Source organism: Laceyella sediminis (genome assembly GCF_003003125.1).
Lineage (GTDB): Bacteria > Bacillota > Bacilli > Thermoactinomycetales > Thermoactinomycetaceae > Laceyella > Laceyella tengchongensis.
Genome location: NZ_PVTZ01000002.1, coordinates 228,568 through 286,238, shown reverse-complemented (window position 1 = coordinate 286,238; position 57,671 = coordinate 228,568). Strand labels below are relative to the sequence as shown.

Genomic DNA, 57,671 nt, shown 5'->3' with positions numbered 1-57,671 from the left:
AACGGGTAAAGGGATCGGTCCGGCCTATATGGATAAGGCGGCCCGGGTGGGAATCCGCATCAGCGATCTCTTGGATAAGGAATTGTTCCGGGCGAAGCTGACGCGCATCCTGGAGGAGAAAAACCGCATCTTGGAACGGCTTTATGGGGAAGAAGGATTTAGCTTTGAAGAGATTTATGAGCCTTATTTGGCTTATGCGGATCGGATTCGCGACTATGTCGTCGACACATCGGTGGTGTTGAACGATGCCATTGACCAAGGAAAACGGGTCTTGTTTGAAGGGGCCCAAGGCGTGATGTTGGATATTGACCAAGGGACGTATCCTTTTGTTACGTCGTCCAACCCGGTCGCTGGTGGGGTATGCATCGGTTCTGGCGTCGGCCCGACCAAGATTCATCAAGTAGTGGGAGTAGCCAAAGCGTACACCACCCGTGTTGGTGACGGCCCATTCCCCACTGAGCTGTTTGATGAAATTGGCGATCAGATCAGAGAAGTGGGACGCGAGTACGGTACCACAACCGGCCGCCCACGCCGCGTGGGTTGGTTTGACAGTGTGGTAGTGCGCCATGCGCGCCGTGTGAGCGGCATCACTGGTCTGTCTCTCAACTCGCTGGACGTGCTGACCGGCATCGACACGGTCAAAATCTGCACCGCTTATGAATATGAAGGGCAAATCATCGAAAATTACCCTGCCAATCTCGACATCTTGGCTAAATGCAAGCCGGTCTACGAAGAATTGCCGGGTTGGAAAGAGGATATCACAGGAGTACGCAACTTCCATGACTTGCCTTTGGAAGCCCAGCACTATGTAGAACGGGTGTCACAGTTGACAGGGATTCCGCTGGCGATCTTCTCTGTCGGTCCGGACCGTGACCAAACGATCCAAGTACGCCCGGTATACGCTTAATAAAGCAGACGCCGGGTTTGGTGAAAAAAGAAACACACTGGCTATGAGACTTGTGGAGTCATCATCAGCCAGTGTGTTTTTTATTTTGCGTCGTCACGCGTGAAGCTAATGAGAAAAAGGGATTGGAGCTACTGGCTTATTCACCAGATGACGCCCTAGGCCGCTTGTTGCCATTTAGGGACGAGTTCTCCACGAAAAGCTCATTTATGGTATGTTTCGCCGCGGATGATTTTGAAGGCGCGGTAGATTTGCTCTAGGAGGAAGATGCGGATCAGCTGATGGGGAAAGGTCATGGCTGAAAAAGACAGCAACAGATCAGCCCGTTTTAGCACCTCTGGTGCAATCCCGTATGAACCACCGATGACAAAAGCGACATGGCTTTGTCCGTAGGTGCCCAATCGCTCCAGTTTGTTGGCGAACTCTGGAGAAGAGAGGGATTTACCCTCAATGGCCAAAGCGATGAAGAAGGCGTCGGGAGATAAGGCTTTTAAGATGCGCTCACCTTCTTTGCGTTTGATCAACGCCACTTCCGCTTCATGAACAGGGTCTTGCGCCTTTTCTTCATTCACTTCCACGATTTCCACTTTGGCATAGGGAGTAAGTCTTTTTAGATATTCATCGCATGCTTGTTTTAAATATTTTTCTTTTAACTTCCCCACGGTGATGAGTTGGATTTTCATGCGTCTTCCTCCGCTGTCTCCTCTTGGTTAGCGATTTGCAAAACATAACGGGGAGTTTGTCCGCACCAAAAACAAGTTGCGTGATCGTTCGGCTCGTTGTCCATCAGTTCCATAAGGGGAGCTTGTTCATACATATCCACAATTTCATCGAGTGCAATGTCGACGTGCTCGTCGCATGCATACCATTTTTTCTTTTCGGCAGAAGCCATTTGCTATTTCACTCCTTACCGCGCAGTAGTTATTCATAGGTTATCCACAATATCCACAAATTTATCAAAAGACAGGGAAAAGGAAAAGCCCCGTTTGTGAAAAACGGGGCTTGAACGTTTTTATCTCAAGTTGCTTGGCGCTTCGCCCAAAGTAATCGTAGCGGTTTGTTTTTTGCCATTGCGGAAGTAGGTTACTTCCATTTTGTCATTGACGGCTTTTTTGGTGTACATGTATTGTCTGATATCCGAACCCGATTTGACGATTTGACCATCGAGGGCGGTGATGACGTCTCCCGGTTCCATGCCAGCCTGATCTGCAGGGGAGCCAGGCTCCAACTCATATAGCGCCACCCCGGAAGTGATGTTGTTGGGGAGGTTGAGTTGTTGGCGAGCTTCTTGAGTGAGGTCGGCGACATCGACCATTTGTACTCCTAAGTACGGGCGCGACACTTTGCCGTATTTGATCAATTTTTCAACAATCGGGCGCGCGTCATTGATGGGGATGGCAAATCCGAGACCTTCCACCCCTTGTTCGGCAATTTTGAGGGTGTTGATGCCAATCACTTGGCCTGAGATGTTGATCAGAGCGCCGCCGCTGTTGCCGGGATTGATGGCAGCATCCGTTTGGATGACATCGGTGGTAGTTTGCTCATCCACTTTAAACGCTCGCTTGGGGGAGCTAATGACACCGGTGGTGACCGACTGGCCCAGTCCCAACGGGTTGCCGATGGCGATAGCAGGTTCCCCGGCGGTGAGTTGGTCGGAGTTGCCCAAGTCGGCGATGGCGGTCACATATTTATCGCTGATTTCCAACACCGCTAAGTCTGTCAATTGATCTCCGCCCAATAACCGCGCTTCGACTTCTTGGTTTTTGTCGTTGCCGTTAGGAATGATCACCTTAAAGCGGCTACCGCCTTGGATGACGTGATAATTGGTGATAATGCGCGCTTTGCCGTCAATCTTCTCAAAAATGATACCTGATCCGGAACTCTGTTGCAGTTCTTCGGTTTCAAAGAAATTAAATGAGCGTTTTAAGTTGATAACCCCAACCACGGCCGGAGCCGCTTTTTTGACAGCGCTGGTGATGTCTGAGTTCACCTTGACGCTGGTCACTTGCTTGTTGCCCACCGTGGTTTGCGGCAGGTTGCCATCCACGGACGGAAGAAGCCCCATGCGCGTTAAGGATGGGCTTAACAGCAATACAATCAATCCCCCGATGATCGCGGATACGATCGAAGTGAAAATGGGGCTAGCGGAGCGCTTTGGCTGTTTGTAATCCGGCTGTTCATCATAATAACCCATGGCATTCCCTCCTTGAATTAAGGCCATATGTATGGGAGTGGATTCGCTCTCATTATTTCAACAACTCAAATGTATTATACTAAATCCCTATGTGGGGTGGTTTGGTTTTCAAAGAAACGTAAGGTTGTTGACACAGTTGGATCGAAACGGGCGAATCCAGGCTTTTGTGTACATATTTATTTTATAGTGGGTGTGTGAAGTTGATGTGGAGAATCATTGTTTTGCTTGTGTCAAAATGGAGTAAGGAGAACGACACACATATACAAGTTTGAAGAATAGGAAAAATGAGGAGAATAATAGAAGATAACTAATACAAGTGATTAGGAGATGAGAGAATGAAACAGGGAAAGCGACCCTCTGTCAATACGTTAAAACGGTTTGCTGGAGTTGATTTGGGCGCGCAGGTGGCTGATCTGAAATTGGCATTTTACCAACAGGGTTTGCTCTTATCGGCCTTAATCGACCTCCTCGTCGATAAAGGGTTGATCGAACCGGATGAGTTGGCGGAGTTGGCGACGCGGCTGGACAGGGAAATCACGGTGCCAACCGAAGAATAAAGGGAGTCCCATACATGATGGGACTCCCTTTATTTGTCCTTTACCGCTCTTAGCGGGGTGGGGCGGTCGTCATACGTAGGCCACAGGTGGACATCACGCCCTACCTGCATGCCAGTCTCTTCTAGAATGTTTTTGACGGTCAGATGGGCCAACTCGCTTAGGTTGTTGTCCCGGCTCAAATGAGCCAGGTAGATGTTTTCGCCCATCCCCTTGAGAATCTCGGTCAGCGCCACCCCGGCATCCTCATTGGAAAGATGGCCGGTGTCGCCTAAAATGCGGCGTTTCACATTCCACGGATACGTTCCCGTGCGCAACATTTCGACGTCATGGTTGCTCTCCCAGACGATGGTGTGAGAACCGCTCACCCGGTCGATGATCCGTTGGTTTACATAGCCTAAGTCAGTAACGATGGAGAGGAGATCCTCACCATGTTGGATGTGGAAAGCGACCGGTTCTGCAGCGTCATGCGAGATCGCAAACGATTCGACGCGCAGATCGGACAATTCTAGCGCCGCACCCGTTTCCAAGACATTTTGCAAGGATTCGGGGATATCCCCCACACTGCTTGGCAGGTGACGCCAAGTAGATTCATTCATATAGATGGGGATCTGATAGCGACGGGCTAAGACCCCGAGTCCTCGCACATGGTCGATATGCTCATGCGTCACAAAAATGGCGGACAGGGTGGATGGGTCCACATTGATCTGCTCTAAGCGCTGTTCAATCTGTTTGCCGCTTAATCCCGCGTCTACCAACACCCTGACGCTGTCGGATTCAATATAAGTGGAATTGCCAGTGCTTCCGCTGGCCAACACACTAAACTTCATGGCGTCTTTCCTTTGCTTTCAATAGATTGCTTGGGCACGATTTCCATTTTTTCTTTGGCTTCGCGTTTGGTGGCGTTTAAGTAAATCCAATTGTTGCCGACTTCAAACCGCCAATAAGGGACGAGAATGTATTCCTCTTTGGAACCACCATAGGCGGCACGGTAGCCGAGCTTGGGATTGGTGATGGAAGCCGGGCCCTTTGTGTTCAGATTGGTGATCACCTGGTAGAGCGCGCTTGGATAGGTCATGAGCTCCTCTGCTGTCGGCGATTGAGACAAGTCATAGTGCACCACATGGATGGCTTTGATCGAGGAAGCCGCCAACTCCACTTCCAACACTGCATCCAAAATGGGTCTTCCTTTGACATGCTGCATATAGATACGTTTGTCTCGGCTGGATTCCATCAGCTCATAATCGCCGAAACGAGGCACTTCCCTGCTCAACAGCCGGTTCAGCTCCCGCTCGTTGCGGAAGGTGGGGGGAGTGGCGTAGGTTTTGCTGTAACCATTCAGCTCATTTTTCTTCCATCCGGCCAGCCGGATCGGGGTGACGGTGGCTTTATACGCCGCCAGTGTCGTTGGTGTGTTGTCCGGCTCTTCCGGAAACTGGATGCGGCTCTTTTTGGCGATCTGTTTTAATTGTGCAAGCGAGATCTCTTCCGTTTCCACATAATCGGACTGCTGTTTCACCAGTTGGTTTAATTGCAGTCCCAAAAAGAGATTTAAGACGATGAAGGCGATGATCAAAATCGTTTTGGCGCGACTCCAATCCATGGAGATTTCCTCCCTATGACGTTGGCGAACCGATGAAGAACTGTTCTCCAGCCGTGGTGAGTACCACCCATACAGGGGTGAACTGGACTGTTTTATCTTTCAGGTTATGGTTTGTCTCATAACCAGGATAGATGTGTTTGATGGCGGTCAAGGCGAGTTTGCGTTCGCTCAATTGCCGAAGCACTTCGTCCCGCCCGGGGAGCATCGCCTCGCCGTCGCGGGTACCCTCGAGCATGTACACCGTTGACCGAGCGTACTGCTTGATACCGTCTTCTCCACCGCTGGCCCCCGCTTGGAATTGCAACACATCGGGATAGATCATCTGCCCGTCTTGCCGGTTCCAGTATACGGGCAGGCCTGCAATGATGCGGCGGAAAGTGAGTTGGTTGGTGTCCCGTTCATCTTTGACCCGTTCCACACGATCAAGCAAATAATCGCCTGTCCAACCGCGGTGCCGCTTTACAAAGTTGTTGACGTCGTACAACTGGTTCTCAACCAGTGGATGTGTCGATTCAGAAGTGGGAACATCTTCAGTGTATTGCAATGAACCCCTCTTATTATAAACGAGCCGTTGGGACCGGGCCATGTAAAGATTTTCATCGTGGATGACGATCGGTTCCACGTCGGTTGATGTCAGCAGATACTCTTTGATGTCATCAATCTTGATCTGTTCCGTTTTATAACGCCACACCGGAAGCTTGGCTGATGCGGTCGGCAGATAAAAGATGCGTGACCATGGTTGTTTTTCATTCGCTTTATCCCAAGGCGCTTTGCCATTGGCCACCACCGGTGTCAGCTCCACTTGCGCATGCTGAATGGCTTGTTCCATCGTTTGTTGCAAGTGGGTCGGATCCAGTTGCAATTGCGCTTGCAAGATCGTTTTGGCATCATCGGAGATCAGCCAGAGTTGGGGCTGACCGCCGCTTACATGGAGCAGGATGCGGCTGACGTCGGTGGGCTGATGCAGGGAGAATTTCTCCAAGACCGACGTTTTGAAGAACGCATCCACCGTCTCTGAATGCATGTCGCGGGGGAATTGCAACTGGAGTGAAGGCCCGTCTAGCAGGCGCTTCTTCCATTCTTCGGGTGTGACTTGGTTCACGGCCTCAAATTTGGTGATTTCTGCGTTTTTGATGCTGTCGACCAACGTGCGGTATTCCTCACTGTCGGAATGTAACCATGTCGCCCGGCCGCCTAGGTTGACGATCAATTGATAAGGGGCGACAAACTGGGTGGATTTCTTTTCGTTGTATGTTTTGTCATCAGTTAAGACAGGAGGTGGCATGTTGTTGATCGGCTTCTGTTGGTATCCGGGCGAGTAAAACCACAAAAATCCCGTGAGACAGAAGCTGAGGGTGATTAGCAAGATCAGTACGACGGTTTTGATGTGTTCAACCCATTTTTCTTCCACTTGGGCTTATTCACCTCCGACTGACGGGGGGCAGTGTGAAGGTTACGACAGTGCCTTTTTGATAGATACTGTCAATCGCGATAGTCCCTTCATGCGCATGCACGATTTCTTGGGCGATTGCCAACCCCAGTCCGGTGCCCCCCAGACTGCGCGAACGGGCTTTGTCCACACGATAAAACCGCTCAAAAATCCGGCCCAAGTCTTGCTTGGGAATGCCGATGCCGGTATCGGCAATGCCCACCTCCACCATGCCGTCTGGGTTGCGCTTTGCGACAATCGCCACCGAACCGCCTTCCGGGGTGTATTTGATGGCGTTGGACACGAGGTTGTCCAATACTTGCATCAACTTGTCCGGATCAGCGTAAACACGGGGCAGGGAGCCGTGAGTGAAAAGCGTGAAGCTGATCTGTTTCTGTTGGCATTGGAAGCGGAAGCGATCCATGGTTTCTTCCAATATCTCGGTCAACGCCAGCGGTTTTTTGTAGAACTTCGATTTGCGGGCGTCAAGGCGCGAGAGATGCAACAAGTCTTGAATCAGGCGCGTCATGCGGTCAGCTTCTTGGCGGGCCACTTTGAGGAAGCGGACAGCCAGCTCCGGATTTTCGACCGCTCCGTCTTCCAGTGCCTCGATATAACTTTTGATGGTGGTCAAAGGCGTCCGCAGTTCATGAGACACATTGGCGACGAAATCTTTCCGTTGCCGGTCCAGTTTCTCTTGTTCGGTGACGTCTTCGAGCACGGCCACCATCCCGATCAAGTCATTTCCCTTCAGCTTGATCGGCGTAAAGTTAATCTTCAGCACTGTCTGGGTTTCCGCATCGGCATGGTGGTGTTCGACGAAGGTTTGACGGGCTTCCTTCAACGGCAGTTTTAACGGCTCTGATAAGGACAACACTTCCGTGATCGAGCTACCGAGCGCGATTTGGCGATCCAACAGTTTTTCTGCAGGGATGTTTTTCACAATGATTTTCCCTTGCAAATCGGTTGCGATCACACCGTCGCTCATGTTGGCCAGAACGGATTCCAGCTTCTCTGTTTCCTCTTCCTTTTCCTTGATCGCTGTTCGCAGATGAGCGGCCAGATCGTTGAAGGAGATAGCCAACTGGCCGATCTCGTCTTCGCTCTTTACGGCCACTTGGCGGTCAAAGTCGCCTGATGCCATCGCTTTCGTTTGTTCTCGGATCTCTTTGATCGGCAGGGTGATGGTGCGGGCCAAGATGATGACTAAGAATCCGGTCACCGCCAGTGCCACCGCCGCGATCTTGATCAAGATCTTGCTGATGCGATAGATGCGGTCATAGGTCGGTTTCAATGGGGCTTCCAGATAAAGTGAGCCCAACTCCCGCTGTTGCCGGTCCAGCAGTTTGGCCACGTACACTTGGTAGTCGTTTCCTTCCGCGTCCTTCACTTTGGCGAACGGTTGCTTCTTATCCATCAGATCAGTGAGGCGGTTGGGCAATTTAAATATCTTTTCATTCGACTCGTTGGACGCGATCACCCAGTTGTTCTGGTCAATCACGCGCACGATGGTGAAATGCTGGCTAGTGTTGGGCGCCGCTTGCAACAGGCGGGCTCGCAACCGCTTGGCACGGTCGCGGTCATTTTCAGCTTTCGCTTCCAGCTCAGGCGAGACGATCAGGGACAGCACATATCCTTGTTCTTTCAATTGGGCGCGCAGGTCATTGATAAAAACCGATTCTAGTTGGCGGATGAAGTAGACGCCAACCAATTGCATGGCCATGATGATCAAAAGTATGTATATCACGACCAGCTTCCACTGCACGCTGTTCATCAATTGCTTCCATTTCTTCATTGCGTTTACCCACCCATTCACCGATCTGCGCGGGGATCGCGAATCGTGTAACCGATGCCGCGCCGCGTGATGATGTACTTAGGCGCGCTCGGATCGTCTTCGATCTTTTCACGCAGACGGCGGATGGTCACATCGACAGTGCGCACGTCACCGAAGTAATCATACCCCCAGACGGATTGTAGGAGATGTTCTCTGGTCAGCACTTGATTGACATGCTTGGACAAGTAGAGCAACAATTCAAATTCGCGGTGGGTCAGGTCGATGACCCGATCCTGCTTGCTGACAATGAAACTGTGTGGGTCGATCGTCAAATCACCGATGACCAGATTGCTTTTGTTAGGCTCCTCCCGCGTCGCTTCTTGGCGTTGCGACTGAGTGCGGCGCAAATTGGCTTTGATCCGCGCTAGGAGTTCGCGGTTGCTAAACGGTTTGGTCACATAATCGTCAGCGCCCATCTCTAATCCCAACACCTTGTCCAATTCCGAGTCTTTGGCGGTCAGCATAATGATCGGAAATTGGAAGTGTTGCCGCACTCTTCGACAAACTTCGATACCATCGGCGCCGGGCAACATCAAGTCCAGTAACATCAAGTCCGGCGGCGCGTTGAGCACTTTTTGAATCGCTTCGTCACCATCATGGATGCAATCCACCTGGTAACCTTCTTTCTCCAAATTGAACTTAATAATATCGGCAATTGGCCGTTCATCTTCCACTACGTAGATTTTGGCGCTCACGTACAGATCCCTCCTGGACATAAAAAGCGTAAAATCATTGTCCCACAAGAACATTGGGAAAACAATCGCCCGCCTATGAGACTATTTTACCATCCGCGGTTGAGGGGATTAGGCAAAATTGGGTGAAAGAAGGATGACTCGATGTGGTGGAGGTGAATAAAGTATGGAGAGCGAAAGGATGGATGATAGATGAGAAGAATGCCAAGGATGCAGTCGGTCCCCAGCAAAATGAAGAAAACGGCGGTGCTTTGGGAAAATATTCGAATCAGGCCCTACATCCCGGAAAGCCGAAGGTACAACAGGAAAGAAGTGTTTAACATGTTGCGGCGCCATCGGTTCGTCTTTCTCAAACCCGACATTGGCGGCGGCGGGAGAGGGGCGGTCAAGCTAACCCCTGCCAGAAGAGGAGTTATGTGCCAAACGCTGAACGGCAGAAGGGTGTTGCCAGTACAGAGGGCGTTCAGATGGATTGAGCAGGAGATGATATCTAGAAGAAATTACATGGCGCAACAAGGGATTCGAATGGCGCAAGTGGACGGGAGAAATGTCGATTTTCGCGTTCATCTGCAAAAACCGCGAAATCGCTGGTTAATCACCGGTTTTTGCGCCAAATTGGCTCCTCCGGGGAGCTTGGTCACCAATCGTTGTCGAGGAGGAACGCCGCTGGAAGCGAGCAAGGCGGTCAAACGCATTTCGCATACAGTTGGTAAAAAAGAAAAAACATTAAAAAAAAGAAATATATGCAGTTTCTAAAGAGATAGCCAAAACATTAAATAGACGCTTTACAGGTTTAAAGGAACTTGGCGTCGATTTGACCGTGGATCGGAACGGGAAGATTTGGATATTTGAAGTGAATACTTCCCCTGTAATCAAACTGTTTAAAAGTTTGAAAGACAAGACCGCTTATCAGCAAATCAATCAAATTCGTTATCAAATGTTTGCTAAAAGATAGCAATACCTTTACCTAATTAAATAAAAATTTAAAACCTGGCTTTTTGCCTTCGTATAGATTGTACATGCGTTAAGCATGTTTTTTTCGTTTCCGAGCATATATAACAGGATTCGACAAAGTATTCCCGTTGACGGTTTCGTAGTTCACCTGTTACCATTAATATTAATTCTAGGTATTTAAAATTTTTTGATCAATCCCGGAGGTGTATTTATATGTCGTCCATTACCGTTGGCGTATATCTAGGAAAAAAGGATCGTCTGGTTCGTTATTGGTATGAAATCCTGCCGAAAGGCCAATTCCCGATGCTGGTGAAGTACTGCATCCAGTCCTACCTGCGCAACAACTATTTCCCCTTGCAATCGATCTGCGACTCTCGTCTGTTGAAGGAGCAAATCCAGAAGCGGAGCGAGTATGTGCCGACCCAGCGCAATGTTACGTTCACTCCGGAAGACGGCCCGGTCTATCAATGGATCAAGAGCTTGGAAAGCGGTTACCGTAGCGAGGAGATCAAAAACATCCTGAAGGAGACGGTGGTGCACACCCTGTTGAATGAGCAAATGCATTATCCACCGCGGGCTGCAGTTGGACAATCTTCCTATGGGATGGAAGCGCACGAAGCGCAAGGCGTCTACCATCCTTATGCTGAAGAGGCGCAAAAGTTCGCCTTGCTGAAGCGGGATCACATCGCGATGGAAGAGCCTTACGGCTGGGACAAGGTGAACAAGCATGTGGTGGAGAATGAAGTGGAAGGCAAAGACAAAGCGGCAAAGGGGTTTAACCATTTGGTCAATTATCTCGGATAATGGGGGCCTTTGGTCTTATCCGTTACGTCACGCGACGGTGCGAAAGAATAAATAAGGCCAAGGGCGACCAGCAATCCCCGCGGCGAATCAAGAACATCATGAGAATGAGGAGAAACGTGCGGTGGTTAAACTTAATTATTCAATTAGAATAAGTAGGGAGTCCGTGTCTTGATCCAAAGCGGGCTCCTTTTCATGTTCATTTGGGCGGCGGGCCGCTTGGGTGGCCAAATGAACATGAAAAAAAACGCCTATGAAGGCGCGGGTGGGTTGCGTCGAGGCGCAGGCGGACGGAGAGCTGTGGCCCGCCGTCCGCTTGCGCGCGTTGCCAACTTATTGCAGAGGCACCCCTTTGTTCGATGCCGGGCTGTTGGACGAGAAGGGTTTGGCCATGTCCTCTTTGAAGCCAAAGAAATAAGTGAAGAAGAAGCCGGCCGCGTAAGAGATCACAATGCCGATCAGATATAGCACGATTTGATCCGGCTTGATCAGCAATGTGAGCGGCAACCCCGACACGCTGATTCCAACGGAGGCCACTTTGAACACCGCTTGGAAGGCGCCACCGACCGCAGCTCCCAAACATGCAGTGATGAAAGGGCGGCCCAAGGGCAAGGTGACGCCGTAGATCAGTGGCTCCCCGATGCCCAGAATGCCCACAGGCAAGGCACCTTTGATCACATTACGCAACGTGGTGTTGCGTGTTTTGAGATAGACAGCGAATACCGCTCCTACTTGCCCGGCGCCGGCCATGGCGAGAATCGGTTGCAATGGGTCGATACCGGTCGCGTTTAACAGCTCCATATGAATGGGAATAAGTCCTTGATGCAAGCCCAGCATCACCAAGGGCAGAAAGAAACCAGAGAGGATCGCGCCGGCGAACAAACCGCCTTGATTCAACAGCGTCTGGATGCCGCCAGTAAGCGCTTCAGACAGGAAGCCGCTGATTGGTTGCAAGGCGATATACGTGGAGAAGCCGGTGATCAGAACTGCCACGGTTGGAGTGACGATGATGTCAATGCTTTTGGGCACGAACGGACGGATGCTTTTTTCAAGCCAGACGATAAACCAGGCTGCCAGCAGGACGCCAATCAACCCTCCGCGCCCAGGGACCAGCGCTTCCCCGAACAGCTGGATGTTTTCGATATCGGGGAGAATGAAGAGGCCCCCCGCAATTCCGCCTAACGCCGGTGTACCGCCAAACTCCTTGGCCGTGTTGATGCCAACAAAGACGGACAGGTATGCGAAAATGACCTTGCTCATGGCCTGTAACAACGGAATGACTGTGCTACCTTCTTTGAGGCTGGGGAAGGAATGAATGAGCACATTGGTCAATCCCATGATGATTCCGCCTGCGATAATGGCTGGAATCAATGGGATGAAGATGTTGGCGATTTTGCGCACCAGCTGCTTGGCGGAGTTGTGCCGCCGCGCCTGGTGTTCTTCCGCCACGGGCGTGGACGTCTTGCCGCTCAATTTGCTCAAGTGCGTGGCCACGCGCGTAACCAGCCCAGGTCCCAACACGATTTGGTATTCTCCGGCTTGCTCCACCACGCCGAGCACGCCCGGTATCGACCGCAATTGATCCGATTGGAGCGCGGACTCATCGCGCAAGGTCAGGCGCAGACGAGTCATGCAATGCGCAATACTCTGAATATTCTCCGCACCGCCGACTGCTGAAAGAATGGACTCGGCCAGGGAGATTTCCGCTTGGTTCATGGCGTCCCTCCTGGGTTTGGCTTGCAAACAATTAGAAGATATATTTATCTGACAATAAGCCTATCATAACCTCACAAAATCGTCAAAGGTGTGATCGAAATATTAAATCTTATGTCGAAAGAGGGAAGATTGGGAGGATTTTTCATTTTACAGTGGAAGAGAATAACTAATAAAGTGGCATGTCTTGTAAAAATGCGTTGAATTATGGCATAAAAGTTGTGATATGAAGGGGTGGGTATTGGACGTGTTAGATATACAGGCGATCGAGAGCAAAGGTTGGTTATATCACTTTGTCGAGCGAATCTTCTCCCTACATCCGTCCCTCCATTGGATTAGTGTGGGATTAATCACAACGTTACTCAGTTTTCTGCTGATACTGAACCGGAAGTGGGTCAGTCATTTTCCACGTTATGGCTATATGGCATCCGTTGTCGCCACGATTGCATTGCTTGACTTGTTTACGCAGACAATCCCTATTTTAACGGTATATTTAATTGTATTAGGATATGTATTATTTCGAGCATCTGATGAGAGAAACTATCTTATAACCATAAGTTTTTTCATTACTTACATATTGATATCTGCTTATACCGAATGGAGTTATTTGCGGGCGATCGAGCTGGTCAGCCACGGCTTGCTTTTTGTTTGGGTTGCGTGGATTAGCGACCAAGTGCGGGATCGGTTCTTTGAATTGAAGAAACAGAAAGAGAAAACGCGTCGCCTGATTGACCAGAAAAACGAGTCCAACCGACGGTTGAGGGAATTTCAGAAAGAGCTGGAAGAAACCTATCTGCGCGATTCGCTGACGGGCTTGTACAATTTTCACGGGTTTCAGGAGCAAGTGACCCGTGGCTTGTCCCGATGCGCCCACTCCCTGTCATATCATGTGGTTTGCTTTGATTTGACCGATTTTCGGCAAATCAATATGAAGGATGGGAACGACACAGGCGACCGGCTGTTGGTGCAGATCGCTAACTTGTTAAAGCGGCATTTGCCTCCTTCCGCGCGGATCGCCCGCTACGACGGGGACCAGTTTGCCATCGGGTTGATGGGGGACGGCGCGGTGTTGAGGCGTTTGATCGAAACGGTGGAGTTTGTCCTGGCCGAGTTAAAGGCCAACCATCCGCTGCTCAATTACTGCATGGCGTCGGCCTCCTATCCCACAGAAGCGAAGACGGGAGCGGAATTGATCCGACAAGCGGAGGATCGCCTGATGCTCGCCCAGCGGCAACGGCGTGACAAGGAGGAGGAGCACCGTCTCAGATTGGAGAAGCTATCGGCGCTCGGGCAGTTGGCGGCCGGACTGGCCCATGAAATCCGCAATCCGCTTACATCCATTCGAGGGTTTGTCCAGATTTCCGCTGTTGAGTCGGAAGCGGTGAAAAAATGGGAATCAATCATTTTGCCCGAGATCGATCGCATCAACGACTTGTTGAAACAATTTCTTAATTTGAGTGAAGCCAAGCCGGTGAAAGTAACCCGGTTTAATCTGAACCGCCTGATGAATGATGTGCTCAGCCTGTTGCAACCCAAGTCCCTCTTAATGGGACATGAGTTGATCGGCCATCAGCCGGATCAACCGGTGGAGATGGAGGCGGATGCCGAGCAGTTGAAACAGGTGCTGATCAATTTAGTGCAAAACGGGTTGGAGGCTTTGTCGGAAAAAGGGACGGTGCAGGTCTCATGGCAAAAGAGCGAGGAACAAGTGCATATCCAGGTAATGGACAACGGAAATGGCATTCCTCCGGAATTGTGTTCCCGCATTTTTGAGCCGTTTTTCACCACCAAGGACGAAGGGACGGGAATGGGATTGGCCATCTGTTCCCGCATCATTGAAGATCATGGGGGAATCATGTGCGTTACCAGCACCCCGGGCTTGGGAACCTCGTTTAATATTCAATTGCCGCTGAAGCAGACGACCTTGGGCGAAGTGGTGATATCTGAAGAATACCCGCCTGAAGCAGAGCCGGAGAAAGCGGAAGTCGGAGCGTTGGCCGGTGCCCAAGATGGAGCGGATATGGTGGCCTCACTTGAGAAGCCACAGTCAGCGCTCGAGCCAATGGAAGATTCTGTGGAGGCAGAACAAAAAGAGGGAACGGAAGAACAGGAAACAGCGGAAGCAGATCAACAGGAAAGGGACAACAAGGGGACGAAGCGCACGGCAGAGGAGGCTGTTCGGAAACGGAAGCCGGGCAAGATGCAAGCTCCTAAGGTGGAGCCGATCAAGGACAAGCAAAAGCGGGAAAAAAACGTGCGCGGGGAGGCAACTGGCGCTCAGAAAGCTTCAGACGCGTCCGCTCCCTGCAATGAGGTGGTGGGCTTGGCCGGCGGATAAAAGGAGGCGTTTCCCTCACTTCCAAACATCACCTTCCCGGTTCCCACTTCTGCAAAAACGGGATTTTCGGCGATGAATCTTGTAAAATAAGTGGAGGGGGAAAACCGATCCGGCGGATGGACGGGTCAAACCCGAACGGCAAAGGGAGGTGAAGCGTTACGAAAGGGGAAACGCGCTTTCGTAACTGCTAAAAGCATATGGGCAACAAAAAAGATGTGCAATTCAACATTCTAAGCAACAAATCAACCACCCACGGGGCTTACCACACAGGCACCATCAGCTTGAGCAATCTCTCTTCCATATTGATCGAAGGGGATCAAGCTAAGATCGATCTCGGTTTGATTCATGCCAAAAGCGCGGTAGAGCGTGGCGTGAAGTTTACCAGCAATGAAGATGAAGTGCCTGAGGGTACCTTGTATTGGGTCGTGTGGGTAGCGGTGGATCGTGACGAAAACGGTCCGTATTATGCCGGTGCCGCGGCCTGTCCGATGCGGATTGACCGGGAGAAACGCATCGGTTGGAAAAATCTCGCCTTTCATGTGAACCGCATGGATGATGCGCTGAAACGGCGAGTCAAGCTGTCGGAAATGGGCGAAACGGAGAAGGCCGCGTTGAAAGCATTACTCATTAAACACAATGAGGAAATGTGGAAAAACAGCAAGGCGGAGTTAAAAGCGCAGCTTCCGTCATAAAAATGAACGAAATGTGAACAAACTTCGTTCGCTATTGCCGCCTCATATGGGGCAGGAGTACACTAAGTAGTGGTTTCGGAATCTTTTGCTAGGACACAAAAAATGGCGGACAGTTGTCCGCCATTTTTTGTTTTTGTGATGGCATTCGCGATGACATGGTAAATTTTCGCCTCTTTTGCGCAAGCTAAAGGATAGGGAGGCGGTAGTGATGGCAAATAACCATGAACATTTTGCGAGGCATGGCGGCACGCATTTCCGCGCCAATGTTTCCGAGCAAGAGATTAACGAATTTGTGCGGTCCCTTCCTGAAGGGAAAAAAGAAAGCATGTATGAAGTGATGAAAGAGTTGGCCGCGGCAGGCAAAATCACTTTGCTGAATGATGGTGAATTTGCAGACGGCGAGGGACGCGTCGGCGGCAGTAACGAATGTTAAAGCAAACAACCCCATGTCTTTCAAGGACATGGGGTTATTTTTGCTCATTGACAACATTGCGACCCACACGCCATGCTAGCGTTGGGTGTGGGCCAACGTGTAGCTGTCCATCTTCATCAGACACGACCTAAAGTCGGTTCCACCAGTCAGACAACCGTTCCCACAGTGACGGCTCCCGCTCCGGTAAACGGTGATGTGGTGCGACGATTTTCGGTTCGGTACCGCTGACGAAATACTCGAACCGGACCCGTTCACACAGCGGTGTCGCCAGTGTGCCGGTCTCTTCATCAATATAAACGCCTTTGACTCCTTCTGGGACGGGGAAGCGGCGGCTTAGGAACGGCTTTGTCGCTTCCTTCATATAATCGGCCCAGATGTACTGCGAATAACGGGCTTGGTGGTGGGGAAGCCGTTTCCCTTGGTCATAACCGACCCAAGTGACTGTAACCAAATCAGGTGTGTATCCAGCCAGCCAACCGTCCCAGTCCGTCGTTCCTGTTTTGCCCGCGGCGGGGTGGGTGAATTGTTGGCGAACCCGATAGCCTGTCCCGCCCGGTTCAAACACGCTAGACATAAGCTGAGTCAAGACAAAGGTGTGGGCGTCAGAGGCGACCCGCTCTGCTTGTTGTTGCACTTGGATGATGGTGCGGTTGAAGGGGTCAACCACCTTGGTGATGCCGATCAGGGGGCGGTGGATGCCGCCGCTGGCAATCGTCGCGTACGATTCGGCCATTTCGTAGGGCGAGACGGTGTAACTACCCAAAGCCAATGAGGGGGTTGGTTTGAGCAGGCTTTTGATGCCGAGTTTCCGGGCCAAGGCGATTTCCCGTTCCATCCCGGTCGACAGCAGTGTGCTGACAGCGTAGATGTTGTCAGAGCGGGCGATCGCTTCCCTCATGGTGATCGGACGGTAAGCGTACTGACCTCGATAATTGGATGGCTTGTAAGTGCCACCTTGGTAAACGAATGTAGTAGGCTTGCTCTCAATGCGTGTGATCGGTGTAAACCCTTGTTGCAACGCGCTGAGGTACAGGAACGGTTTGAATGACGAACCAGGTTGCCGCTTGGCGAACACGCGGTTGTATTGGGATGTCAGATAATCTTTGCCTCCAACCATCGCTTTAATGGCCCCTGTCCGGGGATCGACGGAGATCAAAGCACCCTGCAATCCAGGAGCGGGTTCGGTGTGTTTTCTCAGGGCTTGTTCGGCTGCCTGTTGCATGCGGGTGTTGAGCGTGGTGTGGATTTTTAAACCGCCCCGCCGCACCACAGCTTCATCCAATCCATACTGGTTCACCAACGTTGAAATGACATAATCCTGAAAGTAATTGGCTTTTAGCTGTTTGGGTTTCGTTTGGGGGGCGATGGCAAGCGCGTGTTGTTTGGCTTGCTCGGCTTCCGCCAGGGAAATCTCACCGTTTTTCACCATCAGGTCCAAGATGTGACGTTGTCTGCGCTTGGCCCGCTCCAGATGGTTCCATGGGGAATAGTAAGAGGGGCCACGGGGGATGCCCGCCAAAAACGCTGATTCTGCCAATGTGAGTTGCTCCGCTTTTTTGTTGAAATAAAGTTTGGCGGCTCTTCCCACGCCATAGGCGCCGTGTCCGTAATAAATCTGGTTTAAATAAAGCTCCAATATCTGGTCTTTGCTGTAGTGGAGTTCAAGTTGGACGGTTAACAGCGCTTCTTTGATCTTGCGGGCCCACGTGCGGTCATGGGTCAAGTAGAGATTGCGCGCCAATTGTTGCGTGATGGTGCTGGCCCCCTGCTCGATACGCCCTTCTTTGATGTTGACAGCAACCGCCCGGAGAATGCTTTTCACCGAAAAACCGTGATGGCGGTAAAAATCTTTATCTTCGGCGGCCAAAGTGGCGGAGATGAGCGAAGGGGGCAAGTCCCGCAAACGAACCGGGATGCGCGCTTCCCCTTCGTCTAGACGTCCAAACACTTGCCCTGTATCGTCATAAAGCATGGACGTTGAGAAAAAGTTAGGGATGGGCAATGGACGCGACTTTAGATACAAAAGCAACAAACCGGATAAAAGAGCACCAATCACGAGTGTGATGATAAGGCCCTTTAATAACTTGTAGCCCAAAGACAAGCCCTTCAGGATGAAAAGTAGTTTCGTTGATTCGCTTGGAGTGGCGTGTGGATGTTCGCTCATGTTTGCGGCTCCTTTTTCCGGTGTTTTCTTCCGTCTCTACTTAAACAGAAGCAGGAATATTATGCGAAGGTCGCAGGAAGAATATACCTGAGAAAAAGGTTGGTCTTATGGTTGATGAAAATGATTGTAACTGATTCGTCCATGCATTATTCTTAGTAAGTTAGAGTTGTACATAGGAAAGGAGTAATCAATTATGGAAATGAGAGAAATGGATCTCTGGTACACAGAAAAACAAACGAAGAACCATGGAATCACGACGAAAATCAATAAGACGTTATATCACGATAAATCAGAGTTCCAAACGTTAGATGTGATTGAAACGGCTGAGTTTGGCAACATGTTGGTGCTGGACGGCATGGTCATGACCACCGACCGCGATGAGTTTGTCTACCATGAAATGATCACCCACGTTGCGATGAATACCCATCCCAATCCTAAGCGCGTGCTTGTGGTCGGCGGAGGAGACGGGGGTGCCATTCGGGAAATCCTGCGCTACCCGAGTGTCGAGCAGGCTGTGTTGGCAGAAATCGACGGCAAAGTGATTGCAGCGTCCAAACAATTTTTCCCCAAGATCGCCGGTGGGTTGGACGATCCGCGTGTCGATATCCAAGTTGCTGATGGTATCCAGCATGTGCGGGACAACAAAGGGAAATACGATGTGATCTTGGTTGATTCGACGGAGCCGGTTGGACCTGCGGTGGGATTGTTCCAAAAGCCTTTCTATGAGGAAATTTATGAAGCGCTGAAAGAAGACGGAATCATGGTCGCGCAGACGGAATCACCTTGGTTCAACCGGGATCTCATCCGCCAGGTTTTCCGCGACATTTCCAGTACCTTCCCGATCACCCGCCTGTATACGGCGAGCATTCCAACCTACCCCAGCGGATTGTGGAGCTTCACGATCGGATCGAAAAAATATGATCCTCTGGCAGTGGACGAGGCCAAGCTACATCGATTCGACACCCGCTATTATCGTCCAGAACTGCATAAAGCGCTGTTCTCGCTGCCGGCGTTCGTCTTGGAATTGCTCCAGCCAGAGGGGGAATAATTGATGCGATTCGATGAGAAATATTCAGGTAATGTTTTCATTGGTGCGAGCGATGACTTGGAGCAGGCGCAAGCCGTGTTGTACGGTATGCCCATGGACTGGACCGTTAGTTTCCGTCCCGGATCGCGGTTTGGTCCGGCGCGGATTCGGGAGTCGTCCTTGGTGCATGAAGAGTACAGCCACTATTTAGAACGGGAACTGACCGAGATCGTTTATTATGACGCTGGGGACATTCCGTTGGCTTTTGGCAATCCGGAGAAAAGCTTGCGGCAAATCGGGGATTTCGTCCGCCAAGTCTTGGACAAGAAGAAAATGCCGATCGGGATGGGCGGAGAGCATTTGGTTACTTGGCCGGTGGTGCAGGAAGTGTATAAAGATTACCCCGATTTGGCGGTGATCCATATCGACGCCCACGCCGATTTGCGTACGGATTATGAGGGGGAACCGTATTCCCACGCCACGCCTTTGCGCAAAATCGCCGAATTGATCGGTGGGCAAAATGTGTATCAGTTTGGGATTCGATCCATGACCAAAGATGAAGTGGCTTATGTCAAGGAAGCGGGCATTCACTTTTATCCATTCGATGTGCTTGCGCCGCTGGAAAAATGTTTGCCGTCCTTGGCTGGCCGTCCCGTCTACGTGACCATCGATATCGACGCGCTAGATCCGGCTCATGCGCCGGGCACGGGAACGCCGGAGCCTGGCGGCATCACTTCCAAAGAGATGTTGGCAGCGATTCATGCCATCGCCCGTTCGGAAGTGAATGTGGTCGGCGCCGATTTGGTCGAAGTGGCACCGGCGTATGACCACAGTGAACAAACCCCTGTGGTAGCGGCAAAGCTGATTCGGGAAATGCTGCTCGGGTTTGTCAAATAGACCGCATTGACTCAAATTCTTCCCTCCCACGCACAGGGCAGGGAAGCTTTTTTATTCGGCTGGCAAAAAAGTCCCGACCAGTGTTAAGATACAAGTATTAAAAAATTGGGGGAGGCTGGCGCTTTGATCCCAGTGAAAATCCACATCCAATCGGTCATACAGCAAGAAGCGGGACAAGAGCCGGAAGTGATCGAACAAGACTTGGTCGGCAAGTTTGAGGCCAAGGCGAACGGAGAATGGACACTTAAGTACAAAGAACATGAGGGAACCGTCGAAGAAGTGTTCACCTCTGTCCGATCACATCAAGACCATGTCACCATCTCACGGCAAGGGCCTGTATCATACAGACAGACATATTGGCCGGGCAAAAAAGTGGAGAGCATCGTACACACCCCGGCAGGCAAGACCGAAATGGAAGTGAAAACCCTGTCCTACCGACGCGGTTGCGCGGAGACGGGGGGAGAGATTGCGTTTTCATTTGAATTGACGATGGGCACGCAAGAGTTGGGCAAATACCAATTGAGTTTGAAGTGGATGGAGGACGAGTGAAATGAATCCGCTTGAACAGATGAAGGAAACATTGAAACAAGAGATCAGGCAAGCAGTCATCCGCACCGGGCTGGTGGCGGAAGAGAGCGTGCCAGAGGTTGCGTTGGAAGTGCCAAAGGAAAAAGCACACGGAGACTTCGCTACCAACATTGCGATGCAATTAACCCGCATCGCCCGCAAAAACCCGCGCGAGATCGCGGCACAAGTCGTGGCCGAGCTTGATCGCGGTGCCGGCAACATCCGCGATGTGCAAATAGCTGGCCCCGGCTTTATCAACTTTTTTATGGACCGTTCCTTCTTGGTGCGCGTGTTGGAAGAGATCAAGCAAAAAGGAACGGCTTACGGCCATTCCAACACCGGGCGGGGAGAGAAGGTAAATGTGGAGTTTTGTAGCGCCAACCCGACCGGCCATCTGCATTTGGGGCATGCCCGCGGTTCCGCAGTGGGCGATGCCCTCAGCAACATCTTGGAAGCCGCCGGTTACGACGTAACCAGGGAATATTACATCAATGATGCCGGTAACCAGATGAATATGCTGGCCCTTTCATTGGAAGCACGGGTTTTGGAGGCGTTGGGCCAAGATGCGGTTTTCCCTGAAGACGGTTACCGCGGTCAGGAGATTATCGACATCGCTGCAGAGTTGGTTCGGGAGGAAGGGGACCGACTCTTACATATGGAGCGAGAAGAGCGTTTGGCTTACGTGAAAGAAGTGGGCAAGCAGAAGCTGTTGGCCAAGATCAAAGCCGACTTGGAGAAATACCGGGTTAAATTTGATGTTTGGTTCAGCGAATTGTCCTTGTACCAAGCGGACGCAATTGAGCAAACGATTGCTGAGCTGAAAGAAAAAGGGTACACCTATGAGTCGGATGGGGCGTTGTGGCTCCGCTCGACAGCATTTGGCGATGATAAAGACCGCGTCTTGATTAAACAGGATGGGTCATTCACCTACCTCACACCGGACATCGCCTATCACCGTGACAAGTTAAAGCGCGGCCATGACCGATTGATCAACATCTGGGGAGCCGATCACCATGGCTATATACCGCGGATGAAAGCGGCGCTCAACTCCTTGGGGCATGACGCAGATCAGTTGGAAGTGGTTATCACCCAGATGGTGAAGCTTTATCAAGGCGGCGAACTGGTTAAGATGTCGAAGCGCACGGGTAAAGCGGTGACCATGGAAGAATTGATGGACGAAGTAGGCGTGGATGCAGCTCGTTACTTTTTTGTGATGAGAAGCCCAGATGCGCACCTTGATTTTGATATGGATTTGGCAGTGTCACAGTCCAATACCAATCCCGTGTATTATGTGCAATATGCGTCGGCCCGGATCGCCAGCGTATTCCGCCTGGCCGAGGAGAAAGGGATGGCGCCTTCCTGGGATGCGAACGTATTGGCGCGCCTCACCTTGGAACAGGAATTGGACCTGATTCAGAAGCTGGGCGAGTTTGCGGAAGAAGTGGCCGTCAGCGCCCAACAGTTGGCGCCACACCGGGTTGTGCGGTATCTGTATGATTTGGCGACCCTATTCCACAGCTATTACAACGAACATCGCGTGATCACCGATGATGCGGAATTGTCTCAGGCGCGGCTGGCCCTGTTTGCGGGTGTGCGCCAAGTTTTGCGAAACGGGTTGTCCCTGATCGGCGTGTCGGCGCCGGAGCGGATGTGAGCAACTCATCCAGCCCTCATCATTTCCATCTGGGAGTGGTGGGGGATTTTCTTTTGAGCAAAAACTGATATGATGTTGACGGACACCTTTTTTCCCTCTCTATCATTTTCGAAAAAATGTAACATCCATTAGGAGATTCTAGATTGATAATAGAAGTGCAGGAAAGATTGTTAGTAGATGGGAAACCAAAGGAAAAAGTAATTGATTAAACAGCAAACCGGACAGTGGTTACGCTGAGAACATGAACGTAATGAACACAAGGAGAATGTCCGATGGAAGGAACAGTGCTGGCTGGAAGGTACCAGGTTCTTGAGCGCATCGGTGGCGGCGGCATGGCTGTCGTCTACAAAGGGAGAGACTCGCTGTTGGACCGGTACGTGGCGATCAAGGTGATGAACCAATCTTTCAGCCATGATCAAGATGCAGTTCGCCGATTTATTCGTGAGGCAAAAGCAGCGGCAAGCATGTCACACGCCAATATCGTCAATGTGTACGATGTAGGGCGTGAGGATTCGATATATTTTATGGTTATGGAGTATGTCAAAGGCCCAACCTTGATGGATATGATCAAGAAAAAAGGCCGATTTGGGGCGGAGGAAACGATTGAAATCGCTATCCAGATTTGTGAAGGAATTCACCATGCCCACCAAAAGGGAATCATTCACCGCGACATCAAGCCCCATAATATCTTGGTGGCGCCGGGCAACCAGTATAAAGTGACCGACTTTGGCATCTCTTACTTTCCCCGGGTGTCAGCGATTACGCAGACGGGGTATGTCATGGGATCGGTTCATTATTTTTCTCCGGAACAGGCGTCAGGAACCAAAGTGAGCGCCGCCTCCGACTTATATTCGCTCGGTGTGGTTTTGTATGAAATGCTGACGGGACGAGTGCCGTTTAATGGCGGGAATTCTGTCTCCATCGCATTGAAGCATATCCATGATCCTGTGCCTGATCTCAAATCGCTTAACAGTGAGATTCCAGAGCAATTGGTGGAGGTGATTCACAGAGCGTTGGCCAAAGACCCCGAACAGCGCTATCAATCGGCACGGCAGATGAAAGAGGCGCTGGAGGAGGTATTGGCGTCGATCCGGCAAGTGGATGCCTATGTGGAAACGTATGACATCCGTCCGAGAAGGACAACCACGCGCAATCGGGGCAAACGTTGGTGGGCGGTCGCTGGCTTGGCGGCGGTGTCATTGGTGTTCATCGGGTTTCAATTGGGCAACTTGGAAGGGAATTCCGCACCTCTTCCTGATCCGGCCAAGCAGCAGGCGGAAAACCCGAAACAAGGTAGTGGTTCATTGCCTGACAACACCAAAAGGAATTATAAATGGTGGAAAGAAATACCCAAAGAGTCTCGTAAGCAAAGCGAATATTTCCGTGATGTGAAAGTGACTGGGAAAGACGGCAATTATATTGTGTCATTAAAAGTGAATAATGAATTAGACAGTGAGTTTCATTATGATATTTTTGTGGTTGACCAAACCAATTCCCGCTTAGTGGACCCGGGTGTGTATGTCCGGTTCAAGAAAACGCCAAACGAAAAATGGTCCGATGTTCGTTTTCCTGTGCGTTTTCCCGCAGCCTGGTTGCAGACGACGATCAATGGGATTGTCAAAATCGAAATGTACCAATCCAAATGGGTGAATGGCAAGAAAAAGCGCATCGGCGCGGCAGAAGCGGTGTTAGAATTAAAAGGGGAACTCCCCGAATTTATGCGAAAAGATGCCAAGGATTAAGGCATCTTTTCTTTTTTTATAGAATTGGGGTGTTCCTGGACAAATAACAGAGTCCTTCGTTAGAATGGATATGATGAATTTTTGTCAACGAGTGACCATTTTTCGGCAGTTGGATCGGAAGCGGAGGAAAGGAGAGTTGTCTCATTTGATGATTACCCCCGGGATAAAGCAGGACATGATCGTTGAATTTCTTGAATGTTTGGACGAAGGGGTCCATATCGTCAATGCGGAGGGCAACACCATTTACTACAATAAAGTCGCTTCGCAAATGGATGGCATGCCTGCGGATGAAGTAATCGGCATGCATGTGTTGGAAGCGTTTCCATCCTTGACCCATAAGAGTAGCACCTTGTTGAGTGTGCTAAAAACGGGGCAAGCGCTGGAAGAGAGGGAGCAAACGTTCATGAACCGCAAAGGTAAGCGGGTGACAACCATCAATCGCACGATTCCGCTTAGATCCAAAGGGAAAGTGGTCGGGGCAGCAGAGATATCCAAAGACCTGACCCGCATGAAAGAATTGTCGGATCAAGTGCTTCATTTGCAGGAGCGCATACGGCATCCGCGGGGGTCACGCGAGCAGGAGGTTAAACGTTTTTACTCCTTTGATGACATTGTGACCCAGAACCCGTTGATGCTCAAAGAGATTGAGCGTGCCCGACGGGCCGCCCGCACGCATTCTCCCGTCTTGGTAATCGGGGAGACGGGTACGGGTAAGGAGTTGTTTGTGCAGGCGATTCACCGTGATTCGTCGCGGCGCGATCAACCGTTTATCGTTCAGAATTGCGCTGCTATTCCTGCTTCTCTGTTGGAGGGCATCCTGTTTGGCACGGCGCGCGGTGCTTTCACCGGAGCGGAAGACCGTCCCGGCTTGGTAGAGCTGGCGGACGGAGGTACCCTCTTTTTGGATGAAATCCATGCGATGCCGATTGATTTGCAGGCCAAATTGTTGCGGGTGTTGGAGGATGGGCAAGTGCGGCGCGTGGGCGGAACCGAGTTGCGTTCGTTTGATGTCCGGGTGATTGTGGCCACCAACGAGGACCCTTTGTTAAGCATTAAGGAAGGGCGGTTGCGCCGGGATCTTTATTACCGGATTCATGTGGTGGGGATCCATCTCCCTCCCTTGCGCGAACGGCCGGAAGACATCACTTGCTTAACCCACTATTTCTTCAGAAAGTTAAAAGGGCAGTGGCATTCGCCGGTGAAGCGCATCGCCGATGAAGTGATGGAAGCGTTTGTCCGATATGATTGGCCAGGCAATGTGCGGGAGTTGGAGCATACAGTGGAAGGGGCTTTGAATCTGGCATTGGAAGAGGAGTTACGGCTTGTGCATCTCCCCCGTCATTTCCAAGCAATTGTACCGACCCAGGTGATTCGGATGAAAGGGAGTGGAGGTTGCCTGCGCGAAATGTTGTGGGACGTGGAGGCGCGGTTGATTCGTGAGGCCATGGAGGAAGCTGGCGGCAATGTATTGCAAGCGGCCAAACGGTTGGGCATTCCACGCCAGACGCTACAGTACAAATTGAAAAAGCTAAATGAAAGGAAACGCGGCTGACTTCTTTATAGCGGACACGAACTAGACGTGTCTGGTGCATGGGCCAGCGGCTTCAAAACCGTTTCCTATTCGCTTCACGTGTGACGAGGCGCTCATTTGGAAAAGGTTTTTCCGTTGCATCTCCCTACTTGATTTGCCAGATACGCCCTAGATGGACTGCCCGTTTTTTCTCGTGTTACAAGCTGACTGCCCATATTTGGGCAGTTTTTTTGTGGGGAGGCGGAAAGAAGCGTGGAAATATGGGCTCCGCCGCAGTGGCATGAAAATTGCATGATATAAGAATGGAAACCGGCGGAAGGGGGAGAAGGTTTGCGAAAAGCGGGTCACCACTATGGTTTGCACCGGGTATTGGAACCGGCGGGTGTGTTGCCTCAACCGGCTTGGAAGTTGGATGCCACACCTGAGATTTGGGAGAATGAACTGCTGATTAACGTAGAGCGGTTAAATATCGATTCGGCTTCATTTCAACAGTTGAAAACCGAGGCAGAGGGCGATCCCGAACGGATCAAACGGCGTATTGTTGAAATCGTAAAAGAGCGGGGAAAGATGCACAACCCCGTCACCGGTTCGGGTGGAATGTTGATCGGTACAGTGGCGGAAGTGGGTTCGGCGTTTCCTGACCAAACGCTTGCCCCGGGCGCCAAAATCGCCTCGTTGGTTTCTTTGACGCTGACTCCGTTATGGTTGGAAGAAGTGAGGGAGCTATCACTAGAAACAGGACAATTGGAAGTGGCCGGCAAAGCAGTGTTGTTCGCCAGCGCCCCATATGCCGTGTTGCCGTCTGACATGCCCGAGCCGGTCGCTTTGGCTGCGCTTGATGTATGTGGCGCACCGGCGCAGACTGCTCGTTTGGTTCAACCGACCAATACGGTGGTGATCATGGGAGCGGGCGGAAAGTCGGGATTGTTGTCCTTGTACCAAGCTTGGAAAAAGGTGGGGCAACAGGGATGTGTGATTGCTTTGGAAGCAAACCCTGAAGCGTGCCGCCGCATCGAGTCGATGGGATTGGCCCACCATGTCGCATGTTTGGATGCGACTGACCCCTTGCAAGTGCTGGAGACGGTATCCACGCTTACCCAGGGCCGGTTGGCCGATGTGACCATCAATTGCGTCAATGTGCCCCGCTCGGAGTTACCGGCGATATTGGCGACGCAAGAAGGTGGCGTGGTGGTGTTTTTCAGCATGGCCGTCCAGTTCACGACGGCGGCCTTAGGAGCCGAAGGAGTGGGAAAAGACGTACAGATGATGATCGGCAATGGATATGTTCCGGGACATGCCGCCTTGGCGTTGGAGAGCCTAAGGGAATGTCCGGCGCTTTATGATTGGTTTTGCCAACGGTTTTCTTCGCAGATAGGGTGATCGCTTGTCAGATTGCGGGTGTGACGCGAGGGAGAACGGACAAATGAAAGGGGATGGAAGTAGATGCGTGATTGGCGCGAGATTGAACTGTGGAAAGATGTGACGGAAGAACAGTGGAACGATTGGCTATGGCAATTGACCCACACGATTCGCAATTATGACGACCTGAGCAAAGTGATCAATCTGACGCCGGAAGAAATCAAGGGAGTTGACATCTCTAAAGAGACGATTCCGCTTAATATCACTCCCTATTACGCCTTGCTCATGGACCCAGACGACCCCAAAGATCCGATTCGGATGCAATCGGTGCCGATTTCTTCCGAGTTGTATCGCACATCGTACGACATGGCCGATCCGTTGTTGGAAGACACGGATTCCCCAGTGAAAGGGCTGACCCATCGCTACCCTGACCGCGTTCTCTTCTTGATCACCAACCAATGCTCCATGTATTGCCGTTATTGTACGCGCCGCCGCTTTTCGGGCCAAATCGGGATGGGCGTCCCCAAAAAGCAGATGGACGCTTGTATCGAATACATCCGCAACACGCCGACTGTCCGCGATGTGCTACTCTCCGGAGGGGACGGCTTGTTGGTCAATGACCGGATCTTGGAATATCTGCTGAAAAACCTGCGGGAGATCCCCCATGTAGAAATCATCCGGATCGGCACGCGGGCACCGGTTGTGTTTCCGCAACGCATCACGAAAGAGTTGTGTGCCATTTTGAAGAAATACCATCCGGTCTGGCTTAACACGCATTTCAATCACCCCAAGGAGTTGACGCCAGAAGCGCGCCGGGCTTGTGAGATGTTGGCTGACGCGGGTGTGCCGGTCGGGAATCAAGCTGTCATTCTAGCCGGAATCAATGATTGCCCCCATGTGATGAAAAAACTGATGCATGAATTGGTTAAGACGCGCGTAAGGCCTTATTACATCTATCAATGTGACCTTTCAGAAGGGATTGGCCATTTCCGGGCCCCCGTGTCCAAAGGGCTGGAGATCATCGAGTATTTGCGCGGCCACACTTCGGGATACGCCATTCCTACGTTTGTGGTGGACGCACCAGGAGGCGGCGGCAAAATACCGCTCAGTCCCAACTACGTCATCGCACAGACGCCGTCTAAAACCGTGTTGCGCAACTTTGAAGGGGTCATCACCAGTTATCCGGAGCCGGAGCATTACCATCCGCACGACTCAGAGAATTGCGAGTATTGCCAGCAGGCCGGGGATCAATTGGGTGTAGCCGCGCTGTTGAGCGACCAACGGATCAACTTGGAGCCCAAACAATTGACCCGCGAGCTACGGCGGAAACAGGGGGAAGTGCTGGAAAAAAGATGAGCAAGAGGGTTGTGGTGGCGGGTGAAAGAGAAAACATGTGAGAGCACCGCGATTGTCGGTGTGGCGAAAAACGCGGGGAAAACCACGGTTCTAAGCGCCTTTATGGAACAGTGGTCCCTGTGTGGCCCGCTGGGTGTGTGCAGCATCGGCATTGACGGGGAGGAACGGGATGCGTGGAGCGGAAGGCCGAAGCCGCAGCTGAAGATTCCTGAAGGGGTCTGGGTGGCGACGACGGGTGCGATCATTGATCAAAAGCCCGGTCATTTCGCGGTTTGGGAAGGGACCGGGATTACGACCACGTTGGGAGAGGTGTGGATCGCGCAAACAACGCGGCCAACCCAAGTGAAGCTGGCCGGTGTCCATACGCGGGAAGAGGCGCACCGGGTGATCGACGGCTTGCAGCGAGCCGGAGTACGAAGGGTTGTGGTGGACGGCGCTTATGACCGGCGCATGGCAGCTAGCCCTTGGGTCACCGACTCCGTGATTTTGGTGGTGGGCGCCAGCCTGGGCGCGTCGATGAGCGCATTGGTGTCTAAGACAGCAGAGTGGTTGCGCCTCTTTTCATTGCCCGTCTGTCCAGAACCCGATCGTGAGGCGCTTACGCCCCTGTTGGTTCATCGTGGGGTGTATCGCAAGCGGGAAGGTACATGGAAATCTTGCGCGGCATTGACCTTGATGGAGCAGGAAGCCCTGAATACCGAAATCCTGAAGGCGGAGGCGGTGGCGCTGTCAGGTGCATTGACAGATCGCATGTTGCGCCACATGATGCAGCAAGGGTGCTACCCGCGACTGATTGTATCTGATTGGACCCGCATCTTCGCCGATCCCGTTCTTTTGCGGCGTTATTTAGAGCGGGGCGGGCGCATTGAAACGGTGCGGTCAGCGGTGTTGCGAGGGGTGGCGGTCAATCCTGTGTCGCCGGAAGGCCATGTGTTTCCGCCGCAGGAGCTGAAGGCGCGTGTGGCCGAGCTGTGCAAGCCGGTGCCGGTCTTTGATGTATGGCGAGATCCCTTGGAGGAAGGAGGGGATCGTGATCCATTGGGATGAAACGACATGGGCGGAGTTGGATGTGGCGTATTGTTGGAACTTGTGGCAGCCTCTCACGCCGATGGGTAAGCGGGCCAAACGGCGGGCGCGTCCTTTTCGTCCGGGTGAAGAGCGCGAGTGGGAACAAGTGCTTCGTGAACAGGATGAAATCAACTTGTGGCTAGCGGCCCATCCTCGTTGCCAAGCACTGGTCTCGCATTGCTTGAAGAAGATGCCGGACATCGAAGGGCAATTGGACAAATTGGGTGCGGATGAGGTGTTGGGGCTGACTGATTGGTTCCACATGAAACAATTTTTGTGGCAATTCGGCCAACTACACCACCTCATGCGGGAGCATCGGTGCACAGTCGTTTCCCTGATGCCGGAGGAAGATGTTCCGCTTTTGGAACAGTGCTTGGCGCGACTCAATCCGGGTACTAATCGGACAGCCGCTTTTTGGATTGATGATGCGTATGATGATGATTTGCGCCGCTTGCGGCAACAATGGCGCCGCATGGAAATCAAGGAGCGAGAGCGCGTAGAACAATGCAAGCGGGAGATCGAGGAAGCGTATGGTATCCGCCGGAACCGTTTAGGAACTTGGACGGTTCCGCGCCACACGCCTTTAGAAGAAACGTTGCGCCAGGATCGGCGGGTCGTGTGCGAGGCAGAAACGGCATATGATGTCACGTTTCGCTTGCCAGAAGTCGCTGATCAAGAGATGGCGAGGTTGCAAGAGCAAGTGGAAGCGCGGGAACAGGCGGTATGCGTCCAGTTGACCGAAGAATTTAGGCGCGTGTATCCCCGTTTGCGGTACTGGATGCAACAGGTGACGCACTTCGATTTGCAATGGTCCCGCTATCATGCTGGACAGAAGTGGGCCGGTGTGCGGCCGGAGTGGGATGGAGACCGGTTCCTCCTTGAGGGAGCCATCCATCCGGGCATCGCGCAAGACGTGGCCGCGGAAGGGAGAAGCGTGACGCCGATTGATCTGGAAGTGGGCCGTGGTGTCACAGTAATCACTGGCCCCAACATGGGAGGCAAGACTGTCGCCTTAAAAACGGTAGGGCTGATTGCCGTCTTGGCTCATTATGGATTGTTTGTGCCCGCCACCGCTTGCCGGCTGCCCTTGATGCACTGGATTGCGAGCACGCTGGGCGACGGGCAGTCCACAAAGCAAGGCTTAAGCCGCTTTGGGGCGGAAGTGGTGCGTTTGACGCAGTGGCTGAACCAACCGGGAGAGGGATTGCTTCTGTTGGATGAGATCGGCAGGGGGACCAATCCGCGGGAAGGAGCGGCCTTAGCGCGAGCGATCACAAGCCGGTTGAGCGAAGGGAATGATTGGGCCGTGCATGTGACGCATTATCATGAGGTGAATCAGTTGCCCGGCATCCGCCGTTACCGAGTGGCCGGCTTGTCATGGACGGATTTAGAACGGGAAGGGCTGGGGAGTGAAGGGGCGTGGCGGGAGCGGTTGCACCGCCATATGGATTATCGACTCATTCCGGTGCAACGGGAGGAAGCGCTTGATGCCGACGCTCTCCGCCTGGCCCTGCTCTTAGGGTTGCCGGAAGAGATTGTGGCGGATGCGGAACGACGATTGGGGAGTGGGGAAGATGAAGGGAAAACTGCGGCTGAATCAGGCTGATATCGATCGGGCCCGGGAAGCGGCACGAGTGATTGCAGCAGATGTGGACCAGTACATCTCCACCCGCACAACAGTAGCGGTGGAGCGGACTGTGCTGCGGTTGTTGGGGATTGACGGCATTGACCATGAGGGCGTGCCGCTCCCCAATGTGATCGTCGAACAATTGCTGACAGAAGGGAAGATCTCTTCCGGGGCGGCCTTTTGGGTGATTCAGGCGATGTTGGCGCATCGTCTCTCAGCGCAGGAAGTGGCGGAGAAAGTGGCGCGGGGGGAACTCCATTTGTTGCAAGTGCCCCCTCTCCCACACGAGGAGATTCAGCGTGAAGGGGAGCGATTGGCCCGTGAGGCACTGGACTTGATCCAAGCGCGGCGGCGGGAACGGGAAGAGTGGATTGAGCGCATCGGCGAAGGGCGGCAACCTTATCTCTATGTTATCGTTGCCACCGGAGACATTTATGAAGATGTGGTGCAGGCCCGAACGGCGGCGCGGCAAGGGGCCGATATTATCGCCGTGATCCGGAGCACAGGCCAAAGCTTGTTGGATTATGTGCCTTATGGGGCAACCCGTGAGGGGTTTGGCGGAACGTTTGCCACACAGGAGAATTTTCGGATCATGCGGCGGGCGCTGGATGAAGTAGGTGAGGAAGTGGGACGGTATATTCGGCTGTGCAACTATTGTTCTGGGTTGTGCATGCCGGAGATCGCGGCGATGGGAGCGCTTGAGCGGTTGGATGTGATGCTGAACGATGCGCTGTACGGCATTCTTTTCCGTGACATCAACATGCAACGAACCCTGATCGATCAAGCGTTTTCCCGCATGATCAACAGCTATGCCGGGATTATCATCAATACCGGGGAAGACAATTATTTGACCACGGCAGACGCGGTTGAAGCGGCCCATACAGTGACAGCCTCCCAATTCATTAATGAACAGCTAGCTCTCTTGTCCGGACTGCCGCCTGAGCAGATGGGATTGGGGCATGCATTTGAGATGAACCCCGACTTGGAGGACGGTTTGCTGCTGGAGATCGCCCAAGCGCAATTGGCGCGCGAGCTCTTCCCCGACGCCCCACTTAAATACATGCCGCCAACCAAGCACATGACCGGTAACATTTTCAAAGGGCACGTACAGGATGCTTTGTTTAATCTGGTGAGCATCCTGACGGGGCAAGGCATCCAATTATTGGGGATGATGACGGAAGCGATGCACACCCCGCACATGCATGACCGCCAATTGGCTTTGGAGAGCGCGCAATACATTTTCAACAATGGGCGTCGTCTGGGTGAAGAGCTGTTGTTCCGTCCAGGGGGACGGATCGAGCAGCGGGCGACCGAGGTGCTGAAGCAGGCGGGGGACTTGCTTCAGCAAGTGTGCGAAAGCGGGTTGTTCACGGCTTTGGAGCAGGGCGTGTTCGCCGATGTGAAAAGGTCGCGGGTCGGCGGCAAGGGTTTGCGCGGCGTGGTGGAAAAAGAAATCGATTATTACAATCCGTTGGAGGAGGAACTCCGCAGAAGATTGGGATTGCCGGAGCGGGAGGGAAACGGGAATGAGTGTGGACTTTACCAGAGTTAAACCTTATGGGGACACCATGAATGACGGGGTGATTCAACTCAGTTTCACGCTGCCCGTTCCGGCGGGAGAAGAAGCTCGGGAAGCGGCGCGGCAATTGGTCGCCAAGATGGCAATCGATGAACCGCAAGTGTATCACATGAAAGACTTGGGTGAAGGGTACACCTTTTTCATTGTTTACGGCAAATGCCAGGTGGATGTCGATTACAGCCGGATTCAAGTGCCCAAGGTGACAAGTAAAGTGATGGACTTTTATGAGATCAACCAGTTTATCCGCGAGCAAATCGGGCGCAAACTGGTGGTCATCGGCGCTTGCACAGGCACCGACGCCCATACCGTGGGCATCGATGCGATCATGAACATGAAGGGGTACAACGGGGAGTATGGCTTGGAACGGTATCCTGAAATCGAGGCATACAATTTAGGGAGCCAAATAGAGAATGAGGAATTGATCAGCAAAGCGTTGGAATTGCAGGCGGATGTGTTGCTGGTCTCGCAAGTGGTCACCCAAAAAGGGGTGCATGTGACCAACTTGACAGAACTGGTGGAATTGCTGGAAGCGGAAGGATTGCGGGAGCGATTTGTTTTGATCTGTGGCGGTCCGCGCATTCATCATGAATTGGCGTTAGAGTTGGGGTTTGATGCTGGATTTGGGCCAGGAACCTTGGCACCGCATGTGGCTTCCTACTTTGTGCAGGAGATTGCACGGAGGGAGCGGGCGCGCATGGAATCCCGTCGTTGATAAAAAACGGTTTTCTCCATGTTCAGTGGAGAAAACCGTTTTGCGATGTTTGGATCAAAATGGAAAAAGTCGATCTTCTGGCCGTACCTTCGTCCCTTGGTCCATGCTTTTAACGCGGATGAGGTAATAAGATTGGAATCCTCCTTGCGCAATGGGAGTGATTTCAACCAGATCTTTGTAGGCCAGGTGTTCGATGATAATCGCTGTCTGAGAATAAGCGTAATCCAATATTTTTGATAAGCGGTAATGGGAAGTGATGAGGCTTCCCGGTTCCAAGGTGACGCCGAACGTGGTGTCTTTTGTCGGTTCGGTCGCGGCCAAGCGGCACAATTCATAGTAAACAAAGCGCTCCTTGGGGGTTAATTTCTCCGCTACATCATAAGGCACGCTAAAGGAATACGGTTTATTCACTGCATTTCACTCCTGAAGTTGGTATCAAAAATCAAAGGGCATGCCGCTCGCCTTGATTTGTTGAAAGGAAGAGGAACGTTCCGCTTTTGGGGTAGGAAGGGGGTTGTTGCTACCGCCAGCCTGCAACAACGGAGAAGCGGAGAGTTCATCTGCTTTCAGCTGTCCCATGCAGTAGGCGAATAGCAGATTCTTCACCAACCCCGAAAAGTTGATGTCCTTGCGGTCAATAAATCTCAACAACTCCAGTTCCACCGCGTCTTCGGTGTTAAACGAGACTTGCCGCCGTTCCCGCTTCTTGTATCCGCTCATTCACCAAGGGTCTCCTTTCCTAACGCGTAGTACCCTATCGCATTGGCAAACTGCGGATCTTCAAATGTGGTGGAATAGATGAAGCCCACGCGTTTGAAGGGTTCCAGCAGATCTTGCGCTTTGCCGCCGATTAATTCGACCACGTCGGTCGGCTCCCACATGCCTCCCAGATGACCCACCAGCATGGCCGCCATCTCTTCGGGATCGGCTTCCCGCACATTGTCCCAGCCTTTGGGGATCGTTCCGCTCTCCCGGTCGATGAAAATCCCATCTTTAAACGTTGCGTAATTGGTCGTGCGGGCTCCGGGGTCTACGATCCGCACCGTCCCCATCCGGCGGTGAATCCAATAGGCGGCTCCTCCCTCAATCGTAATCGCCGCTTTTTTAATGTTGATCTTGCGGTATGTACCATTCAGGATCACTTCATGCTCTCCCTCTAGCTTGGCCCGCAACCTTGCCCGTTCGTCATCTCTGTACATATTGATCGGCACTCCGGTAACCAGCTTAACGTCTCCTAATGCTCCTGCTTGGAACAATGCCGTCAAAATCAACAGGACGGTCTCTATGTTCACTTTGCTTTCCGTCATCATCTGACGAGTGAACGAACCCTCCCGTTCAGCCAATTGTCCAATAAAATAATCCTTTCCTTGATATCGGATCTCCATATCATCCTCTAGTGTCTGGATAAAGTTGCGCTGCCTTGCTTTTGACACTTTGGAAGGAAATGTGAACCTGCGGGTTCCCACAATTGTTTTCACATATGCACGTCCAGCATCTACCGCCACTAACATTTTTTGGGCCACCTTTCTGGGTTGTGTTGACGACAGTCAGGACAACTGTCTTTAAAATATCTTTCTTGTGTACCATTGTACGGACTATCGTCTTCAATCTGAGGAGTGTTGTGCACCATAGTCATGACAATTGTCAGCAATGGGGCGGATAATCAGGACTGTCGTCCTGACTATAGTCATATTATAAGAGAAATAGGAGGGTTTGCGCGTGAAATAATTTGTGAACGACATACATTGTCCTTTTTGTCCAAAATATGAACAAGAAAAGGTAGTAAAAGTCACCTTCGTTTTCAATTTGTTCACAAATAAAGGTGAGCCCTTGGAATCATTGATTTATAACTTTGGCGTAAGAAGCCTGTGAAGGGAGAAACCAGGAAAATGGGTGAATAGAAAGTGTATAAAAAGTGAACAAAAAGTGAAAATCCTGTCTTTCAGGCATTGTCACATATTTGACAAGCAAGCTATACTCATATCACAACAATCGCATCAAAATTCCCGTAAGGAAATATTTTCTCTATATAAAAAATACAATGACAAATGAATGAATAACCACTCATTTTATGTTAGAATGTTAGCGAAATAGTATGAAAGCGAATTCAATCATTCATAAAGATGATGTGGAAGGGGAGAGGACAATGTCGCTGTTTGAAGTGATCAATCTGGTTTTGTTCATCGCCGTTGCGGGTTATGCTTTTTATCTCTTCGGCAGTGTGGTTTATCGGCGGTATATGTACGTCCGCTTGGGGAAGCCCGCTGACTTTTCCATGGATGTCAAAAAAGCGCTCGACGAAGTGTGGATCAATGTCTTTGGACAGAAGAAGTTGTTGAAAGATGTCAAAAGCGGCATCATGCACGTGGTGATGTTTTATGGATTCATTGTGATCCAATTTGGGGCGATTGATCTCTTCATCAAAGGATTGGTGCCTGGCAAACATCTTCCCGTGCCCGCCTATCCGGTGTTCACCTTGATCCAGGAAATCACTACCTTCCTCGTATTGCTGGCGACGCTATACGCTTACTACCGTCGTTACATTGAGAAATTGCCGCGGTTGAAGCGCGGATTAAAATCCGGCTTAGTCATTATTTTTCTGACGAGCTTGATGGCTTCCATTCTCTTGTCGGCTGCCTTTGAGAAAGTTTGGTTAGGGCACGGTTCGTCATGGGACACGCCGATTTCTTCCGTGTTAGCTAGCCCATTTCTCGGTTGGATGGGTGCAGACGCTGGCCAAGTGCTGTTTTATGTATTCTGGTGGATTCATGCTTTGGTCTTGTTTTCCTTTTTGGTTTATGTGCCCCAGTCAAAACACTTTCATTTGCTGGTCGCTCCGCTCAACGTCTTCCTCAAGCGGCAACAACCACCAGCGAAGTTGTCTTTGGTCGATTTTGAAGATGAAAGCGTTGAAGAGTACGGCGTAGGAAAGATTGAAGATTTCAATCAGAAGCAATTGATTGATTTGTATGCCTGCGTAGAATGCGGGCGCTGTACCAATGTCTGCCCTGCAGCGGGAACAGGGAAGCTGTTGTCTCCGATGGATTTGATGGTTAAGATGCGTGACCACTTGACCATGAAAGGGGCGGCGATCACCTCCAAAACGCCGTGGGTACCCAACTTCGCCTTCGCAGAGGCAAACCAAGCTTCGTTGCGGTTGGCTGGCCAGGGTGAGTATCCGGTTAGCTTGATCGGCGATGTCATCACAGAAAAGGAGCTGTGGGCTTGTACCACCTGCCGCAACTGTGAGGATGCCTGCCCGGTGATGAATGAACACGTAGACAAAATTATCGATATGCGCCGCTACTTGGTAATGACTGAAGGGAAGATGAACGCCGAAGCTTCCCGGACGTTCTCCAATATCGAGCGCCAAGGCAACCCTTGGGGCATCAACCGCAAGGATCGCGACAAATGGACGGCAGACGCAGAAGTGAAAGTGCCCACGGTCAAAGAAGAAAAAGACTTCGAATATCTCTTCTTCGTCGGTTCGATGGGGTCGTTTGACAACCGTAGCCAGAAAATCAGCCGGGCGTTGGTAAAGGTGTTGCATCACGCAGGCGTCAAGTTCGCTATTTTGGGCAACAAAGAGAAAAACTCCGGGGACACGGCCAGACGGATGGGCAATGAGTTCTTGTTCCAACAATTGGCCGCTGATAACATCGCTTTGTTTGAGAAGCATCAAGTGAAGAAGATCATTACCATCGACCCTCATGCTTACAACACGTTTAAAAACGAGTATCCTGATTTGGGCTTGACGGCGGAAGTGTATCATCACACGGAAGTGTTGGCTGATTTGATCAAAGAAGGGCGCATCAAACCGACCAAAGAGGTGAATGAGCGGATCACCTACCATGATTCCTGTTATTTGGGCCGTTACAACGGCGTGTTCAGCGCGCCCCGCTACATTCTGAGCCAGATTCCGGGCGTGGAAGTGGTCGAGATGGAACGCAACCGCGAAAACGGCATGTGTTGCGGCGCCGGTGGCGGGATGATGTGGATGGAAGAAACAGAAGGGGTGCGGGTGAACGTCGCGCGTACGGAACAAGCGTTGCAAGTGAACCCGACGGTGATCGGCAGTGCTTGTCCTTACTGTCTCACCATGCTATCGGATGGTACGAAGGCCAAAGAAGTGGAAGATCAAGTGAAAACGATGGATGTGGCCGAAATCTTGGCCTTGTCGCTGGAGTTTGATTCAGCAGCTGAGGTGGCGGACGGGGTTCACTAAGGAAGACAAAGGCTCGTTTGGAGTATCAAGTTAGACACGCTTTAGAAAAGGCTGTCGGGATCAAACCGACAGCCTTTTTGATGTGCAAAACCGCAGTGGGAAAGAGCGCGCAACTTGGCGGCAAACAGAATTAAATATGTTATTTGAATAGAAGAATTCGAATAACTATTGTTAAAACAGAATGGTTGAGGTAATCTGAAAATGAAGGCGTTTTCATTGTGCCGGAGTGCCGAACGAACGCTCGATAGAATGAAAATCAACCTATGGGGGGTGCCGATCATGGCAGAAACCGTGATTTTAGGAGGGGCGCGTACGCCGTTTGGCAAGTTTGGCGGAGCATTGCAAGGAGTGACCGCGGCGGAGTTAGGCGGCGTTGCCATCAGAGGTGCGTTGACGAAGGCGGGGATTCCTGATGAAGCGGTGGAAGAAGTGATCATGGGCATGGTTTTGCAAGGGGGAGCGGGACAGATCCCTTCCCGGCAAGCGGCGCGTCATGCGGGTTTGTCTTGGGAAGTGGGTACGGAGACGATCAACAAAGTCTGCGCTTCCGGCTTGCGTAGTGTCACACTCGGCGACCAAATCATCCGGGCGGGGGACGCGGATGTGATCGTCGCCGGTGGGATGGAGAGTATGAGCCAAGCTCCATACATGCTGAAGGGCGCGCGGTTTGGTGAGCGCATGGGTCATGGGGAGCTGACGGATTTGATGATCCATGACGGGCTGTGGTGCGCTTTTCACGGTGTGCACATGATCGTGCACGGAAGTCGGACGGCGAAGGAACAAGAGGTTTCTCGCGAAGAACAAGACGCTTGGGCACTGCGGAGCCACCAAAAAGCGCAAGCTGCTGTCGAAGCGGGATGGTTTGCGGAAGAGATCGTGCCGGTGACAGTGAAGGCGAAACGGCAGGAAGTGGTGGTGGATCAGGATGAATCAATCCGGCCTGACACCAGCTTGGAGAAACTGTCCAAATTGAAGCCGGTGTACGACACCAACGGAACCATCACAGCGGGGAACGCGCCGGGAGTGAATGATGGGGCGGCCGCACTTGTCGTCGCTTCAGCCAAACGGGCGGCTGAGCTTGGAGTCCAACCGCTGGCTACGATCGTGGGGCATGCTGCTGTTGCCATGGAAGCCAAAGACTTCCCCATCACCCCCGCTTACGCCGTGAAAAAATTGCTCAAAAAACATGGCTTGACCGCGGATCAGATCGATTTGTACGAGATCAATGAGGCGTTTGCTGCCGTCGCTTTGGCCAACATGAAGTTGTTGGGAGTCAGCGAGGAGAAGGTGAATGTGAATGGCGGCGCGGTTGCTTTGGGTCATCCGGTGGGAGCGAGCGGAGCCCGGATTCTGTTGACGTTGATCCACGAATTAAAGCGTCGCGGCGGCGGTTTAGGCGTAGCGGCTATTTGCAGTGGGGCTGCGCAAGGGGATGCCATTTTGGTAAGAGTGGATGGATAGAAAGGAGCGAGTGGAGATGGAATTGCAACGCGTAAGTGTGATCGGCGCTGGCCAGATGGGAGGCGGTATCGCCCAAGTGGCTGCGCAAGCCGGATATCAAGTGGTTTTGCTTGATACGACAGAAGAACGTGTGCAAGCCGGTTTGGATCGGATCGGCAGCTTGTTGTCGCGCAGTGTGGAGAAGGGCAAACTGTCGGCGGAGGAGCGGGAAGCTATTTTGGGACGGATCTCGCTCACCACAGATCTGGCTGTGGCAGGTCAGGATGCCGACTTGGTCATTGAGGCCGTGGTGGAAAAAATGGAGGTGAAAGCCGAGATCTTCACGCGCTTGGATGAGTACTGTCCGAGTCATACGATTTTGGCTAGTAACACCTCGTCCCTACCTATCACAGAGATTGCCGCAGCCACCCGTCGCCCGGAGCAAGTGATCGGTATGCACTTTATGAACCCCGTGCCAGTGATGAAGTTGGTAGAAGTGATTCGCGGATTGGCCACGAGTGAGGAGACATTCCAAGCGGTGATGGCGGCAGCGGAACGGATGGGCAAGACGCCTGTGGAAGTGAACGATTATCCTGGTTTTGTGTCCAACCGCATCTTGATGCCCATGATCAATGAAGCGATTTTCGCCGTCTATGATGGCGTGGCTACGCCAGAAGCGATCGACGAAGTGATGAAATTGGGCATGAATCATCCCATGGGGCCGTTGACGTTGGCCGATTTCATCGGCTTGGACACCTGCTTGTACATCATGGAAACGCTTTATGAAGGGTTTGGCGACAGCAAGTACCGCCCCTGCCCGTTGCTCAGAAAATATGTGAAGGCGGGTTGGCTGGGCCGCAAGAGCGGTCGGGGCTTTTATTCATACAGCTAAGGCGAGGCAACAGGAGGAGTGGAGAGGGATGCACTTTCTGTTAACGGAAGAACTAGAAATGATGCGCAGAATGGTGCGTGATTTTGCAGAGAAAGAGATTACTCCCTATTTGGAGTCCATGGATGAAGGAGATCAGTTTCCGCGGGAAGTGATCCGGCGCATGGGCGAGGTTGGGCTGATGGGCATCCCCATCCCCGAAGCTTATGGTGGGGCAGGAGCTGACTTTTTGTCTTACATTTTGGCTTTGGAGGAAATATCCAAGGTCAGCGCTACGGTTGGCGTCATTTTGGCTGTGCACACATCTGTGGGAACGATGCCGATTTTGAAATACGGCACAGAAGAACAAAAACAAACCTATGTCCCACGGATGGCTCGGGGGGAGTACTTGGGGGCGTTTGCGCTAACCGAACCACAGGCCGGATCGGATGCCGCGCGCATTCGTACGCAAGCCCGCCGCGTCGGGGATCGGTATGTGCTGTCGGGGAATAAGGTGTTCATCACCAATGCGGGTGAAGCGGACGTGTATGTGGTGTTCGCGGTGACCGACCCCGACAAGGGAACCAAAGGCATCTCGGCATTTATCGTGGAGAAGGACACCCCAGGTCTCACCATCGGGAAGAAAGAGAAGAAGATGGGGATGGGCGGGTCCAACACCAGCTCTTTGATTTTTGAAGAGATGGAAGTGCCAGTTACTCAGCGGTTGGGTGCAGAGGGGCAAGGCTATGAAGTGGCGCTGTCCAATTTGGCTGGCGGACGGATCGGCATCGCTACCCAAGCGCTGGGAATTGCGACAGCGGCATATCAAGCAGCGCTTCAGTACGCCAAGGAGCGCAAGCAGTTCGGCAACACGATCAGCCGCCTGCAAGCCATTCAGTTTAAGCTGGCCGACATGGCTACTGAGATTGAGGCTGCTCGCTTGCTCACTTACCGCGCGGCCGTGTTGCGAGAAGAAGGGGCCAACTGCAAGAAAGAAGCGGCGATGGCTAAAATGTTCGCCTCAGATGTGGCCATGCGCGTGACCACGGAGGCGGTGCAAGTGTTTGGTGGATACGGGTATACGCGGGAATATCCAGTGGAGCGGCTGTTCCGTGACGCGAAGGTGACACAAATCTATGAAGGAGCCAATGAGATTCAGCGGCTTGTCATTGCCAATGAAGTGCTTTCGTCCTGATAGGATTGTAGAAATCCTTGCTCATGGATATGGAAGCAAATAGGAAGGGATTTAGGAGAGCTATCACATGTGGCATCCACCATCCGGGCGTGTCCAAACAGGTTGTGGCCTCTTTCACATAGTTTTTTTGCGGACACGCCTTATAACAGAGATCAGGAGGGCAAAACATGCAGTTTCGATTGTCAGAAGAGCATGAAATGATGCGCAAAATGGTGCGTGAATTCGCTTTGCAAGAAGTGGCGCCGAGTGCCGGAGAGCGGGATGAGGAAGAGCGGTTTGACCGGTCCATTTTTGACAAGATGGGTGAGTTGGGCTTGACCGGGATTCCGTTTCCAGAGCAGTGGGGCGGTGCGGGGGCTGATTATCTCAGTTATGTGATTGCCGTGGAAGAATTGTCCCGCGTGTGCGGATCAATCGGAGTGACATTGTCGGCACACATCTCCCTAGCAAGCTGGCCCATCTACAAGTTTGGCACTGACGAACAGAAAGAACGTTTTTTGAAACCGCTTGCTGAAGGAAGCAAATTGGGCGCGTACGGGTTGACCGAGCCTGGCTCCGGCTCTGACGCTGCCGGGATGAAAACGACAGCGGTACGCGACGGGGATGACTATATCCTCAACGGAAACAAGATTTTCATCACCAATGGCGGAGAAGCGGAAATCTATGTCGTGTTTGCGGTGACTGATCCGACCAAGAAGCACAAAGGCATCACTGCTTTCATCGTAGAGAAGGGCACGCCTGGGTTTTCCATCGGCAAAAAAGAGAAAAAGCTGGGTATCCGGTCATCACCGACCACGGAAATCATTTTTGAAGATTGCCGCATTCCGGCCAGCCAGCGGTTGGGGGAAGAGGGGCAAGGCTTCAAAATCGCCATGATGACGCTGGACGGTGGGCGTAACGGCATCGCTGCTCAAGCGCTAGGTATCGCCCAAGGCGCCTTTGACGCGGCCCGTGATTACGCCAAAGAGCGCAAGCAATTCGGGCAGCCGCTGAGCAAACTGCAAGCCATCCAATTCAAGCTGGCGGATATGGCCACACAGATTGAAGCGGCGCGTTTGCTGACGTATCAAGCGGCTTGGTGTGAGTCCGAGGGACTTCCTTATGGAAAGGCTTCAGCCATGGCTAAATTGTATGCGGGGGATATCGCGATGCAAGTGACCACCGAAGCAGTGCAAATCTTCGGCGGATATGGGTACACCAGGGAGTATCCGGTCGAGCGGATGATGCGCGACGCCAAGATCACGCAAATCTATGAAGGAACCAACGAAATCCAACGTGTCGTCATAGCCAATTATTTATTGAAATAAGCGGGAGGAACGGCGATGGAGACATGGCTGACACAGATCAAGGAGGGAAACAAACGGCAGATCGCCCGCCTGATTAGCCGGATGGAGAATGGGGACCCCGAGAAAGAAAAGTGGTTAGACGCATTGTATCCCCATACAGGCAATGCCCAATTGATCGGCGTCACCGGTTCACCGGGCGCTGGCAAAAGCACTCTCATCGCCGCCTTGATTCGCCTGTTGCGCCACATGGGAAAAACAGTGGGGGTGTTGGCGGTTGATCCGACCAGTCCCTTCACTGGTGGGGCGATCTTGGGGGACAGGGTGCGGATGACGGAACACGCGTTGGATGAGGGGGTTTTCATCCGCAGCATGGGAAGCCGGGGGGGATGGGGCGGTTTGGCCCAGGCCACCTCAGAGGCAGTCCGTGTGTTGGACGCGGCAGGGTATGATGTCATCTTGATCGAGACCGTGGGCGTTGGGCAGGCGGAGTGGGACATCATGCATCTGGCTGATACCGTCACACTGGTGTTAAACCCGACGGCGGGCGATGTGGTGCAGGTGTTCAAAGCAGGAATCATGGAAATCGCCGATCTGTTTGTGATCAACAAGGCTGATCTCCCTGGGGTATCGCGCTTAAAGCAAGAGATACAAGATTTGTTGACTTTATCCAAGCATGACGCCCTATGGCACCCGCCGATCATTGAAACGTTGGCGACAGAGGAGAAAGGGTTGGAAGATTGGTGGGAAGCGGCGGAACGACACTATGCCCATCTGCGGGGGCATGGCTTATTGGTGCAGAAGCGGAGAGCGCGCATCGAAAAAGAAGTGAGCGACTTGGTTTTTTCCGCTTGGCGGGAACGTTTCAAGGCCAAACAACAGGCGCCCCGCTTCCGGCGGGATATCCAGGACGCATTGGATCAACGCATCAGCCCGCATGAGGTGGCGCGCCGTTGGCTAAAGGAGGAATTACGAATTGAAACGCAATTCCAAGCTGATCCCGTCGATGATTAAGGATCAGCGCCTGATCGCGGAGCGGCGGCGGCAGATCATCGAAGGGGCGGTACGGCTGTTTGTGAAAAAGGGATTTCACAAGACCACTACGAGGGAAATCGCGCGGGAGTGCGGGCTGTCGATCGGCACGATGTATGAATACATTCAAAGCAAAGAAGATGTGCTATATCTCGTTTGTGAAGACATCCACTCGGATTTGGAAAAGCGGCTGTTGGAAGTGGTGATCGAGTCCGATTCGGGGATGGAATCCCTGCGCAAAGGGTTGAAACAGCTGTTTCGCGTGATGGATGAAATGCGTCCGTTGGTGCTATTGATCTACCAGGAGACCAAGTCCTTGCCGAACGACAAGATGAAGTATGTGTTGAGCAAAGAAGAGGAAATCACGGGGCTTTTTGAAAGGATTTTGCATAAAGGGATGCAGGACGGAACGATCGGCATCGACCCATCTTCTATCAAATTGATGGCTCATAACATCATGGTGATGGGACAGATGTGGACATTCCGCCACTGGTCGCTCGGCAAGCACTATGACGTGCAGGAGTACACGGATCGGCAGATGGCGTTGTTGCTGGGTGAGTTTACCAATGGAGGGAAGCGGGATGGAAACAGAAGTGATTCGACCTAAACATGCGGTGCGCTTTGTGACGGCAGCCAGTCTGTTTGACGGGCATGACGCTTCCATCAACTTGTTTCGTCGCCTGTTACAGGCATCAGGGGTGGAAGTAATCCATCTGGGTCACAACCGTTCCGTAGATGAGATTGTGGAAGCGGCAATCCAAGAGGATGTCCAAGGCATCGCGGTGTCGTCTTACCAAGGAGGCCATATGGAGTTTTTCAAATATATGGTCGATTTGTTAAGGCAACGGGGTGCTGGGCACATCAAGGTGTTCGGGGGAGGCGGGGGCGTCATTATTCCCCAGGAAATAAAAGAGTTGGAGGCGTATGGCGTCGCTCGCATCTTTTCCCCGCACGATGGCCGCCAGTTGGGCTTGCAGGGGATCATCAATACCATGGTGCGCGAAACCGACTTTCCGACGGTCGGCGAGATCACATGGGAAATGGATGCCCTTTCTGAAGGGAACACGCAAGCGATTGCGCGTCTCATCACAGCAGCGGAAGAAGTGGCCGAGGCGGATGGAGGGCTCGATTATCTCCGCCAGGCGCTGGATGAATTGCGCCTCCAACCACCGGTGGACAAAGTGATTCCTGTGGTGGGGATCACTGGCACGGGGGGAGCGGGGAAAAGCTCTTTGACCGATGAATTGGTACGGCGTTTTGTTGAGGACTTCACTGATAAAAAAGTGGCGGTACTCTCAGTGGACCCCTCCAAGCAAAAGACGGGAGGCGCCTTGCTGGGTGACCGCATCCGCATGAACGCGGTTCACCATCCGCGCGTTTATATGCGGAGCTTGGCCACAAGGAGAACGCGTTCGGAGTTGAGCGCCGGCATCCGGGATGCCATCGCAGTGTTGAAACGAGCCGCATATGATTTGATCATCGTTGAAACCAGCGGAATTGGGCAAGGCAACGCCGATGTAGTAGGGATCAGCGATGTGTCCTTGTATGTGATGACCTCCGAATTCGGTGCCCCCTCCCAGCTGGAGAAGATTGAGATGCTGGATTACGCTGACCTGGTCGCCATTAACAAATTTGACCGCAAAGGTTCGGAAGACGCTTTGCGCGACGTCAAAAAACAATTCCGTCGCAATCACGGGCTGTTTGACGCGCCGGATGAAGCGATTCCTGTCTATGGCACCATGGCTAGCCGGTTCCATGATCCGGGGACAAATCGGTTCTACCGGGCACTGATTGAAAAAATCAATGAGAAATGTTCGCTCGCTTGGCAAACGACGTGGGATGGCACCGAGGATGATGTGACCAAGGGGCGCGCCATCATTCCGCCGGAGCGGACGCACTATCTGCGCGAGATCGCGGCTACCGTTCGCAAATACCATGCGGAATCCGAGGAGCAGGCTCAGCTGGCCACCCAATTGTACCAGCTGGAAGGAACCAAAGCGTTGCTTGCGGAAGACGATGATCTCAATGAGCGGCTCTCGGCCAAAATCAGGGAAATCGAAGAGCGGTTGGCGCCAGAGAGCAAAAAGGCGTTGGCGGATTGGCCAAAAGTGCAAGAGGCGTATCGGCAAGACGTGTTTATCACCAAAGTGCGGGATCGGGAGTTGCGGGTGCCCCTCTTCACGGAAACATTGGCTGGCTCGCGTATCCCCAAAGTGGCCCTGCCTAAGCTAAAGGATTGGGGCGACTTGTTGCGGTGGTTCCGCAAAGAGAACCTGCCAGGTCATTTCCCCTTCACCGCGGGTGTGTTTCCGTTCAAGCGGGCTGATGAGGACCCGAAGCGGCAATTTGCGGGAGAAGGAACGCCTGAGCGCACCAACAAGCGCTTTCATTACTTATCTAAGAATGATACAGCCAAACGCTTGTCCACTGCGTTTGACAGCGTGACCCTGTATGGGGAGGACCCTGCCGAACGGCCCGACATCTACGGGAAAATCGGGGAATCCGGGGTGAGCATCTGCACGCTGGAAGATATGAAAAAGCTGTATGCTGGCTTTGATTTGTGCGCGCCCAACACCAGTGTGTCGATGACGATCAACGGGCCCGCGCCCATCATCTTGGCTATGTATTTTAACACCGCTATTGCCCAACAAGTGGATCGATTCCGGGAACGGGAGGGCCGGGAACCGTCAGCGGAAGAGAGGGAGCAAATCAAAGCAGAGACGCTACGCAGTGTGCGGGGAACGGTACAAGCCGATATTTTGAAAGAAGACCAAGGGCAAAACACCTGCATTTTTTCAACAGAGTTTGCCTTGAAGATGATGGGGGACATTCAGGAGTATTTTATTGAGCATGGGATTCGCAATTATTATTCGGTCAGTATCAGCGGTTACCATATCGCCGAAGCGGGTGCCAATCCCATTACCCAGCTGGCGTTCACCTTGGCCAATGCCTTCACGTATGTGGAGTATTATTTAAGCCGAGGCATGAAGATCGACCAATTCGCCCCCAACTTGTCCTTCTTTTTCAGCAACGGATTGGATGCCGAATATTCCGTGATCGGCCGCGTCGCCCGTCGGGTGTGGGCGATCGTGATGAAGCATCTCTATAAGGGCAATGAGCGTAGCCAAAAGCTGAAGTATCATATCCAAACATCCGGCCGTTCACTGCACGCCCAGGAGATCGACTTCAATGATATTCGCACCACATTGCAAGCGTTGATGGCTATTTACGACCAGTGTAATTCGCTCCACACCAACGCTTATGACGAAGCGATTACCACGCCAACCGAGGAATCGGTGCGCAGAGCCATGGCGATCCAATTGATCATCAACCGGGAATTGGGCTTGGCTAAAAATGAAAATCCGTTGCAAGGCTCCTTCATCATTGACGAATTGACCGATTTGGTGGAAGAAGCGGTGTTAAAGGAGTTTGAGCGGATCAGCGACCGGGGCGGCGTGCTGGGAGCGATGGAAACGCAGTACCAGCGCGGCAAGATTCAAGAGGAATCGTTGTATTATGAAACGAAAAAGCACTCGGGCGAATTGCCGATTATCGGCGTGAACACCTTTGAAAATCCAAATCCGCCGGCAGAAACGGTAGAGATTGAATTAACCCGGGCCACACCGGAAGAGAAGCAAGCGCAAATCGACCGGCTGAGGGCGTTTCAACAGGCGCACCGCAACGAGGCGACGGAAGCGCTGGAACGGTTGAAGGAAGTGGCTCGAAGCGGTGGCAACTTGTTCGCGGAGTTGATGGAAACGGTGAAAGTGGCGAGCCTTGGGCAAATTACCCACGCCTTGTATGAGGTGGGCGGACAATATCGGCGAAACATGTAGATCGGTTCCTTTGCTTTCAGCCCTGTGGGCAAGAGCTTAGGTAGCCCGAGATTGAGAGCCGCGTAAGCCTACTTGTTTGCGCCCGGCATTCTTTGATGGATGCCGGGCTTTTTCCATGCGTAGGGATGTTTTTTAGGAAGATTGGTTGACTTCAACCGTTTTTTGGATAAAATAGTTGTACGAGAAACATAGGGATTTTGTGGACTTCGCCCTGAGGGAAGGATGTGTCCAGGTTGAATGACAACCTCGCTTTAGAAAAGATCAAAGAAACGTCGATGGTTGATCTAGCGTACGATCTGCTCAAACAAAGAGGCGACGCGATGCAATATAGAGACATCATGGCGGAAGTTGCGAAGAAAAAGGAATTTACCCAAGAGGAAGTTGAACAATATATCGCGCAATTGTATACAGAAATCAACATTGACGGACGCTTCGTTTGTGTGGGCAGAGGCACTTGGGGCTTGAGGGAATGGTATTCGACCGAGCAGGCAACCGATTCCGCTGTGGCCATGAACGTGAAAGACGATTATTTAGACGAAGACATGGATGAAGACTTGTTTGAAGCGGATGACGAGGATTACGGAAATGCCGGCCTGGATGAATTGGATGATATTGAGGTGCCTTATGCTGACAAAGATACGCCTTTTGACGGTGATGAGGATGCATTGCCGGACGAAGACGTGGAAGATGACGAGGAAGACGCGCTTTAATCCTTGACAAATAAAGGTACGTGAGATAAATTATTTTTTGGGCTCATTATGAACGGAAATGAAAAGAGCGCCCCTGCATTCGGGGGCGCTCTTTTCTATTTTGTGCGGTATTTTCAACCGCTACGACAGGCGGCCAACCTTTTTTCAGTGAGTGCCTCGTAAACAAGTGAAGCGATTGAGAAAAATGGTTGCGGGCCTGAACGCGAGATTTTGAAATGCTTTAAGCGAATAGGGGCATCCTTAGATACAGGAGGAAGATAAAACATGGCTAAATACATTTTTGTGACCGGAGGCGTGGCATCCTCCCTTGGCAAAGGTATCACGGCTTCCGCATTGGGAAGATTGTTGAAAAACCGGGGGCTCAAAGTGACGATCCAAAAGTTTGATCCATATATCAACGTCGACCCGGGCACGATGAGCCCATACCAACACGGCGAAGTGTTTGTGACCGACGACGGCGCGGAGACCGATCTCGACCTCGGCCACTATGAACGTTTCATTGATATCAACCTGAGCAAAAACAGCAATGTTACGACGGGGAAAATCTATTCTGCCGTCATCAATAAAGAGCGCCGCGGCGATTATCTGGGTGGGACGGTGCAAGTGATTCCGCACATCACCAACGAAATCAAGGATCGCGTTTTCCGGGCGGCGCGCGAGACAGGTGCCGATGTGGTCATCACTGAGATCGGTGGTACAGTTGGCGACATCGAAAGCTTGCCGTTCTTAGAAGCGATTCGCCAGATTAAGAGTGATGTGGGCCGTGAAAACGTCATGTACATCCATTGCACGTTGGTGCCGTTGATGAGAGCTAGCGGCGAATTGAAAACCAAACCGACGCAACACTCGGTCAAAGAATTGCGTAGCATTGGGATACAGCCCAATGTTATCGTCTGCCGCACCGAATATCCGTTGGCTGAAGAAATCAAACAGAAGATCGCTCTTTTCTGCGATATTGATCGTGAAGCTGTTATTGAAATGTGCGATGCGGAAACGTTGTATGAAGTGCCTTTGATGGCGCAAGAACAAGGGTTTGACCAAATTGTGGTCGACCACCTGGGTTTAGAATGCGGCCAAGCAGATATGACTGATTGGATCAAGCTGGTCAATAAAGTGAAAAATTTGGCGCATACCACCCGCATTGCCATCGTTGGTAAATACGTCGCTTTGCACGACGCATATATGAGCGTGGTGGAAGCGTTGCGCCATGCCGGGTTTGAGCGCGACACCGATATTGAGGTCAAGTGGATCAATGCCGAAGAAGTGACCGATGAGAATGCCGCTCAGATGTTGGGGGATGTGAACGGGATTCTGGTGCCGGGCGGATTTGGCGACCGCGGCATCGAAGGGAAAATTGCCGCTACTCGCTACGCTCGCGAAAACAACATTCCTTTCTTGGGCATTTGCCTAGGCATGCAGATGGCTTGCGTCGAGGGTGCCCGCCATGTGCTTGGGCTGGAGGGGGCCAATAGTTCGGAAATCGATCCGTCTACCCCTTATCCGATTATCGACATTCTCCCTGAGCAAAAAGAGATTGAAGAAAAAGGCGGTACCATGCGCCTCGGCCTCTACCCATGTAAGCTTACGCCGGGTAGTGTGGCTCACCAAGCGTATGGCACGGATCTGGTGTACGAGCGCCATCGCCATCGGTATGAGTTTAACAACGAGTATCGCGAAGAGATGGAAAAAGTGGGTTACCGCTTTTCCGGCACCTCGCCAGACGGCCGGTTGGTGGAAATTGTGGAATACATTCATCACCCTTGGTTTGTCGCTGCCCAATTCCATCCTGAGTTCATCTCTCGTCCTAACCGTCCGCAACCGCTTTTCCGCGGGTTTGTGACGGCCGCGCTAAACGCGAAACTGAAAGAGCATGTGAATGCCTAATTTCAACCGCCAAACGGGATCAGCTGATGATTGCGGCGCCGCAACCATCGGCTCTTTCCGCGTTCCAGGCGACAAAAACCCAGTCAAGCGGGATGTTCCCTGTTTGACTGGGTTTTTCTATGGTCAAGGCGCTGTTCAGAAGCTTAAGCGCCGTTTTAGATGCGGTTGTAACTTCAAATAAAGCGGGATGAAAATCGCGGTCACAAGTACGCCTTTGAGCAAGTTAAACGGGGCGATACCAAACATGATTAAGGCGAATTTTTGTGAACCGGATACTGTCCAATGGATCAGTTTGCTGTAAAGCGGGAAGAAGACATACCAATTGGCCGAAGTCATGACGACCGCGCTGATCACCGTGGCGGTGGCCAAGCCGTATATGAGCCCTTTCAATTCTCCCACTTTGCGAGCGATGATGGAAGTGACAGCGACAAAGACGCTGCCGGCGAGGAAATTAGACAGTTGCCCGACAGGGATAATGCCGGTTTCACTGCCGCTGAAGAGGAAGTGTAGGAAGTTCTTGAAGAACTCCACCAACACCCCGGCCAACGGCCCATAGAGAAGTCCTGCGATTAAGGCAGGGACTTCGCTGAAATCAATTTTTAAAAACGTTGGGAAGCCGGGCAACGGAAATTCTAGTTTTTGTAAGATAAATGCGATGCCCGCCATCAAAGATAAAAAGATCATTTTTGTCAGTGCTTGCGATCGTTGCATCAGAACACGCTCCCTTATTTGTGCTTCTGATGACAACGGGTACGAAGGCCTGAAAAAGGTAAGAAACCCCGAAAGATGGTGTGTCCATCTTCGGGGTATCAGAAAGAAAGGTGCAAACAACCCATTTTATTGTAAAAGGGCAGACTCCACCCTGGGTCGTGTACCTTGATTTTCGTACGCGTCATCATCCTTCTCCCATCCAGACTATACTGTCGGCTTCGGAATCACACCGAATCCACCGCTTGTAAGCGGGTCACGGGCTTAGGGAAACGCATTTCCCATCACCGCCGGTCGGGAATTTCACCCTGCCCCGAAGGATATCCCTATGTTATTGTCTTGCATTCCTCGTTTTTATATTATAAATGACTCCAACACGATCGGGAAGGGGATTCTGTTAAATACGCTTGCATCCATCAAGCGATCAGGGCGGATCATGGTGAAAAACCGGGGCATCCCGATGGATGATCATTTTTATCGCTTATGATTAGAAAATTCATTATAATGAAATAAAAAGGTGAAAAGGCGAGGTGGTTGGAATGGAACCGCAATTGCAGCCGCAAACCCAGCGGCCAGTGAAACCGAAGGAAAAACCGGAAACAGCATGGCGCTATGTCCTCTCGTTTGTATGGATGATTTTGTTCACGGCGATTGCGTTCATCGTGGTCGGCGGAGGACTGGTTGAATCCAAAACGGCCATTTTTTGGGTGCTGATCATTTCGGCTTCGATTCAGGTAGTGTTGCAGCTCTTTACATTCATGCACCTAAATCAAAAAGGGTATGGCATTGTCATTCTGTTCATGGGGGTAGGGTTGGTGATTGCGGTCGTGTCCGCCGTCGGCATGGTGTTAATGTAATGCCGGAGAGGGGCGCATGTTTGGTATGTTCTTTCTCCCTGGTGGAACCCTAGAGATAGATTCTGCGGGTTGAAGCGAGGGAGGCAAGATGCAACATGCGGTTAGTTCATGCACATTTGGATCAGTTGGATGAGATCTTGGAGATTTACCGGCATGCGACACGCAAGATGAATGAGCAAGGCATTACCCAATGGGCGGATGATTATCCCAGCGAAGAACTGGTTAAGGATGACATTCAGAAGAGAAATCTCTACACCCTGCTTGATGAAGATCGGGTGGCGGCTGTCGTCGTGTTGGATCAGGAATATGAGGATGCCTATGAAAAGGTTTCTTGGTCAGATCAATCTGGACGTTTTTTGGTGGTGCATCGATTGTGCGTCAACCCGGCCATCCAGGGAAGGGGAGTATCTCGCATCTTGATGGGGGAGATCGAACGGTTTGCCAAGGAGCACGGGTACACCAGCATCCGATTAGATACACAGATCAAGAATGAAAAAGCGATGCGGCTCTATATGGTGAATGAGTATGAGCAAAAGGGGATTATTTATCTTAGAGGTAGCGACGATCCGCACATGGCGTTTGAGAAGCAATTGGACTAAACACCGGCAACCTTCCGCTTTGTGAAGGTTGTTTTGTGCATCCAAACAAAAAAGCCCGCCCACGGGGTAAGTGATCGGGTGGGCGGACGGGACGGGTGTTATCTTCTCTTCGCTTTGACCACGTTGATTTGTTCCAATTCCCTCTGGGTGAGGGGTTGCGTATAAGCAAAGCTTTTCCTTGGGGCACTTTTGAGGAAGCCAGCTGCCGGTCTGGAGGAAGAGGTAGGTGGGATGGCAATTCTCAGCCCGAACGTCTGCATGGCGAATTGAATGGGGAAGCACAACGAACGGGTCATGTTGGAAGTGGACGAGTAATGAACAGCAGCGGCGAGATTGTTCGTTTCCCCGATCCAGACGGAACCGGAATCACCAGGGCCTCCTACGACGCCATCACCCCGAACGATGGTTTGGTTTTCAAACATGCCGATCCCGAATGAGTATTGGATGCGCGTTGTCGCGTTGATAGACTCTACTGTCCCTGTGCCGAAGCCCGATGTACGCCCCGTCTTCTTGAGGCGTGTTCCCACAGGGTAGCTGGTGAAATGACCCGACAACACAATCCGTTCCCCTGTGTTGCCCAACAGATAACGGGGATCCAACAGGCTATTTTGGTCGGCAATGGCGATGGAAGCGTCCAAGAAATTGACAGACGTCGTGCTGATAATTACCGATTGGAAGGTTCTGCCGATGCGGTCCGTTCCCGGCTGCCCACCATCCGATCGGCCCGGCTGAATCACTTCATGAAAAGAGGTGTCATTGGTCGGGTTGAGCACATGGGCGTTGCTCAGCACAAACAGGCGCGACGGATTGGGGAAATTGACGGTAATCACTCCCGCTGTGCCGGTGCCGGCAGTGGCCGTGCCCACGCTAACGCCCCCGGGGACAGGACGCAACCGGGTTTGAAAGATCGGTTGGGCTGCAACCAATTTGTCTGTGTAGAATCCTCCACTTCTGATGAAACGGATCGGAACGTTGGATGCGGCGCCGACGGTTCGTTCCATGCTAGCCTTCAAAGTGGCAAGTCACTTTGAAGAAATATTTCTCTCCACATAAACGATGGTGCCAGCTCCTTGGGACGGTTTTCGGGTTGGCATATCCCACACCAATCCCATGCACATCGCTGTGGCTCGACACTAACTTAGAAAGCTTATTTTTTTGCGTGGTAGCTTCAAAGAAAGTAGCCATATTTCTACTCCTTTCAATAGAGATATTCTAATTTATGAGATTAGTTCTCTATTTGATAGGAGTAGATGCACATTTTTATAGAATAAAAAGAGAGATTGGGCGCTGGATGTTGCCAATAAAAAAGCAAGCGTCTGCTTGCTAGGGCCTGGCGACTGAAACACCGTCCGTTTCCGCTTCCGCTACCGTTTGGGGCGTGACGGGCCAATCACATTGACTCGTGAAGATGTAATTATTTTTGCCACTAAGTGCCGATGGACAAGCGAAGAAGCCGCCGTACATCATCACTGGGTATGCCTAGCTGTCAAAATGGGCTTCCACGCGGATGTTCTTCATGAATGACTCAAATTGATGAGGAACGCTGTGTAGTCCCAACGCATGCCAACCGCGGCTGGGTTCCCAACGCAGATAAATCCGGGCGGCTTCCAGGATTTTGTTGCGATCTCGGGGGTCGATCACTTTGAGTTGTACGGTTTCAACAGGTGGGCGGCGTTTGGTGAAACGGGACTTGTATATGGACAGGAAATAAACGGTGTCCGTGGGCTTAATTTTCCCTTCCAATTCATATTTCCGCATGATTTGCCCCAAAAACGCATGGTCACGGTGATAATCATACCGGCTCATCGTTCTGAAAATGGCGTGGGGATAGCGGGACAAAAAGTAATCATACACCTGGCGCACAGCGCGTTCTGTAAAGCGTCCGTTGACCAGACTGCGCACATGTACGCGGTCGCGGGGAATGCCCAGTTGCTCCGCCGCTGCGTAAAACTCCCTCACCCGGTCGCGGGCTAGATCTTTTGGGCTGTAGTAGCCGTCGGGGTCATTGACGTCAAGCGCGCTGTGATAAGTGTTGTGCCAAACGCAATAGACGGGGATTTTAACCACTTTGCCTTTTTTTGTCACTTCGCGGAAGCCATTGATCACGAAGCGGGCTCCGCTGTGTTCGCCGCCGCTCATCAACACCAAGTGAACTTCGTAACCCATCCGTTGCCGATTGACGATATCTGGTGACATGGACAGGATTTCGTCATCGGCATGGGGCACAAAATAAATGGCTACCGGGCGCGGTTTCGGTTGGTTCGCGGGAGCGGAATGGGGGATCGGGCGGCTTTGCGCGGCTACAATCTTGCCCAAAAAGAAGCCAACCATGGCGAGATTGATCAGAATGAGGGTTAACCAGAAGATAACCTTGCGTTTTTGTTTCACTCCAGCAGCTCGTTTCATGCCCATCTTCCTTTTTCGCGAGTCAATGTCGAATTATGAAGATTCATTACTTCTCATCATAATCCATTTTAAGGAAAATGGGAATAGCGGCCTGATGGTAAAAACGCTCGTCATTTTAGCAGTGAAAAGACCAAGCAGACGGTGACACAATCGCTTCCGGCTCTCAGGTTGCGGGTGTTTGCATGCAAGAAAAAAGAGTCCCCTTTCAGATGTTGGGGACCCTCGTAGATCAATAATGCATGATCATCGATTTATCTCTAAAGTAAGAGTCGAATTGTTGTGGAACGCTATGGTAACCCAGCGCCAGCCACCCTTTCAGCGGTTCCCATAGGCTGTACACTTCTGCAGCGTGTTGCAGACGCTTTGCTTCGTCTTTGCCCATCGGCCCTACCTTTATTAACTCAACAGGCAACTTGCCGAACTTGGTGAACCGAGTTTTATAAATGGATAGAAAATAAGCCGTATCCGTGGGATCGATTTTCCCTTCTTTTTCATACTTCATAAGCACTTTGCCCATCATTGCATGATCAGGGTGATAATCGTACGGACTCATGGTGCGGAAAATCGCATGCGGATACCGGGCGATGAATTCATCGTAAATGGCGCGTAGCCCTTCTTCGGTAAATTTGCCGTTGACTAATTCATAGGTGTGGGTGTTTTCTTTGGGGATGCCCAAGCGTCGGGCGACTTCATAAAATTCGCGGATTCTCGCATCGCCAAACTCCTTGGTATCCAAATAATGATCTGGATCTCTTAGTTCATCAGCACTGTGATACGTGTTGTGCCAATGGCAGAAGACGGGATGCTTCACCTTCTTTTTCCCTTCCCACATTTCTCGGAAGCCGTTGACTACGAACCGGGCTCCACTGTGCTCGCCGGGGCTAGCCAATACCATCTGGATGTCATAGCCCATGCGTTGGTGGTTGACGATGTCCGCTCCCATGGAGAGCAATTCGTCATCCGCGTGTGGCACGAAATAGATAGCGACTGGTTTTGGTTTTGGCGTGCTGGTGTCCAAGATTTTTTGTGGCTTGTTTTCTGCGGACACGATGGACACCAAAGAACAGCCCAACAAGGACAGGGTGAGAATGGAGAAGGCAGCGAATAGTGAAAGTCGTAAAGTGTTTTTGCGTTTACACAAATTCATGCCCATCGTCCTTTATATCTAATTTTATATGTGATGATAACAGGTGGTTTTTATAGGAAAGAGGTAATGCCCTTGGGAAATGATATCTACTCAATCATAATACATTCTGAGCCGTCTAATGATGACAAGATAATGACAATAAAGAGGTTTATTGTCATAAAAAATGATAGATTGCGCGTAAGATTTAAAAGGGGTGGATGAAGGTCACACAGGGGAAGTTGGTTGGCATTGCGCCTGGGCCAGCGGGGATGTGAATGCCGAACTTCGGCAGCGGGCATGGGTGAGGGCGCAGGGGTGTCGCCATCCAGTACATGGGGCCCGTTGCCTGCGTTCGGCGGTGGATGTAGGAGGTTGGCTTATTGCTCTATTTGTTGCTTCAGACGTTGCAATTGTTTGACATGATGAAAGCGGGAAGGCAGGAAGGCGAACCATTCCTTTGGTTTTGACGCCGCTGTCCGAGATTGGACTGTGCACTTGAAGTGTAGGCGGCATTGCTTGGATGTCAGGGGTTCCAGCCGATAGATGATTTCTTCAGAGAGAGAACCTTTATTTATCTTCACCCCGTATATGTTCGGATGATAATATTCGATCACTTCCCCATCGAGCTCCAAGGTGTTTTTGCCTTGGCGCACGGTTTGGGTGAATCGAATGCCAACCGGATTCTCCGGATTGTAAAGCTCCAGCCATTTGGTCTCCAGCAGCTCGGTTTTCCACTCTTGTTGTTGTTGAGGGTCCACCAGCCAATGAAATACCTCTTCAATGGGTGCGTTAAATTCAATTTGATAGGTAAATTGCATGGCTTTCCTCCTTTATCGCTGCCAAGGTTGCGGCGCGAGCGATGTCGTCAGCGCGCTTGCCAACTATGAATAGAGTAACATGTTCGAGATTTGATAGAAAACCGAAATGATTGAAACCGATTTTCATGTTTTTTTGCTTCTTTGCAGGAAATAGCGTTGCCGATAAAAAATAATAGTCATACATATTCACTAAGATAAACTAATAGACCTAGGGCGTGTCTGACAAATCGCGGAAAAACCTTTTCCATGTGAGCGCCTCATCACGTGTGAAGCAAATGAGTAAACGGTTTAGAGCCGCAAAAAACGCCCGCATAAAACCCAGTTAGAGAAAAGCCGAGCTGAAGGGAGGGGATCGTCGCGCATGGATAATAAAAAAGTGTTGGTGGTCGACGACCAATATGGCATCCGCCTGCTGTTGAAAGAAGTGTTTTCAAAAGATCAAATCCTCTTCTATCAAGCGTCCAACGGCAAGCAAGCATTGGAGATTATTCAGATGGAAAAGCCGGATCTCATCCTGCTGGACATGAAAATGCCAGGAATGGATGGATTGGAGTTGTTGCGCCGATTGCGCAAGTTTGATGCCAAGGCCAAAGTGATCATGATGACGGCGTATGGAGAGTTGGATATGGTGGCGGAGGCGAGCCGTCTTGGAGCGCTGACCCATTTCACCAAACCGTTTGACATTGAGGAATTGCGTTCAGAAGTAATCCGGCATTTGGCTTCATGAATTCAACGCGGAGAGAGGGAGACAGCATGATAGAATCGAAGATCCGCTTGCGCCTTAGCCAAGCGGACGCGCACTATGGCGGGAATTTGGTGGATGGTGCCAAAATCATGTCGCTGTTCGGCGATGCGGCCACGGAGATATTGATCAGGCATGATGGGGATGAAGGGTTGTTTGTAGCTTACGATATGGTTGAATTTCTGGCGCCGCTGTATGCAGGCGATTTTGTTGAAGCGGTTGGCCGTTTGGAGAAAGTCGGCAACACCAGTCGGAAAATGACGTTTGAGGCGTACAAGGTGATTGAAGCGGGAACAGATCCCGCCCGTCCGTACGCAGCGCGCGTACTTGAACAGCCCCTTTTGGTAGCCCGTGCTTCTGGCACGTGTGTGGTACCAAAAGGACGATAGGCTGGTTTTTTTTGTGTTGGGAGGGGGATATACATCATGCAAAAGTTAGTGATCACAGCGGCTTTGGTCGGAGCGGAAGTAACCAAAGAGGATACGCCTCATTTGCCGGTGACTCCGGATGAGATTGTG

53 protein-coding genes and 1 riboswitch (2 of these 54 only partly in view) are annotated in these 57,671 nt (G+C 51.7%); of the genes, 35 read left to right on the top strand and 18 right to left on the bottom strand.

Annotated features, from left to right (window positions below):
• A protein-coding gene (locus tag CLV36_RS04180; protein ID WP_102993701.1) for an adenylosuccinate synthase crosses the window boundary here: on the top strand, positions 1 to 907 show its 3' portion. It extends 380 nt beyond the left edge of the window; only the last 907 of its 1,287 coding nucleotides appear in the window; its start codon lies beyond the left edge, outside the window; its stop codon occupies positions 905 to 907.
• A gap of 200 nt (positions 908 to 1,107) precedes the next feature.
• Here CLV36_RS04180 and rlmH read toward each other — a convergent pair whose 3' ends face one another.
• The 3 genes from rlmH to CLV36_RS04165 form a co-directional block, all read right to left on the bottom strand.
• A complete protein-coding gene (rlmH, locus tag CLV36_RS04175) occupies positions 1,108 to 1,587 on the bottom strand; it encodes a 23S rRNA (pseudouridine(1915)-N(3))-methyltransferase RlmH (RefSeq protein WP_102993700.1) in 480 nt (159 codons plus the stop codon).
• A complete protein-coding gene (locus tag CLV36_RS04170) occupies positions 1,584 to 1,796 on the bottom strand; it encodes a CxxH/CxxC protein (protein ID WP_102993699.1) in 213 nt (70 codons plus the stop codon). Before CLV36_RS04170 ends, rlmH begins: the two co-directional genes overlap by 4 nt.
• A 120-nt stretch (positions 1,797 to 1,916) precedes the next feature.
• Entirely contained in the window at positions 1,917 to 3,098 is a 1,182-nt protein-coding gene (locus tag CLV36_RS04165; protein WP_102993698.1) for a S1C family serine protease, read from the bottom strand.
• Positions 3,099 to 3,433: 335 nt separating this feature from the next.
• On the opposite strand from CLV36_RS04165, the gene CLV36_RS04160 reads away from it, so the two are divergent.
• Complete coding sequence (locus CLV36_RS04160) at positions 3,434 to 3,655, top strand: hypothetical protein (protein WP_022737311.1); 222 nt, start codon at positions 3,434 to 3,436, stop codon at positions 3,653 to 3,655.
• 29 nt (positions 3,656 to 3,684) lie between these two features.
• On the opposite strand, the gene CLV36_RS04155 is transcribed toward CLV36_RS04160, so the two are convergent.
• The 5 genes from CLV36_RS04155 to yycF are packed head-to-tail and all read right to left on the bottom strand — an operon-like array spanning position 3,685 to position 9,213.
• Positions 3,685 to 4,482 (bottom strand): MBL fold metallo-hydrolase, encoded by a 798-nt coding sequence (locus tag CLV36_RS04155; protein ID WP_106341832.1) that lies wholly within the window; start codon positions 4,480 to 4,482, stop codon positions 3,685 to 3,687.
• Positions 4,479 to 5,255, bottom strand: a complete 777-nt coding sequence (gene yycI, locus CLV36_RS04150; protein ID WP_106341831.1) for a two-component system regulatory protein YycI — start codon at positions 5,253 to 5,255, stop codon at positions 4,479 to 4,481. Before yycI ends, CLV36_RS04155 begins: the two co-directional genes overlap by 4 nt.
• 13 nt (positions 5,256 to 5,268) lie before the next feature.
• The gene (locus CLV36_RS04145; protein WP_106341830.1) at positions 5,269 to 6,666 is read right to left on the bottom strand and encodes a YycH family regulatory protein; all 1,398 of its coding nucleotides are present in this window, start codon (positions 6,664 to 6,666) and stop codon (positions 5,269 to 5,271) included.
• A gap of 10 nt (positions 6,667 to 6,676) precedes the next feature.
• On the bottom strand, positions 6,677 to 8,479 hold the full coding sequence (locus CLV36_RS04140; RefSeq protein ID WP_106341829.1) for an ATP-binding protein: 1,803 nt from the start codon (positions 8,477 to 8,479) through the stop codon (positions 6,677 to 6,679).
• Positions 8,480 to 8,496: 17 nt separating this feature from the next.
• Entirely contained in the window at positions 8,497 to 9,213 is a 717-nt protein-coding gene (yycF, locus tag CLV36_RS04135) for a response regulator YycF (protein WP_145958372.1), read from the bottom strand.
• A gap of 189 nt (positions 9,214 to 9,402) precedes the next feature.
• Between yycF and CLV36_RS04130 the strand changes: the two genes are divergently transcribed.
• The 3 genes from CLV36_RS04130 to CLV36_RS04125 all read left to right on the top strand — a co-directional run bounded on the left by CLV36_RS04130 (position 9,403) and on the right by CLV36_RS04125 (position 10,968).
• The gene (locus tag CLV36_RS04130; protein WP_106341828.1) at positions 9,403 to 9,966 is read left to right on the top strand and encodes a YheC/YheD family protein; all 564 of its coding nucleotides are present in this window, start codon (positions 9,403 to 9,405) and stop codon (positions 9,964 to 9,966) included.
• Positions 9,950 to 10,165 (top strand): YheC/YheD family protein, encoded by a 216-nt coding sequence (locus CLV36_RS18005; RefSeq protein ID WP_146130596.1) that lies wholly within the window; start codon positions 9,950 to 9,952, stop codon positions 10,163 to 10,165. Before CLV36_RS04130 ends, CLV36_RS18005 begins: the two co-directional genes overlap by 17 nt.
• Positions 10,166 to 10,377: 212 nt before the next feature.
• Positions 10,378 to 10,968, top strand: coding sequence for a hypothetical protein (locus CLV36_RS04125; RefSeq protein WP_022737317.1), 591 nt, complete (start codon positions 10,378 to 10,380; stop codon positions 10,966 to 10,968).
• Between the two features lie 330 nt (positions 10,969 to 11,298).
• On the opposite strand, the gene CLV36_RS04120 is transcribed toward CLV36_RS04125, so the two are convergent.
• The gene (locus tag CLV36_RS04120) at positions 11,299 to 12,681 is read right to left on the bottom strand and encodes a PTS transporter subunit EIIC (protein ID WP_106341827.1); all 1,383 of its coding nucleotides are present in this window, start codon (positions 12,679 to 12,681) and stop codon (positions 11,299 to 11,301) included.
• 244 nt (positions 12,682 to 12,925) lie between these two features.
• Here CLV36_RS04120 and CLV36_RS04115 point away from each other — a divergent pair, with 244 nt between their 5' ends.
• From CLV36_RS04115 to CLV36_RS04105, 3 genes are all read left to right on the top strand, one after another.
• The gene (locus CLV36_RS04115) at positions 12,926 to 15,016 is read left to right on the top strand and encodes an ATP-binding protein (RefSeq protein ID WP_181352818.1); all 2,091 of its coding nucleotides are present in this window, start codon (positions 12,926 to 12,928) and stop codon (positions 15,014 to 15,016) included.
• A 197-nt stretch (positions 15,017 to 15,213) separates the two neighbouring features.
• Positions 15,214 to 15,708: a YwhD family protein gene (locus CLV36_RS04110; protein WP_106341825.1), complete on the top strand. Its 495-nt coding sequence runs from the start codon at positions 15,214 to 15,216 to the stop codon at positions 15,706 to 15,708.
• Between the two features lie 208 nt (positions 15,709 to 15,916).
• Entirely contained in the window at positions 15,917 to 16,141 is a 225-nt protein-coding gene (locus CLV36_RS04105; protein ID WP_054095810.1) for a hypothetical protein, read from the top strand.
• A gap of 127 nt (positions 16,142 to 16,268) precedes the next feature.
• On the opposite strand, the gene CLV36_RS04100 is transcribed toward CLV36_RS04105, so the two are convergent.
• On the bottom strand, positions 16,269 to 18,305 hold the full coding sequence (locus CLV36_RS04100) for a transglycosylase domain-containing protein (RefSeq protein ID WP_106341824.1): 2,037 nt from the start codon (positions 18,303 to 18,305) through the stop codon (positions 16,269 to 16,271).
• 208 nt (positions 18,306 to 18,513) lie between these two features.
• Here CLV36_RS04100 and speE point away from each other — a divergent pair, with 208 nt between their 5' ends.
• From speE to kamE, 12 genes are all read left to right on the top strand, one after another.
• Complete coding sequence (gene speE / locus CLV36_RS04095; protein ID WP_106341902.1) at positions 18,514 to 19,353, top strand: polyamine aminopropyltransferase; 840 nt, start codon at positions 18,514 to 18,516, stop codon at positions 19,351 to 19,353.
• A gap of 3 nt (positions 19,354 to 19,356) precedes the next feature.
• The gene (gene speB / locus CLV36_RS04090; RefSeq protein ID WP_106341823.1) at positions 19,357 to 20,229 is read left to right on the top strand and encodes an agmatinase; all 873 of its coding nucleotides are present in this window, start codon (positions 19,357 to 19,359) and stop codon (positions 20,227 to 20,229) included.
• A 132-nt stretch (positions 20,230 to 20,361) separates the two neighbouring features.
• A complete protein-coding gene (locus CLV36_RS04085; protein WP_223248127.1) occupies positions 20,362 to 20,778 on the top strand; it encodes a YwiB family protein in 417 nt (138 codons plus the stop codon).
• Position 20,779: 1 nt separating this feature from the next.
• Positions 20,780 to 22,450: an arginine--tRNA ligase gene (gene argS, locus CLV36_RS04080; protein WP_106341822.1), complete on the top strand. Its 1,671-nt coding sequence runs from the start codon at positions 20,780 to 20,782 to the stop codon at positions 22,448 to 22,450.
• Between the two features lie 272 nt (positions 22,451 to 22,722).
• Positions 22,723 to 24,192, top strand: a complete 1,470-nt coding sequence (locus tag CLV36_RS04075; protein ID WP_106341821.1) for a protein kinase domain-containing protein — start codon at positions 22,723 to 22,725, stop codon at positions 24,190 to 24,192.
• A 73-nt stretch (positions 24,193 to 24,265) separates the two neighbouring features.
• Positions 24,266 to 25,744 (top strand): sigma-54 interaction domain-containing protein, encoded by a 1,479-nt coding sequence (locus tag CLV36_RS04070; RefSeq protein WP_342748002.1) that lies wholly within the window; start codon positions 24,266 to 24,268, stop codon positions 25,742 to 25,744.
• Positions 25,745 to 26,053: 309 nt separating this feature from the next.
• A complete protein-coding gene (gene kdd / locus CLV36_RS04065) occupies positions 26,054 to 27,103 on the top strand; it encodes an L-erythro-3,5-diaminohexanoate dehydrogenase (RefSeq protein WP_106341820.1) in 1,050 nt (349 codons plus the stop codon).
• Positions 27,104 to 27,166: 63 nt separating this feature from the next.
• A complete protein-coding gene (gene kamA / locus CLV36_RS04060; protein ID WP_106341819.1) occupies positions 27,167 to 28,438 on the top strand; it encodes a lysine 2,3-aminomutase in 1,272 nt (423 codons plus the stop codon).
• A gap of 21 nt (positions 28,439 to 28,459) precedes the next feature.
• Positions 28,460 to 29,485 carry a lysine 5,6-aminomutase reactivase subunit KamB gene (kamB, locus tag CLV36_RS04055; RefSeq protein WP_106341818.1) on the top strand — a complete coding sequence of 342 codons (1,026 nt, stop codon included), beginning with the start codon at positions 28,460 to 28,462 and terminating at the stop codon, positions 29,483 to 29,485.
• Positions 29,469 to 31,112 (top strand): lysine 5,6-aminomutase reactivase ATPase KamC, encoded by a 1,644-nt coding sequence (kamC, locus tag CLV36_RS04050; RefSeq protein ID WP_181352816.1) that lies wholly within the window; start codon positions 29,469 to 29,471, stop codon positions 31,110 to 31,112. Before kamB ends, kamC begins: the two co-directional genes overlap by 17 nt.
• Complete coding sequence (kamD, locus tag CLV36_RS04045) at positions 31,081 to 32,685, top strand: lysine 5,6-aminomutase subunit alpha (protein WP_106341816.1); 1,605 nt, start codon at positions 31,081 to 31,083, stop codon at positions 32,683 to 32,685. Before kamC ends, kamD begins: the two co-directional genes overlap by 32 nt.
• Positions 32,660 to 33,424, top strand: coding sequence for a lysine 5,6-aminomutase subunit beta (gene kamE, locus CLV36_RS04040; protein WP_106341815.1), 765 nt, complete (start codon positions 32,660 to 32,662; stop codon positions 33,422 to 33,424). Before kamD ends, kamE begins: the two co-directional genes overlap by 26 nt.
• 54 nt (positions 33,425 to 33,478) lie before the next feature.
• On the opposite strand, the gene CLV36_RS04035 is transcribed toward kamE, so the two are convergent.
• Genes CLV36_RS04035 through CLV36_RS04025 form a run of 3 tightly spaced genes read right to left on the bottom strand, consistent with a single transcriptional unit; the run spans position 33,479 to position 34,935 of the window.
• On the bottom strand, positions 33,479 to 33,835 hold the full coding sequence (locus CLV36_RS04035) for a hypothetical protein (RefSeq protein ID WP_106341814.1): 357 nt from the start codon (positions 33,833 to 33,835) through the stop codon (positions 33,479 to 33,481).
• A 24-nt stretch (positions 33,836 to 33,859) separates the two neighbouring features.
• The gene (locus tag CLV36_RS04030; RefSeq protein ID WP_102993677.1) at positions 33,860 to 34,144 is read right to left on the bottom strand and encodes a hypothetical protein; all 285 of its coding nucleotides are present in this window, start codon (positions 34,142 to 34,144) and stop codon (positions 33,860 to 33,862) included.
• Positions 34,141 to 34,935 carry a ParM/StbA family protein gene (locus CLV36_RS04025; RefSeq protein WP_102993676.1) on the bottom strand — a complete coding sequence of 265 codons (795 nt, stop codon included), beginning with the start codon at positions 34,933 to 34,935 and terminating at the stop codon, positions 34,141 to 34,143. The genes CLV36_RS04030 and CLV36_RS04025 overlap by 4 nt, the downstream gene beginning before the upstream one ends.
• Before the next feature lie 635 nt (positions 34,936 to 35,570).
• On the opposite strand from CLV36_RS04025, the gene CLV36_RS04020 reads away from it, so the two are divergent.
• The 10 genes from CLV36_RS04020 (at position 35,571) to CLV36_RS03975 (ending at position 49,897) form a co-directional block, all read left to right on the top strand.
• A complete protein-coding gene (locus tag CLV36_RS04020; RefSeq protein ID WP_106341813.1) occupies positions 35,571 to 37,649 on the top strand; it encodes a (Fe-S)-binding protein in 2,079 nt (692 codons plus the stop codon).
• 279 nt (positions 37,650 to 37,928) lie between these two features.
• Positions 37,929 to 39,110, top strand: coding sequence for an acetyl-CoA C-acetyltransferase (locus CLV36_RS04015; protein ID WP_022737341.1), 1,182 nt, complete (start codon positions 37,929 to 37,931; stop codon positions 39,108 to 39,110).
• A 16-nt stretch (positions 39,111 to 39,126) separates the two neighbouring features.
• Positions 39,127 to 39,981 (top strand): 3-hydroxybutyryl-CoA dehydrogenase, encoded by an 855-nt coding sequence (locus CLV36_RS04010; protein WP_106341812.1) that lies wholly within the window; start codon positions 39,127 to 39,129, stop codon positions 39,979 to 39,981.
• 28 nt (positions 39,982 to 40,009) lie between these two features.
• Positions 40,010 to 41,152 (top strand): acyl-CoA dehydrogenase, encoded by a 1,143-nt coding sequence (locus CLV36_RS04005; RefSeq protein WP_106341811.1) that lies wholly within the window; start codon positions 40,010 to 40,012, stop codon positions 41,150 to 41,152.
• Between the two features lie 167 nt (positions 41,153 to 41,319).
• Positions 41,320 to 42,459: an acyl-CoA dehydrogenase gene (locus CLV36_RS04000; RefSeq protein WP_106341810.1), complete on the top strand. Its 1,140-nt coding sequence runs from the start codon at positions 41,320 to 41,322 to the stop codon at positions 42,457 to 42,459.
• A 15-nt stretch (positions 42,460 to 42,474) separates the two neighbouring features.
• Positions 42,475 to 43,449 (top strand): methylmalonyl Co-A mutase-associated GTPase MeaB, encoded by a 975-nt coding sequence (gene meaB, locus CLV36_RS03995; protein ID WP_106341809.1) that lies wholly within the window; start codon positions 42,475 to 42,477, stop codon positions 43,447 to 43,449.
• A complete protein-coding gene (locus CLV36_RS03990; RefSeq protein ID WP_245888276.1) occupies positions 43,412 to 44,074 on the top strand; it encodes a TetR/AcrR family transcriptional regulator in 663 nt (220 codons plus the stop codon). Before meaB ends, CLV36_RS03990 begins: the two co-directional genes overlap by 38 nt.
• Complete coding sequence (icmF, locus tag CLV36_RS03985; RefSeq protein ID WP_106341808.1) at positions 44,049 to 47,303, top strand: fused isobutyryl-CoA mutase/GTPase IcmF; 3,255 nt, start codon at positions 44,049 to 44,051, stop codon at positions 47,301 to 47,303. The genes CLV36_RS03990 and icmF overlap by 26 nt, the downstream gene beginning before the upstream one ends.
• A gap of 233 nt (positions 47,304 to 47,536) precedes the next feature.
• A complete protein-coding gene (gene rpoE / locus CLV36_RS03980) occupies positions 47,537 to 48,013 on the top strand; it encodes a DNA-directed RNA polymerase subunit delta (protein ID WP_102993669.1) in 477 nt (158 codons plus the stop codon).
• Positions 48,014 to 48,277: 264 nt separating this feature from the next.
• Entirely contained in the window at positions 48,278 to 49,897 is a 1,620-nt protein-coding gene (locus tag CLV36_RS03975; RefSeq protein WP_106341807.1) for a CTP synthase, read from the top strand.
• A gap of 135 nt (positions 49,898 to 50,032) precedes the next feature.
• Here the strand turns inward: CLV36_RS03975 and CLV36_RS03970 are convergent, their stop codons facing one another.
• Entirely contained in the window at positions 50,033 to 50,608 is a 576-nt protein-coding gene (locus tag CLV36_RS03970; protein WP_106341806.1) for an ECF transporter S component, read from the bottom strand.
• Positions 50,609 to 50,791: 183 nt separating this feature from the next.
• Positions 50,792 to 50,930: riboswitch (FMN riboswitch) on the bottom strand.
• A 214-nt stretch (positions 50,931 to 51,144) separates the two neighbouring features.
• On the opposite strand from CLV36_RS03970, the gene CLV36_RS03965 reads away from it, so the two are divergent.
• Positions 51,145 to 51,462 (top strand): cytochrome C oxidase subunit IV family protein, encoded by a 318-nt coding sequence (locus CLV36_RS03965; protein WP_106341805.1) that lies wholly within the window; start codon positions 51,145 to 51,147, stop codon positions 51,460 to 51,462.
• Between the two features lie 95 nt (positions 51,463 to 51,557).
• Positions 51,558 to 52,061 carry a GNAT family N-acetyltransferase gene (locus CLV36_RS03960; RefSeq protein WP_106341804.1) on the top strand — a complete coding sequence of 168 codons (504 nt, stop codon included), beginning with the start codon at positions 51,558 to 51,560 and terminating at the stop codon, positions 52,059 to 52,061.
• Between the two features lie 98 nt (positions 52,062 to 52,159).
• On the opposite strand, the gene CLV36_RS03955 is transcribed toward CLV36_RS03960, so the two are convergent.
• The 4 genes from CLV36_RS03955 to CLV36_RS03935 form a co-directional block, all read right to left on the bottom strand.
• Complete coding sequence (locus CLV36_RS03955) at positions 52,160 to 53,062, bottom strand: hypothetical protein (RefSeq protein WP_106341803.1); 903 nt, start codon at positions 53,060 to 53,062, stop codon at positions 52,160 to 52,162.
• Between the two features lie 478 nt (positions 53,063 to 53,540).
• Positions 53,541 to 54,467: a PIG-L deacetylase family protein gene (locus CLV36_RS03945; protein WP_181352815.1), complete on the bottom strand. Its 927-nt coding sequence runs from the start codon at positions 54,465 to 54,467 to the stop codon at positions 53,541 to 53,543.
• Positions 54,468 to 54,696: 229 nt separating this feature from the next.
• Entirely contained in the window at positions 54,697 to 55,614 is a 918-nt protein-coding gene (locus tag CLV36_RS03940) for a PIG-L deacetylase family protein (RefSeq protein ID WP_181352814.1), read from the bottom strand.
• Positions 55,615 to 55,970: 356 nt separating this feature from the next.
• Positions 55,971 to 56,411, bottom strand: a complete 441-nt coding sequence (locus CLV36_RS03935; RefSeq protein ID WP_102993661.1) for an SRPBCC family protein — start codon at positions 56,409 to 56,411, stop codon at positions 55,971 to 55,973.
• Between the two features lie 361 nt (positions 56,412 to 56,772).
• Between CLV36_RS03935 and CLV36_RS03930 the strand changes: the two genes are divergently transcribed.
• The 3 genes in view from CLV36_RS03930 to kce are tightly spaced (at most 36 nt apart) and all read left to right on the top strand, a layout consistent with a single transcriptional unit that may run on beyond the window.
• Positions 56,773 to 57,138, top strand: a complete 366-nt coding sequence (locus CLV36_RS03930; RefSeq protein ID WP_022737358.1) for a response regulator — start codon at positions 56,773 to 56,775, stop codon at positions 57,136 to 57,138.
• Positions 57,139 to 57,164: 26 nt separating this feature from the next.
• Complete coding sequence (gene kal, locus CLV36_RS03925) at positions 57,165 to 57,542, top strand: 3-aminobutyryl-CoA ammonia lyase (RefSeq protein WP_154986025.1); 378 nt, start codon at positions 57,165 to 57,167, stop codon at positions 57,540 to 57,542.
• Between the two features lie 36 nt (positions 57,543 to 57,578).
• Positions 57,579 to 57,671, top strand: partial view of a 3-keto-5-aminohexanoate cleavage enzyme gene (gene kce / locus CLV36_RS03920; protein WP_102993659.1) — the 5' end (the start) only. It continues 732 nt past the right edge of the window; 93 of the gene's 825 nt are visible here — the first part of the coding sequence; it begins with the start codon at positions 57,579 to 57,581; the stop codon falls past the right edge of the window.

What these genes read in the sequence shown, in the direction of transcription:
- kamA (WP_106341819.1), top strand. Translation starts at nt 27,167, where the DNA reads ATGCGTGATTGGCGCGAGATTGAACTGTGGAAAGATGTGACGGAAGAA.
- CLV36_RS03975 (WP_106341807.1), top strand. Translation starts at nt 48,278, where the DNA reads ATGGCTAAATACATTTTTGTGACCGGAGGCGTGGCATCCTCCCTTGGC.
- CLV36_RS04125 (WP_022737317.1), top strand. Translation starts at nt 10,378, where the DNA reads ATGTCGTCCATTACCGTTGGCGTATATCTAGGAAAAAAGGATCGTCTG.
- CLV36_RS04140 (WP_106341829.1), bottom strand. Translation starts at nt 8,479, where the DNA reads ATGAAGAAATGGAAGCAATTGATGAACAGCGTGCAGTGGAAGCTGGTC.
- CLV36_RS04070 (WP_342748002.1), top strand. Translation starts at nt 24,266, where the DNA reads ATGAATTTTTGTCAACGAGTGACCATTTTTCGGCAGTTGGATCGGAAG.
- CLV36_RS04170 (WP_102993699.1), bottom strand. Translation starts at nt 1,796, where the DNA reads ATGGCTTCTGCCGAAAAGAAAAAATGGTATGCATGCGACGAGCACGTC.
- meaB (WP_106341809.1), top strand. Translation starts at nt 42,475, where the DNA reads ATGGAGACATGGCTGACACAGATCAAGGAGGGAAACAAACGGCAGATC.
- icmF (WP_106341808.1), top strand. Translation starts at nt 44,049, where the DNA reads ATGGAAACAGAAGTGATTCGACCTAAACATGCGGTGCGCTTTGTGACG.
- CLV36_RS04010 (WP_106341812.1), top strand. Translation starts at nt 39,127, where the DNA reads ATGGAATTGCAACGCGTAAGTGTGATCGGCGCTGGCCAGATGGGAGGC.
- CLV36_RS03935 (WP_102993661.1), bottom strand. Translation starts at nt 56,411, where the DNA reads ATGCAATTTACCTATCAAATTGAATTTAACGCACCCATTGAAGAGGTA.
- CLV36_RS04005 (WP_106341811.1), top strand. Translation starts at nt 40,010, where the DNA reads ATGCACTTTCTGTTAACGGAAGAACTAGAAATGATGCGCAGAATGGTG.
- CLV36_RS04130 (WP_106341828.1), top strand. Translation starts at nt 9,403, where the DNA reads ATGAGAAGAATGCCAAGGATGCAGTCGGTCCCCAGCAAAATGAAGAAA.
- CLV36_RS03970 (WP_106341806.1), bottom strand. Translation starts at nt 50,608, where the DNA reads ATGCAACGATCGCAAGCACTGACAAAAATGATCTTTTTATCTTTGATG.
- CLV36_RS04030 (WP_102993677.1), bottom strand. Translation starts at nt 34,144, where the DNA reads ATGAGCGGATACAAGAAGCGGGAACGGCGGCAAGTCTCGTTTAACACC.
- CLV36_RS04165 (WP_102993698.1), bottom strand. Translation starts at nt 3,098, where the DNA reads ATGGGTTATTATGATGAACAGCCGGATTACAAACAGCCAAAGCGCTCC.
- CLV36_RS03965 (WP_106341805.1), top strand. Translation starts at nt 51,145, where the DNA reads ATGGAACCGCAATTGCAGCCGCAAACCCAGCGGCCAGTGAAACCGAAG.
- CLV36_RS04110 (WP_106341825.1), top strand. Translation starts at nt 15,214, where the DNA reads ATGGGCAACAAAAAAGATGTGCAATTCAACATTCTAAGCAACAAATCA.
- CLV36_RS04100 (WP_106341824.1), bottom strand. Translation starts at nt 18,305, where the DNA reads ATGAGCGAACATCCACACGCCACTCCAAGCGAATCAACGAAACTACTT.
- kal (WP_154986025.1), top strand. Translation starts at nt 57,165, where the DNA reads ATGATAGAATCGAAGATCCGCTTGCGCCTTAGCCAAGCGGACGCGCAC.
- CLV36_RS04000 (WP_106341810.1), top strand. Translation starts at nt 41,320, where the DNA reads ATGCAGTTTCGATTGTCAGAAGAGCATGAAATGATGCGCAAAATGGTG.
- CLV36_RS03955 (WP_106341803.1), bottom strand. Translation starts at nt 53,062, where the DNA reads ATGGAACGAACCGTCGGCGCCGCATCCAACGTTCCGATCCGTTTCATC.
- CLV36_RS04105 (WP_054095810.1), top strand. Translation starts at nt 15,917, where the DNA reads ATGGCAAATAACCATGAACATTTTGCGAGGCATGGCGGCACGCATTTC.
- CLV36_RS03930 (WP_022737358.1), top strand. Translation starts at nt 56,773, where the DNA reads ATGGATAATAAAAAAGTGTTGGTGGTCGACGACCAATATGGCATCCGC.
- CLV36_RS04075 (WP_106341821.1), top strand. Translation starts at nt 22,723, where the DNA reads ATGGAAGGAACAGTGCTGGCTGGAAGGTACCAGGTTCTTGAGCGCATC.
- CLV36_RS03960 (WP_106341804.1), top strand. Translation starts at nt 51,558, where the DNA reads ATGCGGTTAGTTCATGCACATTTGGATCAGTTGGATGAGATCTTGGAG.
- kamD (WP_106341816.1), top strand. Translation starts at nt 31,081, where the DNA reads ATGAAGGGAAAACTGCGGCTGAATCAGGCTGATATCGATCGGGCCCGG.
- speB (WP_106341823.1), top strand. Translation starts at nt 19,357, where the DNA reads ATGCGATTCGATGAGAAATATTCAGGTAATGTTTTCATTGGTGCGAGC.
- CLV36_RS04020 (WP_106341813.1), top strand. Translation starts at nt 35,571, where the DNA reads ATGTCGCTGTTTGAAGTGATCAATCTGGTTTTGTTCATCGCCGTTGCG.
- CLV36_RS04025 (WP_102993676.1), bottom strand. Translation starts at nt 34,935, where the DNA reads ATGTTAGTGGCGGTAGATGCTGGACGTGCATATGTGAAAACAATTGTG.
- argS (WP_106341822.1), top strand. Translation starts at nt 20,780, where the DNA reads ATGAATCCGCTTGAACAGATGAAGGAAACATTGAAACAAGAGATCAGG.
- CLV36_RS03940 (WP_181352814.1), bottom strand. Translation starts at nt 55,614, where the DNA reads ATGAATTTGTGTAAACGCAAAAACACTTTACGACTTTCACTATTCGCT.
- CLV36_RS03945 (WP_181352815.1), bottom strand. Translation starts at nt 54,467, where the DNA reads ATGAAACGAGCTGCTGGAGTGAAACAAAAACGCAAGGTTATCTTCTGG.
- CLV36_RS04015 (WP_022737341.1), top strand. Translation starts at nt 37,929, where the DNA reads ATGGCAGAAACCGTGATTTTAGGAGGGGCGCGTACGCCGTTTGGCAAG.
- CLV36_RS04160 (WP_022737311.1), top strand. Translation starts at nt 3,434, where the DNA reads ATGAAACAGGGAAAGCGACCCTCTGTCAATACGTTAAAACGGTTTGCT.
- CLV36_RS04155 (WP_106341832.1), bottom strand. Translation starts at nt 4,482, where the DNA reads ATGAAGTTTAGTGTGTTGGCCAGCGGAAGCACTGGCAATTCCACTTAT.
- yycI (WP_106341831.1), bottom strand. Translation starts at nt 5,255, where the DNA reads ATGGATTGGAGTCGCGCCAAAACGATTTTGATCATCGCCTTCATCGTC.
- kamE (WP_106341815.1), top strand. Translation starts at nt 32,660, where the DNA reads ATGAGTGTGGACTTTACCAGAGTTAAACCTTATGGGGACACCATGAAT.
- rlmH (WP_102993700.1), bottom strand. Translation starts at nt 1,587, where the DNA reads ATGAAAATCCAACTCATCACCGTGGGGAAGTTAAAAGAAAAATATTTA.
- CLV36_RS04120 (WP_106341827.1), bottom strand. Translation starts at nt 12,681, where the DNA reads ATGAACCAAGCGGAAATCTCCCTGGCCGAGTCCATTCTTTCAGCAGTC.
- speE (WP_106341902.1), top strand. Translation starts at nt 18,514, where the DNA reads ATGGATCTCTGGTACACAGAAAAACAAACGAAGAACCATGGAATCACG.